Source organism: Amycolatopsis heterodermiae (assembly GCF_034929455.1).
GTDB lineage: Bacteria > Actinomycetota > Actinomycetes > Mycobacteriales > Pseudonocardiaceae > Amycolatopsis > Amycolatopsis heterodermiae.
In genome coordinates this window covers 502,515-548,238 of record NZ_JAYFSI010000007.1, presented here as the reverse complement: position 1 = coordinate 548,238, position 45,724 = coordinate 502,515, and the positions used below count along the sequence as shown (strand labels likewise).

52 protein-coding genes (1 of these 52 running past the window's edge) are annotated in these 45,724 nt (G+C 72.3%); 36 read left to right on the top strand and 16 right to left on the bottom strand.

The window, feature by feature from the left end; genetic code table 11:
• The coding region (locus VA596_RS30460; RefSeq protein WP_323331648.1) for a fasciclin domain-containing protein at window positions 1-115 on the top strand (115 nt) is incomplete at its 5' end.
• A gap of 186 nt (window positions 116-301) precedes the next feature.
• Here VA596_RS30460 and nicT read toward each other — a convergent pair.
• Window positions 302-1,432, bottom strand: coding sequence for a Nickel transporter NicT (gene nicT, locus VA596_RS30455; RefSeq protein WP_323331622.1), 1,131 nt, complete (start codon window positions 1,430-1,432; stop codon window positions 302-304).
• Window positions 1,433-1,724: 292 nt separating this feature from the next.
• Between nicT and VA596_RS30450 the strand changes: the two genes are divergently transcribed.
• The 4 genes from VA596_RS30450 to VA596_RS30435 all read left to right on the top strand — a co-directional run bounded on the left by VA596_RS30450 (window position 1,725) and on the right by VA596_RS30435 (window position 6,544).
• Complete coding sequence (locus VA596_RS30450) at window positions 1,725-3,338, top strand: DUF4331 domain-containing protein (protein WP_323331621.1); 1,614 nt, start codon at window positions 1,725-1,727, stop codon at window positions 3,336-3,338.
• A 64-nt stretch (window positions 3,339-3,402) separates the two neighbouring features.
• A complete protein-coding gene (locus VA596_RS30445; protein ID WP_323331620.1) occupies window positions 3,403-4,713 on the top strand; it encodes a tetratricopeptide repeat protein in 1,311 nt (436 codons plus the stop codon).
• Entirely contained in the window at window positions 4,713-6,218 is a 1,506-nt protein-coding gene (locus tag VA596_RS30440; protein ID WP_323331619.1) for a nickel/cobalt transporter, read from the top strand. The genes VA596_RS30445 and VA596_RS30440 overlap by 1 nt, the downstream gene beginning before the upstream one ends.
• On the top strand, window positions 6,215-6,544 hold the full coding sequence (locus VA596_RS30435) for a hypothetical protein (protein ID WP_323331618.1): 330 nt from the start codon (window positions 6,215-6,217) through the stop codon (window positions 6,542-6,544). Before VA596_RS30440 ends, VA596_RS30435 begins: the two co-directional genes overlap by 4 nt.
• A gap of 6 nt (window positions 6,545-6,550) precedes the next feature.
• On the opposite strand, the gene VA596_RS30430 is transcribed toward VA596_RS30435, so the two are convergent.
• Window positions 6,551-7,081, bottom strand: coding sequence for a sigma-70 family RNA polymerase sigma factor (locus VA596_RS30430; RefSeq protein ID WP_323331617.1), 531 nt, complete (start codon window positions 7,079-7,081; stop codon window positions 6,551-6,553).
• A 377-nt stretch (window positions 7,082-7,458) separates the two neighbouring features.
• Here VA596_RS30430 and VA596_RS30425 point away from each other — a divergent pair, with 377 nt between their 5' ends.
• Genes VA596_RS30425 through VA596_RS30415 form a run of 3 tightly spaced genes read left to right on the top strand, consistent with a single transcriptional unit; the run spans window position 7,459 to window position 9,599 of the window.
• The gene (locus VA596_RS30425; protein WP_323331616.1) at window positions 7,459-8,115 is read left to right on the top strand and encodes a ferritin-like domain-containing protein; all 657 of its coding nucleotides are present in this window, start codon (window positions 7,459-7,461) and stop codon (window positions 8,113-8,115) included.
• Between the two features lie 28 nt (window positions 8,116-8,143).
• Window positions 8,144-8,908: a ferritin-like domain-containing protein gene (locus tag VA596_RS30420; protein WP_323331615.1), complete on the top strand. Its 765-nt coding sequence runs from the start codon at window positions 8,144-8,146 to the stop codon at window positions 8,906-8,908.
• The gene (locus tag VA596_RS30415; RefSeq protein ID WP_323331614.1) at window positions 8,901-9,599 is read left to right on the top strand and encodes a class F sortase; all 699 of its coding nucleotides are present in this window, start codon (window positions 8,901-8,903) and stop codon (window positions 9,597-9,599) included. The genes VA596_RS30420 and VA596_RS30415 overlap by 8 nt, the downstream gene beginning before the upstream one ends.
• 16 nt (window positions 9,600-9,615) lie before the next feature.
• Here VA596_RS30415 and VA596_RS30410 read toward each other — a convergent pair whose 3' ends face one another.
• Both VA596_RS30410 and VA596_RS30405 read right to left on the bottom strand, forming a co-directional pair.
• Window positions 9,616-9,951, bottom strand: coding sequence for a Sec-independent protein translocase family protein (locus tag VA596_RS30410; protein WP_323331613.1), 336 nt, complete (start codon window positions 9,949-9,951; stop codon window positions 9,616-9,618).
• A gap of 74 nt (window positions 9,952-10,025) precedes the next feature.
• Window positions 10,026-10,985, bottom strand: a complete 960-nt coding sequence (locus VA596_RS30405; RefSeq protein WP_323331612.1) for a ferritin-like domain-containing protein — start codon at window positions 10,983-10,985, stop codon at window positions 10,026-10,028.
• 368 nt (window positions 10,986-11,353) lie between these two features.
• On the opposite strand from VA596_RS30405, the gene VA596_RS30400 reads away from it, so the two are divergent.
• Window positions 11,354-12,385: a hypothetical protein gene (locus VA596_RS30400; RefSeq protein WP_323331611.1), complete on the top strand. Its 1,032-nt coding sequence runs from the start codon at window positions 11,354-11,356 to the stop codon at window positions 12,383-12,385.
• Between the two features lie 53 nt (window positions 12,386-12,438).
• On the top strand, window positions 12,439-14,157 hold the full coding sequence (locus tag VA596_RS30395; protein WP_323331610.1) for a beta strand repeat-containing protein: 1,719 nt from the start codon (window positions 12,439-12,441) through the stop codon (window positions 14,155-14,157).
• 87 nt (window positions 14,158-14,244) lie between these two features.
• Here VA596_RS30395 and VA596_RS30390 read toward each other — a convergent pair whose 3' ends face one another.
• On the bottom strand, window positions 14,245-15,123 hold the full coding sequence (locus VA596_RS30390) for an IniB N-terminal domain-containing protein (RefSeq protein WP_323331609.1): 879 nt from the start codon (window positions 15,121-15,123) through the stop codon (window positions 14,245-14,247).
• A 279-nt stretch (window positions 15,124-15,402) separates the two neighbouring features.
• Here VA596_RS30390 and VA596_RS30385 point away from each other — a divergent pair, with 279 nt between their 5' ends.
• The 5 genes from VA596_RS30385 to VA596_RS30365 all read left to right on the top strand — a co-directional run bounded on the left by VA596_RS30385 (window position 15,403) and on the right by VA596_RS30365 (window position 21,402).
• Window positions 15,403-18,045: a helix-turn-helix transcriptional regulator gene (locus VA596_RS30385; protein WP_323331608.1), complete on the top strand. Its 2,643-nt coding sequence runs from the start codon at window positions 15,403-15,405 to the stop codon at window positions 18,043-18,045.
• 95 nt (window positions 18,046-18,140) lie between these two features.
• Complete coding sequence (locus VA596_RS30380) at window positions 18,141-18,983, top strand: alpha/beta fold hydrolase (RefSeq protein ID WP_323331607.1); 843 nt, start codon at window positions 18,141-18,143, stop codon at window positions 18,981-18,983.
• On the top strand, window positions 18,980-19,423 hold the full coding sequence (locus tag VA596_RS30375; protein ID WP_323331606.1) for a VOC family protein: 444 nt from the start codon (window positions 18,980-18,982) through the stop codon (window positions 19,421-19,423). The genes VA596_RS30380 and VA596_RS30375 overlap by 4 nt, the downstream gene beginning before the upstream one ends.
• A 137-nt stretch (window positions 19,424-19,560) precedes the next feature.
• A complete protein-coding gene (locus VA596_RS30370; protein ID WP_323331605.1) occupies window positions 19,561-19,800 on the top strand; it encodes a hypothetical protein in 240 nt (79 codons plus the stop codon).
• Between the two features lie 303 nt (window positions 19,801-20,103).
• A complete protein-coding gene (locus VA596_RS30365; RefSeq protein ID WP_323331604.1) occupies window positions 20,104-21,402 on the top strand; it encodes a DUF3592 domain-containing protein in 1,299 nt (432 codons plus the stop codon).
• A 58-nt stretch (window positions 21,403-21,460) separates the two neighbouring features.
• Here the strand turns inward: VA596_RS30365 and VA596_RS30360 are convergent, their stop codons facing one another.
• Window positions 21,461-22,573 (bottom strand): hypothetical protein, encoded by a 1,113-nt coding sequence (locus VA596_RS30360; protein WP_458364021.1) that lies wholly within the window; start codon window positions 22,571-22,573, stop codon window positions 21,461-21,463.
• A 274-nt stretch (window positions 22,574-22,847) separates the two neighbouring features.
• On the opposite strand from VA596_RS30360, the gene VA596_RS30355 reads away from it, so the two are divergent.
• Window positions 22,848-24,056: a L,D-transpeptidase gene (locus tag VA596_RS30355; RefSeq protein ID WP_323331647.1), complete on the top strand. Its 1,209-nt coding sequence runs from the start codon at window positions 22,848-22,850 to the stop codon at window positions 24,054-24,056.
• 61 nt (window positions 24,057-24,117) lie between these two features.
• Here VA596_RS30355 and VA596_RS30350 read toward each other — a convergent pair whose 3' ends face one another.
• Complete coding sequence (locus VA596_RS30350) at window positions 24,118-24,885, bottom strand: glycoside hydrolase family 75 protein (RefSeq protein WP_323331602.1); 768 nt, start codon at window positions 24,883-24,885, stop codon at window positions 24,118-24,120.
• A 162-nt stretch (window positions 24,886-25,047) separates the two neighbouring features.
• Here VA596_RS30350 and VA596_RS30345 point away from each other — a divergent pair, with 162 nt between their 5' ends.
• Window positions 25,048-25,227, top strand: coding sequence for a hypothetical protein (locus tag VA596_RS30345; protein WP_323331601.1), 180 nt, complete (start codon window positions 25,048-25,050; stop codon window positions 25,225-25,227).
• An 8-nt stretch (window positions 25,228-25,235) separates the two neighbouring features.
• On the opposite strand, the gene VA596_RS30340 is transcribed toward VA596_RS30345, so the two are convergent.
• The 3 genes from VA596_RS30340 to VA596_RS30330 are packed head-to-tail and all read right to left on the bottom strand — an operon-like array spanning window position 25,236 to window position 26,862.
• Window positions 25,236-25,700: a mycothiol transferase gene (locus tag VA596_RS30340; RefSeq protein WP_323331600.1), complete on the bottom strand. Its 465-nt coding sequence runs from the start codon at window positions 25,698-25,700 to the stop codon at window positions 25,236-25,238.
• Window positions 25,697-26,122, bottom strand: a complete 426-nt coding sequence (locus tag VA596_RS30335) for a GlcG/HbpS family heme-binding protein (RefSeq protein ID WP_323331599.1) — start codon at window positions 26,120-26,122, stop codon at window positions 25,697-25,699. Before VA596_RS30335 ends, VA596_RS30340 begins: the two co-directional genes overlap by 4 nt.
• Window positions 26,119-26,862 (bottom strand): SDR family oxidoreductase, encoded by a 744-nt coding sequence (locus VA596_RS30330; protein ID WP_323331598.1) that lies wholly within the window; start codon window positions 26,860-26,862, stop codon window positions 26,119-26,121. Before VA596_RS30330 ends, VA596_RS30335 begins: the two co-directional genes overlap by 4 nt.
• A gap of 87 nt (window positions 26,863-26,949) precedes the next feature.
• Between VA596_RS30330 and VA596_RS30325 the strand changes: the two genes are divergently transcribed.
• The 13 genes from VA596_RS30325 to VA596_RS30265 all read left to right on the top strand — a co-directional run bounded on the left by VA596_RS30325 (window position 26,950) and on the right by VA596_RS30265 (window position 38,356).
• A complete protein-coding gene (locus VA596_RS30325; RefSeq protein ID WP_323331597.1) occupies window positions 26,950-27,321 on the top strand; it encodes a winged helix-turn-helix transcriptional regulator in 372 nt (123 codons plus the stop codon).
• Between the two features lie 41 nt (window positions 27,322-27,362).
• Window positions 27,363-29,786 (top strand): tetratricopeptide repeat protein, encoded by a 2,424-nt coding sequence (locus VA596_RS30320; RefSeq protein ID WP_323331596.1) that lies wholly within the window; start codon window positions 27,363-27,365, stop codon window positions 29,784-29,786.
• Between the two features lie 531 nt (window positions 29,787-30,317).
• On the top strand, window positions 30,318-30,485 hold the full coding sequence (locus VA596_RS30315; protein WP_323331595.1) for a hypothetical protein: 168 nt from the start codon (window positions 30,318-30,320) through the stop codon (window positions 30,483-30,485).
• A gap of 66 nt (window positions 30,486-30,551) precedes the next feature.
• Entirely contained in the window at window positions 30,552-31,058 is a 507-nt protein-coding gene (locus VA596_RS30310; RefSeq protein WP_323331594.1) for a MauE/DoxX family redox-associated membrane protein, read from the top strand.
• Complete coding sequence (locus VA596_RS30305) at window positions 31,058-31,555, top strand: TlpA disulfide reductase family protein (RefSeq protein WP_323331593.1); 498 nt, start codon at window positions 31,058-31,060, stop codon at window positions 31,553-31,555. The genes VA596_RS30310 and VA596_RS30305 overlap by 1 nt, the downstream gene beginning before the upstream one ends.
• Window positions 31,552-33,372 (top strand): ABC transporter ATP-binding protein, encoded by a 1,821-nt coding sequence (locus tag VA596_RS30300; protein ID WP_323331592.1) that lies wholly within the window; start codon window positions 31,552-31,554, stop codon window positions 33,370-33,372. Before VA596_RS30305 ends, VA596_RS30300 begins: the two co-directional genes overlap by 4 nt.
• Complete coding sequence (locus VA596_RS30295; RefSeq protein ID WP_323331591.1) at window positions 33,369-33,800, top strand: S26 family signal peptidase; 432 nt, start codon at window positions 33,369-33,371, stop codon at window positions 33,798-33,800. The genes VA596_RS30300 and VA596_RS30295 overlap by 4 nt, the downstream gene beginning before the upstream one ends.
• Before the next feature lie 47 nt (window positions 33,801-33,847).
• Entirely contained in the window at window positions 33,848-34,834 is a 987-nt protein-coding gene (locus VA596_RS30290) for a MerR family transcriptional regulator (RefSeq protein ID WP_323331590.1), read from the top strand.
• 25 nt (window positions 34,835-34,859) lie between these two features.
• A complete protein-coding gene (locus VA596_RS30285; protein ID WP_323331589.1) occupies window positions 34,860-35,270 on the top strand; it encodes a VOC family protein in 411 nt (136 codons plus the stop codon).
• 112 nt (window positions 35,271-35,382) lie between these two features.
• Window positions 35,383-35,994: a dihydrofolate reductase family protein gene (locus tag VA596_RS30280; RefSeq protein WP_323331588.1), complete on the top strand. Its 612-nt coding sequence runs from the start codon at window positions 35,383-35,385 to the stop codon at window positions 35,992-35,994.
• 32 nt (window positions 35,995-36,026) lie between these two features.
• Window positions 36,027-36,350, top strand: coding sequence for a YciI family protein (locus VA596_RS30275; RefSeq protein WP_323331587.1), 324 nt, complete (start codon window positions 36,027-36,029; stop codon window positions 36,348-36,350).
• Entirely contained in the window at window positions 36,347-37,588 is a 1,242-nt protein-coding gene (locus tag VA596_RS30270) for an RNA polymerase sigma factor (RefSeq protein WP_323331586.1), read from the top strand. Before VA596_RS30275 ends, VA596_RS30270 begins: the two co-directional genes overlap by 4 nt.
• Window positions 37,589-37,600: 12 nt before the next feature.
• Window positions 37,601-38,356: an MBL fold metallo-hydrolase gene (locus tag VA596_RS30265; protein ID WP_323331585.1), complete on the top strand. Its 756-nt coding sequence runs from the start codon at window positions 37,601-37,603 to the stop codon at window positions 38,354-38,356.
• Here the strand turns inward: VA596_RS30265 and VA596_RS30260 are convergent.
• Genes VA596_RS30260 through VA596_RS30250 form a run of 3 tightly spaced genes read right to left on the bottom strand, consistent with a single transcriptional unit; the run spans window position 38,353 to window position 40,877 of the window.
• On the bottom strand, window positions 38,353-39,243 hold the full coding sequence (locus tag VA596_RS30260) for an NAD-dependent epimerase/dehydratase family protein (protein ID WP_323331584.1): 891 nt from the start codon (window positions 39,241-39,243) through the stop codon (window positions 38,353-38,355). The two genes, VA596_RS30265 and VA596_RS30260, sit on opposite strands and share 4 nt — an antisense overlap.
• On the bottom strand, window positions 39,240-40,112 hold the full coding sequence (locus VA596_RS30255; RefSeq protein ID WP_323331583.1) for an alpha/beta fold hydrolase: 873 nt from the start codon (window positions 40,110-40,112) through the stop codon (window positions 39,240-39,242). The genes VA596_RS30260 and VA596_RS30255 overlap by 4 nt, the downstream gene beginning before the upstream one ends.
• 24 nt (window positions 40,113-40,136) lie before the next feature.
• The gene (locus VA596_RS30250) at window positions 40,137-40,877 is read right to left on the bottom strand and encodes an SDR family NAD(P)-dependent oxidoreductase (protein ID WP_323331582.1); all 741 of its coding nucleotides are present in this window, start codon (window positions 40,875-40,877) and stop codon (window positions 40,137-40,139) included.
• Between the two features lie 88 nt (window positions 40,878-40,965).
• Here VA596_RS30250 and VA596_RS30245 point away from each other — a divergent pair, with 88 nt between their 5' ends.
• From VA596_RS30245 to VA596_RS30225, 5 genes are all read left to right on the top strand, one after another.
• The gene (locus VA596_RS30245) at window positions 40,966-41,589 is read left to right on the top strand and encodes a TetR/AcrR family transcriptional regulator (protein ID WP_323331581.1); all 624 of its coding nucleotides are present in this window, start codon (window positions 40,966-40,968) and stop codon (window positions 41,587-41,589) included.
• A 37-nt stretch (window positions 41,590-41,626) separates the two neighbouring features.
• Window positions 41,627-42,232: an SDR family NAD(P)-dependent oxidoreductase gene (locus VA596_RS30240; RefSeq protein ID WP_323331580.1), complete on the top strand. Its 606-nt coding sequence runs from the start codon at window positions 41,627-41,629 to the stop codon at window positions 42,230-42,232.
• 107 nt (window positions 42,233-42,339) lie between these two features.
• Window positions 42,340-43,017, top strand: coding sequence for a hypothetical protein (locus VA596_RS30235; RefSeq protein WP_323331579.1), 678 nt, complete (start codon window positions 42,340-42,342; stop codon window positions 43,015-43,017).
• Window positions 43,018-43,124: 107 nt separating this feature from the next.
• Window positions 43,125-43,562 carry a VOC family protein gene (locus VA596_RS30230; protein WP_323331578.1) on the top strand — a complete coding sequence of 146 codons (438 nt, stop codon included), beginning with the start codon at window positions 43,125-43,127 and terminating at the stop codon, window positions 43,560-43,562.
• Window positions 43,563-43,589: 27 nt separating this feature from the next.
• Window positions 43,590-44,036 carry a nitroreductase family deazaflavin-dependent oxidoreductase gene (locus tag VA596_RS30225; RefSeq protein ID WP_323331577.1) on the top strand — a complete coding sequence of 149 codons (447 nt, stop codon included), beginning with the start codon at window positions 43,590-43,592 and terminating at the stop codon, window positions 44,034-44,036.
• 3 nt (window positions 44,037-44,039) lie between these two features.
• On the opposite strand, the gene VA596_RS30220 is transcribed toward VA596_RS30225, so the two are convergent.
• Genes VA596_RS30220 through VA596_RS30210 form a run of 3 tightly spaced genes read right to left on the bottom strand, consistent with a single transcriptional unit; the run spans window position 44,040 to window position 45,393 of the window.
• Window positions 44,040-44,306 (bottom strand): zinc-binding dehydrogenase, encoded by a 267-nt coding sequence (locus tag VA596_RS30220; RefSeq protein ID WP_323331576.1) that lies wholly within the window; start codon window positions 44,304-44,306, stop codon window positions 44,040-44,042.
• Window positions 44,213-44,947 carry an NADP-dependent oxidoreductase gene (locus VA596_RS30215; protein WP_323331575.1) on the bottom strand — a complete coding sequence of 245 codons (735 nt, stop codon included), beginning with the start codon at window positions 44,945-44,947 and terminating at the stop codon, window positions 44,213-44,215. Before VA596_RS30215 ends, VA596_RS30220 begins: the two co-directional genes overlap by 94 nt.
• Window positions 44,944-45,393: a nuclear transport factor 2 family protein gene (locus VA596_RS30210; protein WP_323331574.1), complete on the bottom strand. Its 450-nt coding sequence runs from the start codon at window positions 45,391-45,393 to the stop codon at window positions 44,944-44,946. Before VA596_RS30210 ends, VA596_RS30215 begins: the two co-directional genes overlap by 4 nt.
• A gap of 96 nt (window positions 45,394-45,489) precedes the next feature.
• On the opposite strand from VA596_RS30210, the gene VA596_RS30205 reads away from it, so the two are divergent.
• Window positions 45,490-45,724, top strand: the beginning of a protein-coding gene (locus VA596_RS30205) for a LysR family transcriptional regulator (protein ID WP_323331573.1). The gene runs 563 nt beyond the window's last position; only the first 235 of its 798 coding nucleotides appear in the window; its start codon is at window positions 45,490-45,492; its stop codon lies off the right edge, out of view.

Genomic DNA, 45,724 nt, shown 5'->3' with positions numbered 1-45,724 from the left:
CACCGGTGACAACATGACCGTCAACGGCGCGAAGATCCTGTGCGGCAACATCCCCACCAAGAACGCCACGGTCTTCGTGATCGACAAGGTGCTGACCCCGGGCACCAACAAGTAACACCGAACTCCCGAGTCGCCACTACTTCCCTTGCGGGGACTCGGTGTAACGGCCGCCGCAGCTTCGTGGACAACGGAGCTGCGGCGGCCGCAGTTCGTCCACCTCGGTGGCTGCAGACTGGCGGCGGGTTGCAGGAGATCCGCCGCCGGGGGACGCCCTTAGCGGCGGCGTCCCGGTCGGCCGTCGTCACCGCTGGTTCACTCCAGGGCGGTGGCGGCGGCCGGCCCCGGATGTCGCCGGGACGGCCGCGCACCACTTCTCTTCGATGCGCCAGAAGCGCCAGACCGCCAGTGCGGCCAGCCACGTGACGACGAACAGCCCGACGATCACGAAGCCGACGTGGTCCAGATCCACTCCGGCGATCGCCGCGAGCGGGCCGGTCGTGATGCCGAACTCGGGCACGAGGATGGACAGCAGCTCGATCGTCCCGATGATCAGGGCGATCGCGACGGACAGCGCCGTGATGGTGATGTTGTAGAAGATCTTCCGCACCGGCTTCGCGAACGCCCACGCGTAGGCGAAGTTCATGAAGCACCCGTCGGCCGCGTCGAACAGGGTCATCCCGGCCGCGAACAGGATCGGCAGCACCAGGATCGCGTACCAGGGCAGGGAGAACGCCGCCGCCCCGGCGGCGAGCACGAGCAGGCCGATCTCGGTGGCCGTGTCGAACCCGAGTCCGAAGAGGACACCCACCGGGTAGATGTGCCACGGCTTGCGGACGGCTTTCGTGGCGCCACCGAGGATCCGGTTCAGGAAACCGCGCTTGTTCAGCTGCGATTCCAGTTCGGCTTCGTCGAAATCGCCGTGGCGCATGCTCCGGAAAACGCGCAGGATCCGGCCGAGCACGACGAGGTTCACGATCGCGATCAGGTACAGGAAGACACCGGAGGTCGACGTGCCGATCACCGTCGTCGTCCGGTGCAGCGCCGACCCGTCGTCGGTCACCTGGCCGGCGAGCGCCCGGATTCCCAGGGACAGCAGCAGGCACAGCAGGAAAACGACCGTGGAATGGCCGAGCGAGAACCAGAAACCGACCGACAGCGGCCGTTGTCCTTCGGCGAGGAGCTTGCGGGTCGTGTTGTCGATCGCGGCGATGTGGTCCGCGTCGAACGCGTGCCGCATGCCCAGGGTGAACGCCGTGACGCCGAGGCCCACGCCGAACACGCCGGTGGCTCCCAGCGCGTAGTGGTGGGGTGCCACCACGAATCCGAGCACGCCCCAGCCGGTCACGTTCAACGCCAGGATGACCGCGGCCATGCCGGCGATCGACCGCCGGTCGCGTGAGGACAGTCGGGCGGAACGGGGAATGGTGTTCATGGCCGCCTCGGGTTCGGGGAACGCAGCTGAGCGGGGAACGACTGCGACACTAGACAGATGAACAGACCGAAAGCAACGGCCGAACAGTGCGACCTTGATATGTGTCCAGCTGTGCAGGTAAGCAGTTCGTTGTGCTCGGAAACATTCACCTGTTCGGGCGTGAACCGGGCCACATCCGTCTGCGAATGAGTAGGTGCTTGCCCGGGAAACGGGCTCGGCGGCTGTTCCCGCATCGGGCGGGAGCGACCCGGAACGGCGCCGGAAACGGTGCCGGCTGCGAAAGGTCTGCTGCATGTCAGTACTGCCCCCGTTCCGCCGGACCCGGCGTGTGGGCCTCTCCCTGCTCGCGGTGGGGAGCATCGTGCTCACGAGCGCGCTGGTCGGCCTGGGAACCGATCTCGCCGCCGCCTCGAGCCACCGCGAAGCACCGCTCATCGCCGGCGACCCGCCGGTCGACAACACCGACGTCTACGCCTTCGTCAGCCCCGACAAGCCGGACACCGTCACGCTGGTCGCGAACTGGTACCCGTTCGAGGAACCCAACGGTGGCCCCAACTTCTACCCCTGGGCCGCCGACGCCCACTACGACATCAACATCGACAGCGACGGCGACGCCAAGCCCGACCTGACCTACCGGTGGACGTTCAAGACCGACGACCGCCGCGGCAAGTCGACCTTCCTCTACAACAACGGCCCGGTCACCTCGCTCGACGACCCGAACCTGTTGTTCCGCCAGAGCTACAACCTCGACGTCATCGACAAGTACGGCCGGTCGAAGAACCTGGTGCGCTCGGGCAAGACCGCCCCGTCGAACACCGGTGCCGCGTCGATGCCGAACTACGGCGCGCTGCGCGACCAGGCCGTGACGAACCTGCCCGGCGGCGGCAAGAGCTTCGCCGGCCAGGCCGACGACTCCTTCTTCCTCGACCTGCGCGTGTTCGACCTGCTCTACGGCGGCAACCTGTCCGAGGTCGGCCAGGACACGCTGCGCGGCTACAACGTCAACACCATCGCGCTGCAGGTCCCGAAGTCCGCGCTGGCGCTGAACGGCAACGCCACCCGCAACCCGGTGATCGGGGTGTGGAGCGACACCGAACGGCAGTCGCTGAGCATCAAGACGCCGGGCAAGGACACCCAGGCCGGCCCGTACGTCCAGGTCTCGCGGCTGGGCAACCCGCTGGTCAACGAGGTCGTCGTGCCCGCCGGGCTCAAGGACAAGTTCAACGCGCTCACCCCGGACCAGGACCACAACGTCCCGGAGCTGGTCAGCCGGGTCACCGACCCCGAGGTGCCCAAGCTGATCCAGGCCATCTACGGCCTGCCGGCGCCGGCGACCCCGCGCAACGACCTGGCCGAGATCTTCCTGACCGGCGTCACCACCAAGGCCGGTGGCCCGATCAAGGCGGACCTCAACTCGCAGCTGAACAACGCCGACGTCAACGCCAAGAGGTTCACGCCGTCGGAGATGCTGCGGCTCAACACCGCGGTGCCGGTCGCGGCGAACCCGAACCGGCTCGGCGTCCTCGCCGGTGACCTGCAGGGCTTCCCGAACGGGCGCCGTCTCACCGACGACGTCGTCGACATCGAGGTCCAGGCCCTCGAAGGCGCCGCCCAGACCGGCGTCATCGTCCCGGCGCTCGCGACCGGGGACAAGGTGAACGCCAACGACGTGCCGTTCGGGAGCGCCTTCCCGTACGTCGCGCTGCCGCACAACTCCGCGGTGAACGCGGGCGGTGGCGGCGGAGGCGGGGCCGTCGGCGGGAGTGCCACGTCAGGAGGAGCCGCCGGTCCCGCTGCCGGCGCCTCGTTCCCGGTCAAGCCCGCGCTCGGCGGCCTGGCCGCCGCGGTGCTGCTGGGCTCGGGCGTGTGGTTGCTGCGCCGCCGTCCCGGGACCGCGGCCGAATAAGTCCACCGACGCCGGTGGCGGGTGTTCGGCACCCGCCACCGGCGTCCGGCCGTGAGGTCTCCGCATGTCCGAACGTTCCCCCCGGCCGCGCCGGATCCTGGCGGTCGTCGTCCTGGTCGCCGGCGTGGTGACGCTCGTCGCGAGCGTCTCGGCCGGGCAGTCCGCGCCCGCCGCGGGTCCCGCGCCGGTCCCCGTCGCGCAGGACACGCTGGCCCACAGCATCGGTGTCGCGCAGGACAAGCTCCGCCGGACGCCGCAGGACCCGCTCACCTGGGCCCAGCTCGGCTCCGCCTACGTCGAGCAGGCCCGCATCACCGCAGACCCCGCCTACTACCCGAAGGCCCAGGGCGCGCTCGAGAAGTCCCTGCAGCAGCAGCCCGACGGGAACGGCGCGGCGCTGATCGGGATGGGCGCGCTCGCCAACGCCCGGCACGACTTCGCCGCCGCGAAGACCTGGGGCGAACGCGCGGAAGCCGCGTTGCCCGACACTGCCGAGTCCTACGGCGTGCTCGCCGACGCCCTGACCCAGCTCGGCGACGCCGGCGCGGCCACCGACGCGATCCAGCGGATGCTCGACCACAAGCCCGGCGTCTCCTCCTTCACCCGCGCCTCCTACGACCTCGAGCTGCACGGCCGGATCGACGACGCGCGGGCGGCGCTGCAACGCGCGGTCGCCGACGCCACCAGCCCGAGCGACGTCGCCTTCTGCCGCTACTACCTCGGCGAACTCGCCTTCAACTCCGGCCAGCTCGACGACGCCGCGGCCGAGTACGACCAGGGGCTGGCCGTCGACGCGCAGAACGTCTCGCTGCTGGAAGGCAAGGCCAAGGTCGCCGCCGCGCGCGGCCGGGTCGGCGACGCGCTCGCGGGCTACCGCGACATCGTCGCCCGGGTCCCGCTGCCGCAGTACCTGCAGGAGTACACCGACCTGCTCGTCGCCTCCGGCCGCAAGCCCGAGGCCGAGCAGCAGTACGCGGTGCTCGACAGCCAGCAGCGGCTGTTCGCCGCGGCCGGCGTCACCGACGACCTGACCGCGTCCGCCGTCGCCGCGAGCCGCGGCGACAACGCCGGTGCGCTGACCCACGCGCAGGCGGAGTGGGGACGGCGGCAGAACGTGCTCGTCGCGGACGCGCTCGGCTGGGCCCTGCACCTCAACGGCCGCGACGCCGAAGCGCTGCCCTACCTCGACCGCGCCGCCGCCCTCGGCGGGCGCACCGCGGCCTTCGCGTACCACCGCGGCATGGCCCTCGCCGGCGTGGGCCGCAAGGCCGACGCCGTCGCGGCCCTGTCGGACGCGCTCGCGATCAACCCGTACTTCTCGCCGGTCGGCGCGCCGGACGCGCGCCGAGCGCTCGACCAGCTCAAGGCGGCGTGATGAAACGGCTCGTGGCCGTCCTGTTCGGACTGCTGGCGCTCGCGCTGCTCACCGCGCCGGCCGCGGACGCCCATCCGCTCGGGAACTTCACCGTCAACCACTACGACGGCCTGACGCTGCGCCCCGGCGGTATCGACCTGCTGTCCGTTGTGGACAGTGCCGAGATCCCGACGGTGCAGGACAAGCCGTCCGTCGACACCGACCACGACGGCGTCGTCAGCGCCGCGGAGGCCGGCACCCGCGCGGCCGGTGACTGCGCGGCCCTGATGGCGGCCACGCCCGTCACGGTCGACGGCCGGCCCGTGCCGTTGACGCTGCGCACCAGCACCCTCGAGTTCCCGCCCGGACAGGCCGGGCTGCCGACCAGCCGGCTCTCCTGCGCGATGTCGGCGTCCGCGCGGCTGGACCGGGCCGCGACGCTGGTGCTCCGCGACGACTTCCGCACCGACCGGATCGGCTGGCGCGAGATGACCGCCGTCGGCGACGGCGTCCGGCTCCCGGCCGATGGGCTGCCGGCCACCAGCGTCAGCAACGAGCTGCGCGCCTACCCCGACGACCTGCTGGCCAACCCGCTCAACGTCCGCGGGGCCACCCTGCGCGTCGAACCCGGCATCGGCGGGGGCGCGGCCGCGGACGCCGCCCCGCACCTCGGCCCGCTGGACGCGGTGGTCGGCACGGTCACCCGGACGTTCACCGACCTCGTCGGCACCGACGACCTGACGCCGGCGGTCGGGCTGCTGGCCGTGCTGCTGTCGCTGGTGCTGGGCGCGTCGCACGCCGCGCTGCCCGGGCACGGCAAGACGCTGATCGCCGCCTATCTCGCGGGCAAACGCGGTTCGACGCGCGACGCGCTCGTCGTCGGCGCCACCGTGACGGTGACCCACACCGCCGGGGTGCTGGTGCTGGGGCTGCTGATCAGCGGGTCGAGCGCGCTGGCGGGGGAGAGCGTGCTGAGCTGGCTCGGTGTCGCGAGTGGACTGCTGGTGACGGGGATCGGCGCCTGGCTGCTGGTGTCCGCGCTGCGCAACCGCGCGAAGCAGGTGCACGCGGAGCCGGTGCTGGTCGCCGCCGGAGCCGTCGCCGACGCTCCCGCGCATGGACACGGGCATGGGCACGGCCATGGACACGGTCACGGGCATGGCCACGGGCACGGACATGGCCATGGGCACGGCTTCGGGCGTGGCGGGCTGATCGGGATGGGGGTCGCCGGTGGGCTGGTGCCGAGCCCGTCCGCGCTCGTCGTCCTGCTGGGCGCGGTCGCGCTCGGCCGCACCTGGTTCGGCGTCCTGCTGGTGCTCGGTTACGGGTTCGGGATGGCCGCCACGCTGACCGCCGTCGGGCTGCTCCTGGTCCGGCTGCGCGACCGCCTGGACACGATGCGCCGCATGGACCGGCTGCGGGCCCGGGCGGCCCGGCTGTCCGGCTGGATGCCGGTGCTCACCGCGACACTGGTGCTGGTGGTCGGGCTCGGCCTGGCCGTCCGCGCCGCGACGGGAAACGGATGACGATGCGCGCGACCCTCGCCCTGGCCTGCTGCCTCCTGATCGCCTCCTGCTCGGCCGCCCCGCCCGATCCCGGGCCGGTGTTCGACAACGAGGGCAACCAGGCGGTCGGCTGCATGAAGCACCAGCCGGCCGGGCCGGGGGCCCGTTACCTCGACCCGGGACAGGTCCGCACGGACGAAACCCTTCCCCTGCTTCGGTACTACACCGCCAACGGCCGCAAGGCCTACTGCGACCACGCGGCACCGTCGGCGGCCGACCGGGCGTGGGCCGGGGTGTACGTCAGCCTCGGCGCCGAGCGCGCGAACGTCGCGGGCCTCGTGGGTTAGCGGCGCTCAGCGGGTGATGAGGCCGCGGAGCTTGGCCGCGGCCAGCCGGACGCGCGACTTCACGGTGTTGACCGAAACTCCCTGTGCCGCGGCGATGTCCCGGTAGGTCAGGCCGTCGATGTAGGCCTGGGTCAGCAGAATCCGCTGCTCCGGTGGCAGCTGCGCCAGTGCGGCGCGGATCTGGTGCACCTGGACGCCGTCCAGCACGTGCTCGCTGGGGTCGGGCTCGGTCGAGATCTGGGCCCGGGTCGCGATCAGGGTGTCGCGTTGCCGCGCCGCCTGCGCCGAGCGGACCCGGTCGACCGCCCGCCGCCGCGCGATCATCGTGACCCACCGGGCGCCGGTGCCCTGCGCTCCGTCGAACCGCGCGGCGGTCGACCAGAGCTCGAGAAACGTCTCCTGCGTGACTTCTTCGGACTGGGCGTGGTCCTGCACGACCGTGAAAACGGTGTGGAAGACCAGGCCGAAGAATTCCCGGTACAACCGGTCGAAGGCGGACCGGTCTCCGCCGGCCACCCGTTCGAGCAGTTCTTCCATGGCTCTGTCCCAGCCTCGGCAGTCTGGTCGGCAAAAGTGAATGCATTTCCAGCAGCGAGGTCCGGGCTGCCCCTTTACGGAAGGTTCGAGGCGACGTCTCGCCCAGCTTGGTGCGAGCCGGCGGTTAGGCCATCGGGGTGATTCCCCGCCGGATTCGTGGCCTGTTTCCTGGCTTCGCCACGGACGTCGTCGCAGGTCGCGGCCGCCGGTGGGCACGTCGGCGGTGGTGCGGGCCGAACAGGGGGATGAACCCGATCGGGGGTGCCTCCGAATCGTGGTTGTCGGCGGACACCGGGTTCCCGGGTGATCCGGCTGGATCTTCACCAACGAGCCCGCCCGGCGCGGCCGCGAGCGGAGCGCAGAGAGCGTGATGTCGAATGCGATCGTCCAGGAACGACAGGGTTTTCGGCGGCAAGCCGGTGCTGGGAATCGCGAAGGAGAGTGACCGCAGGGCCTTCCTGCGGATGGCGGGGCTGGTCGGGGTCGGCGCGACGCTGGTCGCCGGCGGCCTCGGATCAGCGGTGACCGCGGCGATCGCCGCGCCGGCCGCGGGTGACGCGGGTGATCTCGAGATCCTCAACTACGCGTTGACGCTCGAGTACCTGGAATCGGACTTCTACGCCATGGGGCTGACGAAGAACCTCGTCAGCGGGCGCGAGCTGGAGCTGATCACGGAGATCGCCGACCACGAGAGCGCGCACGTCACGGCGGTCACGGCGCTGATCAAGCAGCTCGGCGGCACCCCGGTCGCCAAGCCGGCGATCAAGTACCCGGCCGAGACGTTCGCCGACAAGGCGGGCTTCCTCAAGTCGGCGTCGACGTTCGAAGAGGTCGGGGTGACGGCGTACCACGGTCAGGTCGGGCTGATCAAGAGCGCCGACGTGCTGAAGGCGGGTGCGTCCATCGCCGGGGTGGAGTCGCGGCACGCGGCCGTGCTGGCCTCCCTGATGGGCGGCGAGCCGTTCCCGGCACCGATCGAGAAGCAGCGGACGAAGGACGAAGTCCTCGCCATCGTCAAGCCGTTCCTCTCCTGACTTCCCGACTCCGTAAGGAAAACCATTCATGAACAGGCGTGATCTGATCCACGGGCAGGCCACCGAGGTGTCGCCGCAGCTGGCGCTCGGTGCGCTCAACAACCGCTGGGCCCTGGCCCAGGCCGGCGACTTCGGGAGCGACCTCGACGTCCTCAACTACGCGTTGACGCTGGAGTACCTCGAATCGGCGTTCTACGTCCAGGGCAACAAAGCCGTCTCCCTTTCGGGGGCCGAAGCCGACTACCTCAAGAAGATCCAGTCCGACGAGGAGTCCCACGTCACCACCCTGACCTCGACGATCAAGAAGCTGGGCGGGACCCCCGTCGAGGCGCCGATGGTGAACTTCGGTGCCGCGTTCGAGAACCGCATGAGCTTCCTGAAGACGAGCCACACCTTCGAGAACGTCGGGGTCGGCGCGTACCTCGGCGCGGCCGGGTTCATCAAGGACAAGACCATCCTGCAGGCCGCGGCCGGGATCTTCGGCGTCGAAGCACGGCACGCGGCGGTCGTCGGGAACCTGCTCGGGCTGCCCGCGAAGGGCGGGGTGTTCATGGGCAACACCGAAACCCCGAAGGACAAGGCCACCGTGCTGGCCGCCGTCGCGCCGTTCCTGGTCGCCACGCCCACCGTCCCGGCCGGTGCGCCGGACATGGGCGCGGGCGGGACGAGCGACGGCACGACCGGCACCGTCCTCACCGCGACCGGCGCGGTGCTGGTCGCCGGTGCGGCGGCGACGGCGGTAGTGGCAGGCCGTCACCGCCGCGCCGACTCCGGCGAAGGACCCGATGCCTGACGCGGATCCCGCGGAAACCGGAGCCGGTGGGCGTCGCCGCAACGTCCGCCGGCTCCTCCTCGCGCTCGTCGTGGTGCTGGCTCTCGCCGGCGGCGTCCTGATCTGGGTGGGCGTGACGCGCCCGTCCGGCCCGGGGCCCGTCGCCTCGGCCGGTAACATCCCGGCGCCGACGACCGCACTGTCCACTCCGGACCCGACGACCACCGCCCCGCCGGTTTCCCGGCCGCCGGTTCCGCTGTCCCGGTCCGCGCCCGTTTCATTGCGGGTGCCGAGCATCGGGGTGAGCAGCTCACTGCTGTCCCTGGGCCTGAATCCCGATAGGACGGTCGAATCCCCCAAGGACTTCGGCAAAGCCGGCTGGTACGACCTCGGGCCGACACCGGGCGAGGTGGGTGCGTCGGTCATCCTCGGGCACATCGACTCCTACCGCGGCCCGGCGGTGTTCTACCGGCTTGCGAAGCTCGTGCCCGGCGCCCAGATCCTCGTCCTGCGCGGTGACGGCAGGACGGCGGCGTTCACGGTCGACGCCAAGCGGCAGTACCCGAAGAGCGGGTTCCCGGCGAACGACGTCTACGGCGCGGTGGACTACGCCGGGCTGCGGCTGGTCACCTGCGGCGGCGAGTTCGACCGGGCCGCGCGCAGCTACCTGGACAACATCGTGGTCTACGCGCACTTCACCGGAACGACCTGAGTGGACGGACCGGCGTTCAGGTTGCTTCCATGTCCACGTACGGCCCGTCCCCGGTCCGCCGTGGCGCGGTCACCGGCTGGGTGGTCGCCGGTGTGTCCAGGAGCAGCCGCGTCACCGCTTTGCGCGGGTCCAGGCTGCGGAGCTGGTTGAGTTCGCCGAGCGGTTTGCGCAGTTGCTCGAATTCCGGGCCGAGGTCGTCGGTGATCTGCTGGTGGGCGTTCGCGAGCGCGTCCTTGGCCTTGTGCGCGGCCTTGCGGACGGTCGTGAGAGCGCCGGGAAGCCGTTCCGGGCCGAGAATGAACAGCGCGGCGACCAGGAGGACGAGCAGGTGTTCCGGGCTGAGTCCGAGCATCGTGGCCCCGTTCGAGGTGCGGGCAGGGGCGGTGCCGGATCCCCCGACGGGACCCGGCACCGGCCCTTTCCCGGTCAGTTGGCGGCGCTGGTGTTCACTTCGCCGTTGACGCCCTTGGGGAAGAAGCCGCCGGACTTGGCGGCCTTGTTGGTCAGGTACACGATGTTGAGGACCTGGCCGGGGGAGCGGCTGTAGGCGATGCCGTTGGCGTCGGTGGGGACGATGTTGGCGTTGCCGTGGCTGTCGATGACGCCCTGGTCGTCGTCGGTGGGCCCGTCGAGGCTGTCGCGGGCGGCGGACAGCTTGAGCGTGGCCTTGCCTTCGCCGCGCTGGTAGAGGGCGCTGCGGATGTTGGCCGCGTGGTAGGCCTCGACGGCGAGGATGCCGGCGGCGGCTTCGAGGTAGGTCTTGTTGGTGATCAGCGGGGCCGCGCCCTTGTAGGCGGTGACGCCGACGTCTTCGAAGAGGAACGCGGCGAGCAGGAAGTTTTCCTCGCAGGAGAAGGCGTCGAAGCTCTGGCCGGGCTTGACGAGCCCGGCGGCCTGGGCCGCGGCGGTGAAGCTGGCCCGGAGGTCGATCGCCGGACGGCTGACCGCGGCCGAGCCGAGCGCCGAGCGCAGGAACTGGACGTGCGCCTTCTCGTCGCCCGCGATCTCCTGGGCGTACTGCTTCGCGGCTTTGGTCTGGAACCGGACGGCACGGCCGCCGGTGACGCCGCCGCGGGCGCCGGTGCCGGTGGTCATGGCGTCGTCGAGTCCCTTGCCGGTGACGGCGTGCAGGTAGAACTCGGCTTCGAGGTACTCGAGGTTGAGGGCGAAGTTGAGGACGGCGCCGTCGCTGACGCCGCTCGGCGCGGCTGCGGCGGCGGGTCGTGCGGTGGCCGCGGACGCGGGCCCGGCGACGAGGCCGCCGAGGGCACCGGCGCCGACGACGCCCAGGCCGGTCATGCCGGCCGCCTTGAGGAAGCGGCGGCGGTCCTGGTCGTTCTCGGCGCTGCGGTTGATCATCGCTGCGGCATAGCGTTTGCCAAACACGGACGAACTCCTCACCCGCCCGCACGCGGCGGGCGTAACCCAGCGCCGGATTCCCGGCACTGGGCGGATCCTTCGTGGACATTGCCCTTTCGGGGCCGTCGAAGCCGCGGATGGGTCAATCCCCCGGGCGGGTTTCCCGGCGTCGTGCGAGGAGCGCCACGCGGAGTGTCCATTCAGGTCACGGGGGTGACCGGCTTGGGGGTTTTACGCCTTTCGCGGCACGAAAACCCGACATTTACCCGCTACCCAGTGGTAGCAAACCTCTTTTGAGGGAAAGAAAAAACTTCAATCTCCACCCAATCCGGTGAGGGTCTTCGCCCCGAAACCTGACTGACGGTGAAGTCCAACCCTGAAGGGGGGTGAGATGGATGGATACTTCCCAGACGGATTACGCGCTGGTCCGGCACCCCCTGGTACTGAGGGTGCTGGTCGTGGCCGGCGCGTTGTTCGGATTCACCCTGCTGGCCTTGGCCGTGTCGGGGGCCGCGGACGCTTCGGAAGGTTCGCCGCCGCCCGGCCTGCTCGACGGAGCCGGGCAAACCGTGCACGGCGTGCTCGAGCCCGTGGAACCGGTGCTGAAGCCGGTCACGGGCACGGTGCACGACGTGACGGCACAGGTCGCTCCGGCGGCAAAACCGGTCACGGGCGCAGTGCACGATGTGACGGCACGGGTCGCTCCGGTGGTGAAGCCGGTGACGGGCGCAGTGCACGATGTGACGTCACAGGTCGCTCCGCTGGTTAAGCCGGTGGCGGGCACGCTGCACGCGGTGTCGTCGCTGGCGGAGCCGGTGGTGAAGCCGGTGACCAGCGGGCTCGAGCCCGTGCTCGCGCCGCTGACGCGGCCGGTGCTGCAGGCGGCCGAGCCGGTGTTGTCGGCTTTGCGGCCGGTCACCGAGCCCGTGCTGAATGCGGTTTCTCCGGTGACTTCGCCGGTGCTGCGCGCTACTGCTCCGGTGACCGCACCGGTGGTGCGGGCGATCGGGGCCGAGCACGTGGCCCCGGTGCCGACCGGGAAACCGGCCACGCCTGCGCCGCGCGGAGACACCACTGCCCCGTGGGCGGTGGCCGGGCATCCCGTGACGGTCGCTTCGGTCGTCGAGCAGGGTGACACCCAGCGTCGTCACGACGCTCAGCTCGGTTCCCGGCACCTCGCCGGGGATACGGACGCGGCCGGCGTTGCCGGTCCGATGTCCGGATCCGGCGGCGGCGGTTTGCCCGCCGACGTGTCCGGGATGAGCGGCGCGATGTCGGCGGGTTCCGGTGGGCAGCACGGTGGTGAGTACGCCGTGACCGCTGCCGGGACCGGCACGCCCGGGACCGATCGATCCTGGCGGGCGCCACCCGCGGGCTCGTGGTCGTTGCACTGGCTGGAGTTCTACGGCAACGATCATCCGAGCTGACGAACCCTTTCCACCTCAATCCACATCGGACGGATGGTAAGGAAAGGGAAGTCATGCACAAGTACGTGCGACGCGGCCTGACCGCCGCATTCATCTCCGGCGGGTTCGTCCTGCTGGGCAGTGCGGTGGCCAGTGCGGACACCGTCAACTCGGGCCCGCTGGGCGGGCTCGGCACCACGCTGCACTCGGTCGTGGCCGGCACCGCCACCGGCGGCAACGGCGGGACCTCGGGCAACGGCGGGAACGCGAGCAGCGGCAACACCGCGGTCAGCGGGAACTCCGGCAGCTCGGGCAACTCCGGCTCCACCGGCGGCAACAGCGCCTACGGCGTCTGCGTGCTGGCCAAGTGCAACACCACGGTGTCCTCGGGCAACTCCGGGAACACGGGCGCGACCGGCTCGACCGGGAACGCCTCGAACACCAGCACCACCACCGGTGGCCACTCCGGGAACGCCGGCAACGGCGGCTCCGGCACGTCGGTGGCGTCGGGCAGGAACACCGCGGACACGCGGGGCGCCCGCGGCGTCCTCGGCTCGGTGACCGGTACCGCGAAGGGCGGCAACGGTGGCAACTCCGGCGACGCCGGGAACGCCACCAGCGGCAACTCCGCGACGTCGGGGAACTCGGGCAACTCCGGGAACTCCGGCTCGACCGGCGGCAACAGCGCCTACGGCCTGTGCCTGCTGGCGCAGTGCACCACCTCGGTGTCCTCGGGTGACTCCGGGAACACCGGCGCCACCGGCTCGACCGGCGACGCGACGAACACCAGCACCACCACCGGCGGGAACTCCGGCAACGCGGGCAACGGTGGCGACGCCACCGCCGCCGGCACCGGCCAGAACTCCGCCGGGAACAACGGTGGGCACCGCTGGAACCAGGGTGGCAGGAACAGCGTCCTGGGTTCGGTCACCGGCACCGCCACCGGCGGCAACGGAGGCAACTCCGGCGACGCCGGCAACGCGAACAGCAACAACGGCGCGGTGACCGGGAACTCCGGCAACTCGGGTGACTCGGGTTCCACCGGCGGCAACACCGCCATCGTGTGGACCCTCGGCGGCCAGAACACCGGCCGTGGCCACCAGAGCGGCTGGAACAACGGTGGCTGGAACAACGGTGGCTGGAACTCCGGCTGGAACCACAACTCCGGCTGGAACAACAGCTGGAAGCACGAGGGCACGAAGTCGGCCACCACGGTGACCTCGGGCAACTCGGGTGACACCGGCGCCACCGGTTCGACCGGCGACGCGACCAACACCAGCACCACCACCGGCGGTAACTCGGGCTGGGCGGGCAACGGTGGCGACGCCACCGTCGTCAGCACCGGCAAGAACTCCGCCACGAACACCGGTGGGCACAGCTGGAACCGTCACAACCAGGGCGGGAACAGCAGTGTTTCGGGCAAGGTCACGGGCACCGCGACCGGCGGCAAGGGTGGCAACTCCGGCGACGCCGGTAACGCCACCAGCCACAACAACGCCGTGAGCGGCAAGTCCGGCAACTCGGGTGACTCGGGCTCGACCGGCGGCAACACCGCCGTCACGTCGGCCCGCGGTGGCCACCAGGGTGGCTGGAAGCACGAGAACGGCACGAAGTCGGCCACCACGGTGACCTCGGGCCACTCGGGTGACACCGGCGCCACCGGCTGGACCGGCGACGCGGGCAACACCAGCACCACCACCGGCGGGAACTCCGGCTGGGCGGGCAACGGCGGCGACGCCGGCGTCATCGCCAGCGGCTGGAACACCGTCGCGCACGGCCCGCACACCGTCTGACGGTCAGCGGGGAACACCACGGCGGGGCACCGGAGGAATCCGGTGCCCCGCCCTCTTTTCGCGGTATCGCCGAGCTGTGACCGGAGGTCAGTGGGGCAGGTGGACGTCGTTGCCCGAGCCGATCGACAGGTGGCTCAGGTCGGCGCCGATGTTGCCGCTCAGGGCGCCTTCGCCGATGTTGCCGACGACGTCGTGGACGTCGGAAACACCAGAGACACCGGAGTGCGAGCCGATGTCGCCGATGTGGTTGGTGACGTCGCCCAGGTGGGTGGTGACGTCGCCGAGGGTGCCGTTGTGCGAGACGTCGCCGAGGTGCGCGGTCGCCTGGTTCACGACGTCGCCGACGGTGTGCTCCAGGCCGGTGTTCGCGCCCAGCGAGCCGGTGAGGTCGCCGATGGTCGAGCCGACGCCCTGCGCGCCGTCGACGGCCGAGGTGAGGCCGGAGACGTTCTGCAGGCCCGAGGTGAGGTTGCCGCCGTCGAGGGCGCCGGTGACGTCGCCGCCCATGACGTGCCCGGTGACGTCGCCGACCGCGCCGGTCACGGTGGTGACCGGGTCGAGCTGGCCGCCGCCGACGTGGTCGATGCTGCCGGCGAGGTCGCCCGCGGCGGAGAACGGGTCGGTGATGTTCTGGGTGAGGGCAGTCATCCCGCTCACCGCGCCGAGGACGTTGTTCTCGGAGGTGGCGTCGCCGAGGGCGAGGTTCTGGGTGAGGGCCTTGAGCTGGTCGATGGCGCTGGCCTGGCCGGTGATGGAGTCGAGGTTCAGGCCGTTCTCGCCACCCAGGTTGCCGACGGGCGCGAAGTCGAGCACGAGCGGCAGGATGTCGTGCAGGTCGGCGCCGGAGATGTCACCGAGGCCCGCGTCGTTCAGCGTCTGCTGCGGGTCTTCGCCGAAGGAGCCGCGGGCGGACGGGTCGTTGAGCAGGTTGAGCGTGAATTCGTACAGCGACTGCGCGGGGTTCATCGACCAGGCTCTCTGTGGGGGACAGGTGACTTCGCCGATCACGGGGATCGACCGTGCCGACGCTAGGACCGCGCCGGTGACGGGCACATCGGGTCTGACGCCTAGTCACGATCTTGGCCACCCCTGAGGGGGACGTGTCAGCCGTTAGGGGATCGGGCGCGGATGTGGCGTGGGTCTCTTCGCAGAACCCGGGGACGCACCGCCCATCTGCGGGCGCACGCTGGCTCGAACCTCTTGCGGTGACCAAAGCGGGTCGCCGTGTGGGAGGTGCCGACCGTCGTGAAGGAGCTGCTGCCTGCGCAGCTGCGTGACCTGCTGACCGGGATCACCACCCGTCCGGAGGACCCGGTCCGGGTGATCCTGTCCGGTCCGCCCGGCCACGGGAAGTCGACGGCGCTGGCCGTGATCGCCCGGCACTACCGGGACGCCGGCGTCCCGGTGATCCGCCGCGACGCGCTCGCCGAGGCCGGGGCCGGGGCGGCGATCCTGCTCGACGACGCCGACACCCTCACCGACCCGGCGCTCGTCGGCCTGGCCGGGGCAGCCACCCGGCTGGTGCTCACGCACACCCCCGGCGCCGCCGGGGCCGTCGCGGCCGAACTGGTCCGGCCCGGGACCCGGCACATCCGGCTCACCGCGTGGACCGCCGCCGACGTCACCCGGTTCGCGCAGGGAACGCTCGGCCGTTCCCTGACGCCCGAGCAGGCGGCCGCGGCCCAGCGCGCGACGGCGGGCGTGCCGCGGCTGGTGACGCACTGGCTGCCGGGCCCGGGGGAGCTGGTCGACGAGCTGCGGGCGGAACTGGACCTGCTCGGCGAACCGGGGCAGACCTACCTCGTCGCCGCGGCCGCCGGGAGCGGCCGTGACCTCGAGCTGCTCGCGGCCGCCCTGGACCTGGGCCGGGACGACGTCTCCGCGGTGGTCACCCGGGTCCGCGCCGCCGGGCTGCTGGCCGCCGACGACGGCGTGCCGCCGGTGGTCGTGCGGGCGGTCCGTGACCACGTCGGGGTGGATCGCCAGCTCACGGTGCTCGTCCGGATGCTCGACGTCCTGCTGGCCGCCGGGCAGCCGGTGCGGCCGGTCGCGCGTGAGCTGCTGCGGCTGGGGGCCGCGGGCGAGGTCGTGCGCGCCGGTCTCGAGGCCGCGGCGGCCGAGGCACTCACGGACGACCCGGCGCTCGCCACCGACCTCTACGCGGCCGCAGCCCAAGGCGGCAGCTCGCGGACGCGGCTGGCCCCGGAGTGGGCCGGCGCCGCCGTCCGCGCGGGACGGCTCGACACGGCGCTGGCCCTCGGCGACGAACTCCTGAACTCCGCCCAGCCGGCGGACCGGGCCCGCGGGGCGCTGATCTCGGGCACGGTCATCGCCCGACGCGGCGACCTGGCCCGGGGCGCCGAGCTGCTGCGCTGGTCAGGGGAGCCAGGCGCGAGACGGCTGGCCGACCTGGCCGGCATCGCCCTCGGCGAGGCCGAGTTCAGCGGGGTTGGGCTCGGTGAGGCCGGGTTCAGCGGGGTTGGGCTCGGTGAGGCCGGGTTCAGCGGGGTTGGGCTCGGTGAGGCCGGGTTCAGCGGGGCTGGGCTTAGTGGGGCCGGGCTTGGTGAGGACCGGGCGGGAGGGGCTGGGCTGAGTGGGGCCGGAGTCAGCGAGGCTGGGCCTGGCGGGGCCGGGCTGAGCGGGGCCGGACTCGGCGAGGACCGGGCGGGCGGGGCCGGACTCGGCGGGGCTGGGCTCGGCGGGGCGGGGCTCAGTGGGGCCGGACTCAGCGAGGCCGGCGCCGGTGAAGCCGGGCCGCTTCCGGCCTACGGTCACGTCGCCGGGCAGGTGCTGGACGGGATCCGGGCTTCCGTGTCCGGGCGTCCCGATGCCGCGCTGGCGACCTTGCTGGCCGCGGCCGATTCCGCCGCGGCCACCGGCACCGGTCACCTCCTGCCGGATTCACCGGCTGCGCTTGCCGCCCTGGTGGCGTTGCACGCCGCCGAGTTCGATCTCGCCCACGGTGTCCTCACCCGGGCGGGCGGCGGCGACCGGTACACCCTCCTGCTCGGCTGGACCGCCATGCTCCGCGGTGACCTGGCCGCCGCCGGAACGCACCGCGCGGCCGTGCGTGGCCCGCTGGCTCCGCGCGACGAGCTCTTCCTCCACGCCCTCGAACTGGGGCTGGCCCGGCGCAGCGACACCCCGGACGCCGTCCGCGCGCGCTGGCCCGCGGCCTACGAAGCGATGATGCGCCAGCCCGTCGACCTGTTCACCCTGCTGCCGCTGGGAGAACTGCTCGTCGCGGCGGCCCGCGTCGAGGAGGGTTTCCGCGTCGCCTCCCACCGCGCTCGCGCCCTCGCCCTGCTCGAGCGGCTCGGTGCTCCGGCGTTGTGGTCCACGTGGCTGGCCTGGTCGACGTTCCACGCGGCGGTGATAGCCGGCGACCGCGAGACGGCCCGCGAGGCGCTGACCCCCCTGGAAACGTCGGCCGGCCGGCTCGCGCCCACGCTGGCCGCGGCCGGCGGCGTGTGGCTGGCGGTGCTCGGCGGCACCGTGGACGTCGACGCCGTGCTCGCCGGGGCCGAGTCGCTGCACCGCGCCGGACTCCGCTGGGATGCCGCGCGGCTGGCCGGGCAGGCGGCGATCCGCGTGACCGACCGCAGCGCGATGGTGACGTTGCTGCGTGCGGCCAAGCGGTTCTCGTCCGGGATCACCGGCGGGACGGGGACGGCGGCGCCGGCCTCCGCGCCCGCGCTGACCCCGCGTGAACAGGACATCGGGCATCTGGTCGTGGCGGGCCACACCTACCGTGAGATCGGGGAGAAGCTCCACATCTCGGGCAAGACCGTCGAGCACCACATGGCCCGGATCCGCGGCAAGCTGGGCGTCACCGACCGCCGCACGATCGCGACGCTGCTGCGCGGCATGCTGGGTGAACCCGGCTGAGCGTCCTCAGTGGAGCCAAGAACATGGCGTGGCACCAATCCGAAAGGGGCTTCGGCCGCGAACCACCAGTGCAGTCAACCCTGTTGGGAGGATCCATGCCCCGCGTGACCGTCGGCCACGAGAACTCCGCATCGATCGAGCTGTACTACGAGGACCACGGCGCCGGGAAACCGGTCGTGCTGATCCACGGCTGGCCGCTGAGCGGCCGCTCCTGGGAAGCGCAGGTGCCGGCGTTGGTCGACGCCGGTTACCGCGTCATCACCTACGACCGGCGCGGTTTCGGCCGGTCGTCCCAGCCCTGGGGCGGCTACGACTACGACACCTTCGCCGCCGACCTCGAAACCCTGCTCACGCACCTCGACCTGCGTGAGGTCACGCTCGTCGGCTTCTCCATGGGCGGCGGCGAGGTCGTCCGCCACATCGCCGCGCACGGCACCGGGCGGGTCGCCAAGGCCGTGCTCGCCGCGGCCGTCCCGCCGTACCTGTACCGGAGCGACGACAACCCGGACGGCGGTCTCGACGACGCCACGATCGGCCAGTTCGAAGCCGGCGTCCGCGGTGACCGCCTCGCCTTTCTGAAGCAGTTCACGACGGACTTCTTCAGCGCCGACGGCAAGCTGCTGGTGAGCGAGGACCAGCGGGCGTACGCGCAGGAGATCGCGGCGTTCGCGTCGCCGAAGGGCACCCTCGACTGCATCGCGGCGTTCGGCCGCACGGACTTCCGCGCCGACCTCGCCAAGATCGGCGTGCCGGTACTGGTGATCCACGGCGATGCGGACGCGATCGTGCCCTTCGAGGTCAGCGGCAAGCGCTCGGCCGACGCCCTCAAGGACAGCGAGCTGGTCGTGATCGAGGGCGGCCCGCACGCGATCAACGCGTCCCACGCCCAGGAGTTCAACGACGCGCTGCTGACGTTCCTGGCCCGGGGCGCCGCGTGAGCGCGGCGGGCGCGGTCCACCACATCCGGCTGACCGTCACGGACGTGGCTCGCGCGCGGGACTTCTACACCGGCGTGCTCGGCTTCTCGGTGGCGGTGGACGCGTTGCCGCCACAGGAAGATCCGGACTACTGGCTGATGGTCCACAACCTGCAGGGCGGGATCGTGCTCACCAATGGGCAGCTGCAGCTCGGGTTGCGGCCGTGCAGCGACCCGCGCCGCGCGGCCGGCGACCGGTTCGACCCGCTGCGCGTGGGGCTCGACCACGTCAGTTTCTCGGTCGGCAGCCGCGCGGACCTGGCCGAGATCCGGGACCGGTGCGCCGCGGCGGGGCACGAACACGGTGAGCTCGCCGAGCTGCCGCCGTTCGGCATCGCGGTGCTGTCGATCACCGATCCCGACGGCATCCAGCTCGAGCTCACCGCGCCGCTGGACCGGTGAGCCGTCACCCACAGGCGTGGTCCGCGCGGAACCACCTGTCTCCGTGGGACTCCAGGCTCGAACAACCCGTGATCAAGCCGGACACCCGGTCCGGTGCCGATCAGGTCCGTGTTCGTCCGAGGAGAAGGAGATCCACCGTGAGCACACTCCGCCGTCGCATCCTGGTGACCGCCGCGCTGCCCGCCGCGGCGCTCGGCTTCCTGCTGGCCGCCCCGGGCGCGGCCTCCGCCTCGACCACTCCAGCCACCAGTGACCACCACCAGCATCACCACCACGGTCTGGGTCTCAACCTCAGTATCGTGCTCGGCCTGCAGATCTCCGGCGGCGACTGGCACGACGGCGACTGCGACGGCTACGACGGCCTGCTCGGTCTCTGACCCACGGCTGACTCTCCCCGCGTCCCCACCGGCCTTCGCGCCGCGCGCCCGAGGACTCAACCGAAGGACCGGCTCGAGCTGTCGGTCCCGTTGCACGAACCGGAATTTCGTGGCTTCCGTGGCGGTTCGACAGCTTCGATTCACTGCTCGAGCGGCGGATCGGCGGCTTCCGGGCCCCGAAGCAGGAACCGTTACCCGACGGGCATTGCCCACTTGCACGCTCGGCGAGCCCGGCCGGTTGCCTTCTCCCGGTGTCTGAATGATCGCAGGTCGAGGCCGGTTTTCCGGGTTTACGCTGACGCGATGACGCTGGGGATGGACCGGGATGCGACGACGCATCGCCGGTGGCAGAACACTTTTCTGGCCGGGGCGATCGTCTTCGGCCTGGCCGCGCTCGGTGACGCGGCGGGGACGGCCTACGCGCTGACCACGCCCGGATACGTCTTCGGGGACGGCGAGTTCGCGGGCGAGCTCATGGTCTTCGTCCTGGCCGCGGCCCTGATGTTCGGCTGCGTGGCCTTCGGGCGGTGGCACGACCGGCGGCGCGCTGCGCTCGTTGCCGAGCACGGGCACTGGCTGCCGGCGCCGACCGGACGCAACGGCCTGGGGTCGGTGGACCTCGACGTCGAGACCGCGCGATTGCGGCCGTTGGCGCTGCGCTCCGTGGGCTTCGTGTTCGTGTGGCTGGCCGTGCTCGCCGGGGTGGTCGCGGGTTTCGTGGCGATGGGCGCGTCGGCCGACCACCTGCTGAAGACCGGGGCGCGCGTGACCGGTGAAGTGCTGGGCGTCTACAAGCACAGCCGGGGCCCGGACACGATTTACGTGGCGTATCCGGTGGGCGACGGCCATTTCCGGTACGCGGACATCGTCTGGGACTCCGATCGGCAGTACACCAAGGGGCAGCCGATCACGGTCTTCTACGACAAGGCCGACCCCGATCGGGTGCGCACGCCGGACGAGACCAACGACGACCAGACCTGGATGTGGGCGCTGGCGATCGGGGTGATCGCCGGGGTGAGCGGGCTCGTGCTCTCGACCATCGCCGCGGTGAACTGGCGGCGCCGCTACCGCGCGGTTTCGGCCACGGGCTGGCGGAGCGCGTCCGTGACCGTGGTGCCGGACTACCCGGTCCGCAAGGGCCGGCACATGCCGGACATCACCGTCGCCTACCGCGACGGCAGCCGGATCACGCTGCGCGCGGCCACGTCGTCGCACGGCTCGGTGCCGTTGAAGCACGAGCCGGACCGGCAGGCCTGGATCGGCGGCACCGACCGCGACATGGTGGTCCTCTTCCCGCACGGACGCTGGCGTGAGCCGCCCTTCGCCGTCCCGGCCTACGCGCTGAACCTGCGGTCCAGCGCGAAGGAGGCGGCACCCGTCCCGGAGGACCCGGAGGCGGCGGCGCTGGTGCAACGCAGGTTGCGCTGGTTCCTGATCGGGATGGCGGCCTGGTACGCCGTGCTGATCGCGGTCTGTGCCGTGCTGCTGGCGCAGGACCTGGTGTGGCCCCTCGTCTTCGTCGGGCTGGTGGGCTCGCTCGCGCCCGTCCCGCTCGCGCGGATCGCCTTCGCCTGGATGCAGGCGGCACCGAAGGAGAAATGACTGACGGCGGGCCGTCTCCCCGGAGCAGGGGAGACGGCCCGCTGACGGGAACCCGGGCTCAGCCGTGAGCCGCGGCCACCGCCGCGGTGGCCGGCTGGTCCGCGGCCGGCGGCATCAGCTTCGGGTACTCCTTCTGGAACTTCTCGATCATCGTGGCGGACGGGACGATCCGGTTCGGGTTGCCCTGGCTCGTCGCCTGCTTCTCGCCCCAGGCCCCGGCGGCCTTGCGCTGGTCCGGGGTGCCGTGGCTGTGGAAGCAGTCACCGATGGAGGCGTCCAGGTAGGTGACCTCCTGCTGGGTGCGGGCGTTCCACGCGAAACCCTTGGCGTGCGCGACGAAGTAGCCGCCGTACGCGTCCGGGCCCATCTCCGACGACTCGTTGCGCGGGTAGTTGTCGTGCGCGAAGTCGACCTGGTGGCCGTACTCGTGGCCGACCACCGACTCCACCGAGACGTCGTCGAACCCGAGGAGGTCGACGACGTCGAGCAGGCCGTCACCGAGCGCCACGCGCTTGCCGCCGAGGCTGCCGGCCGGGGCGGAGAACGCGTTCAGGGTGATCAGCGGGTTGCGGCCGCCCTGCAGCGCCGGCACCTCGTAGAGCACCTTGGTGGCGAGCGCGGCCGCGTCCTTGACCTTGGCCGGCGCGAGGCCGAGGCCGAAGGTCTGCGCCATCTTCGCCTGGCTGCCGAGATCGGTGCCCTTCCAGGCGACGAGCTGGATGTTCCAGCTCTCGATGTCCCAGAAGGCGCGCAGCTTGTCGATCGTGGCGGTGGCGCGCGGGGTGTACTGGCCGTCGGTGCCGAAGACCTGCGGGGTCTTGTCGGTCGCGACGCCCTGGACGTAGAGCTGGCTGAGCCCCGAAAGCGCGTCGAGCGCCTGGCCTTCGAGCGGGGTGAGCTGCGACGCGAGGTTGTTCGCGTAGGTCAGCAGCGAACCCTCGGTGCAGCCCGGGATCGGGCCCGCCGCGGCCTGGCTCCGGGGGCCGATCTTCGGGATGGGCGACTCGATGAGCCGGTCGACGTCGCGCAGCGCGCTCGCGGGCAGGCCGTTGTAGAGGTCGATGACGTCCTGGTACAGCTGCGCGACGTCCTGCTCGACGGTGGACGGTGCGGCCGCTGCCGCGGGAACGGCCGTGGCGAGCGCGAGCGCCGCCACGGTGCCCGCTGCCATGAGCGTTCTGCCGAGGAATCCGGTCCGGTTGGGCAAGGTGGTCCCCTCTTCTGTTCCGGTTCAAGATCACGAAGCTCCGCCACAGTAGGGCGGTTGCTGACGGCGAAACCGGGGCCGGGACAATAACCCCGGAATGGCCCACGTCTTCCGGAGGGTTTTCGCGGTGTGGGCATCGGCCGAAAGTACTAGGAGCCGGCGGCGTGGCGACCTGTTCCGAGAGACCGGATCGTTACTCAACTTGGGGCAGGGGTGGAACGTCTTGAAGGGCGTGAGAGTGATCCGCATCGCCGGGCTCGGCCTGGTGGCCGTGCTGCTGGCCGCGTGTAGTGGACAGACCGAGACCGGGGGGACCGCCCAGGCGGTCGGCGCCGCCGGGCCGACCGGGACGGCGACCGTGCCCGGGGTGCCGGCCGCGACGGTGGCGTTCGAGGGCGGCGACCAGCTGAGTCCCAAGGACCCGATCGTCGTCCGGGCGTCGGGCGGCACGCTGCAGGCGGTCACGGTCACGAACCCGCAGACCGGCAACGCCGTCAAGGGCGCCCTGTCACCGGACAAGACGACCTGGACCAGCAACGACCGCCTCCGGTACGGGGCCACCTACCAAGCGGTCGCGACCGCGGTGAACCCGGCGGGTGCGGCGAGCGAGCAGCGCGGGGAGGTGCGCACGATCAAGCCGTCCGGGGTCGCCACCGCCTCGCTCTTCCAGCCGTCGTCGGGCGATTTCGGCGTCGGCCTGGTTCTCGGCCTGAAGTTCGACCACGACATCACCGACAAGGCCACGGTGGAGAAGTCCTTCAAGGTGACGTCCTCGCCCGCGCAGGACGGCGGCTGGTACTGGGTGGGCAAGCGCGAAGTCCACTACCGGCCCAAGGAGTACTGGAAGGCCGGCTCGACGGTGAAGCTCGAGACCACGACCTTCGGCATGCCGATCGGGGGCGGCGTGTACGGCGGCCAGGACGTCTCGGCCACCTACAAGGTGCACGACTCCTGGATCGCCAAGGCGGACGGCAAGACGCACCAGATGAAGGCGTTCCACAACGGGCAGCTGGTGAAGACCGCGCCGATCAGCATGGGCAAGACCGTCGACACCCCGCCGCGCGGCCCGACGCCGACCTTCAACGGCACGCACACCGTGCTGTCGAAGGTGGACCACACGATCATGGACTCCTGCAGCTACGGCGTGTGCGAGGGCGACCCCGGCTACTACAAGGCGCCGGAGAACTGGGACGTCCGGATCTCCAACGACGGCGAGTACCTGCACGAGAACCTGAAGACGGTCGGCGTGCAGGGCAGCGACAACGTCTCCAACGGCTGCCTCAACATGAACACCGAGAACGCCAAGTGGTTCTTCGACAACTTCAACGCCGGCGACGTCGTCGAGGTCACCAACTCGGGCGGCCCGCAGCTGTCCATCAACAACGGCCACGGTGACTGGGCCATCAGCTGGAGCGCCTGGCAGGCCGGCAGCGCCCTGCGCGGCTGAGCCGCGGCCACCGCCGTGCGCACGGCGGTGGCCGCGGTCAACTCCGTTGCCTCGCGGGGATTCAGATGCCCATGCTGGTGCCGAGGCTGTCCAAAGCCTTCTGCACCAGGGCCTGGGCGTTGGCGTTCAGCGCGGAGTTCGCGCCGTTCACGACCCAGGACGAGCCGGAGAAGATCACCACGGTCACGCCGTTGTCGACGCCGCCGGTGGTGCCGCTGCTGGGAATGCCGAGCGACGAGGCCGCCTTCACCGACGCCTCACCGAGTTCGCGCGAGTCGTTGTCCGAAGTGGTCTGGTCGTTCCCCGTCTGCGTGTCGCCGAAGATCGCGCCGATCACCTTGCTCTTGTAGAACATCAGCGCGAACTGGCGGCCCTTGATGCCGTGCTCCTTGTAGAAGAAGTGCGGGCACGGGCTCTTGCGGTCGTAGCAGTCGTCACCCAGGACGTAGAACGGCACGTGGTGCGCGGCCAGCTGGTCGCCGTTGCTGTCCTGGAAGGTCGTCTCGTCCTGGTGGTCCGGGTCGGAGTCGGGGTCGCTGCCGTCGTCGTCGACGGCCAGGGACGAGCTGTAGGCGTAGACGCCCGACGACACCTGGAACACGTTCACGTTCTGGGACCGCGTCATGGTGTTGATGTGGGGCTTGGAGTTGACCTTGTTCGCGGTCGTGCTGTTCTTCTGGACGCCGGCCAGTACCTCAGCGGCCGTGTAGGTCTTGTCTGCCGTGGCCGGGGAAGCGGTGGCCGCGTCGGCGGCCTTGACGCCGAGCGGTGGCGCGATGAGCGTCAGAGCCGCGGCGGCTACCACGGCGAAGCGCTTGCGGGATGACATGGGCGGGGACCCTCCATCGTTAGTTAGGAAAGTTACCTAACATAGGGAACCATCTGTGGTCCCGGTCACGTAGGATTTTTACCAACATTTTGGAGAAATGTTCCGCTCTTCGGGGCACGTGGCTCTCCGGGTAGCCCGCGGGAATTCGGGTATCCGAACGCCATGAACTCCGACGAAGAAGAGCGCCGCCCGGGTGATACCGGTATGTCCGAAGAAGACGAATCCGCCGAGCCCCGCACCCTGGACCGGGGTCTGGCTCCGCCCTCGGTGGTTCCCGAGGTCACGTCGACCGAGCCGCTCGACCGAGGGCTCGCACCGCCCGACGAAGGCCCGGTCGAGTAGGCGGACAGCTACCGCCGCTGGGCCAGCAGGACGTCCCGAGTCAGTTCGAGGTGCCCGCGGTGCTGGGCGAGCTCTTCGTAGACGTGCAGCAGCGCCATGCCCTGGTTCGCGCCGATCGGGGTGTCGCGGTACTTCGGCGGGGCTTCCCGGCGGCACGGGTCCGGCGGGACGGCCGCCGCCACGTCGGCCGCGAACCGGGCGCGGACGGCGTCCAGCCGCTCGAGCAGATCGGAAACCGGGCCGGTGGCGGTGAACTCCGCCGCGCGGTCGCGCGGTACCTCACGGCCGCCGACGATCTGGCCGCCCCAGAAGGACACCACGCCGAGGCAGTGGTTGACGATCCCGTACGGCGAGTTGGCGCCCGGCAGGTCCGGGCGCCGGTTGGCCAGGTCGTCGCCGAGCCCGGTGAGCACGGCGGCCATGCCGTCCAGCGCGCGGTCGACGAAGTGCAGGTACCCCTCCGCGGTGATCACGCGGGCGAGCGTACCGCCGGGCCGTCCAGCACCTCGGCGACAGCGGCCTCGACGACGGCGAGGTCCTGCTCCCCGGTGCCGCCGCTGGCGCCGATCCCGCCGGTGACCACCCCGTCCTCGACGATCGGCAGCCCGCCCTTGCCGAGCATCACGCGGCCGCCGGTGGCCACGCTGATCGACGTCGTGAACTGGACCCGGCCGTCGAAGACCGCGGCGACCTCGGCCGACGGGCGCCCGAACGCCGCGGCGGTGTAGGCCTTCCCGATCGCCACCTCCGTCAGCGGGAACGGGGTGCCGTCTGCGCGGGCGAACGCCACGAGCGAGCCGCCGCTGTCCACCACGGCGATCGCCATCGGCACCGGCGCTTCCGCGCGGGCCGCCCGCACCAGCGCGAGGGCGGTTTCCAGGTTCACTCCGGTCATGACGCACTCCTCGTGAGGCCGCCGTCGACGTAGGTGGTCGTGCCCGTCACGTACGAGGCCCGCGGCGAGGCCAGGAACGCGGCGACGTCGGCGAACTCCCGGACGGTTCCCCAGCGCCCCAGCGGAATCTCCGTGGCGAGGTGCGGCGGTACGCCGTCCGGGTACACGACGTCCCGGCGCGGGGTGGCGATGCGCCCCGGCGCCAGGGTGTTGACGGTGATCCCGTCCGGTCCCAGCTCGGCCGCCAGCGTCTTCAGGTACCCGTGGATCCCCGGCCGGACCGCGTTGGACGCGGCCATCAGCGGGGTGGGCTCCCGGACCCCGTTCGTCGTGATCGCCAGGATCCGCCCGCTCGTGCTCCGGCGCAGGTGCTCGACGCTCGCCCGGACCAGGCGGACGAGCGGCAGCAGCACCAGTTCGGCGGCCTCGGCCACCAGCTCGGCCGTCAAGCCGGCCGCGCTCACCGGAGGCGGCCCGCCGCTGTTCCACAGCACGATGTCCAGCCCGCCGAACCGTTCCACGGTTTCCGCGACCACGCGCGCGGGTTCGTCCGGCCGGCTCAGGTCGGCCGGGACCGCGTGCGCGCCGAGCCTCGCGGCGTGCCCGGCCAGGACGTCCTCGCGTCTCGCGGTCATGACGAGGTTGGCGCCTTCCGCCGCCAGGACCTCCGCGACGCCCAGGCCCATTCCGGACGACGAGCCGCCGACGAGGGCGGTCTTGCCCTTCAGCTCCAGGTCCACGGCGTTCCTCCTTCGTCCCGCTCCCTCATGCGGGCGAAGGTATCTTCGGGACGTCGGTATCTTCAACGAAACCAGGAGGAACCGGGCATGGGCACCGCTCACGACCTGCTCGCCGCCCGGTGCCCGAGCCGGGACGTGCTCAACCGCGTCGGGGCGCGCTGGGTGCCGACCGTGCTCAACGCCCTGGACGCGGGCCCGATGCGGTTCACCGAGCTCAAGAAGGTCGTCGAGGGCGTGACCGCCAAGGCGCTGACCGAGACGCTGCGCGCCCTGGAGTACGACGGGATCGTCGACCGGGCCGAGACCCTCGCGGTGACCCCGCCGAAGGTGGACTACTCGCTGACGCCGCTCGGACGCTCGCTGTTCGAGGCGCTGTCCCCGGTGCGGGACTGGGCCGAGCAGCACGTCGGCGACATCGCCGAGGCGCGTCACCGGTATTCGCAGGCTCACCTTCGGTAATCCGTGGTCGTGGCGGCGGATCGCGGCCACCATAGGGCGGCATGGCGTTCACCGAACCACCTGATCCCGGCCACGCGCGCACCCTGGCCGAGCTCATCACCGGCCTGCGGCTGCTCAAGGCGTGGGCGGGCGGCCCGTCGTACGCGCAGATCGCCGACGGGGTGAACCGGCTCTGGACGGCGGCCGGGCGCCCGCCCGCCGAGCGGACCGCCCGCACGACCGTCGCCGACTGCTTCAACACCGGCCGCGCGCGGCCCAACACCGATCTGCTGCTGGCCGTCGTCGAGGTGCTGCACCCGGACCCGGGTTACGTCGCGCACTGGCAGGACATGCTGCGGGTGGTCCGCAGCCGCGCGGAGGCGGCGACGTTCGTGCAGGCGCAGCTCGGCCTGCCCGAAGCGATCCCGCACTTCACCGGGCGCCGGGCGGAGCTCGCGCGGCTGTGCGCGGTGCTCGGCGGCGCCGCGGGCGGGCAGGCGTCGGCGATCGCGGGCATGGCCGGGGTCGGCAAGACCGGGCTGGCCGTGCACGCCGGCCACGAGCTGCTGCGCGCCGGCCGGTTCGACAACGCGCTCTTCGTGAACCTGCGCGGGTTCCACCCCGATCCCGGGCAGCCGCCGGTGGACCCGGCCGCGGTGCTCGACTCCTTCCTGCGGCTGCTCGGGGTGCCCGGGCACGCCGTGCCCGCCGACCTGCCGGGCAAGGAGCGGGTGTACCGGGAGCGCTCGGCCGGGCGGCGCCTGCTGGTCGTCCTCGACAACGCGCACAGCGAGGACCAGGTCCGGCCGCTGCTGCCGGACGAGCGGGGCGGGCCGGTGCTCGTCACCAGCCGGCTGGAGCTGCCCGGTGCGGCGCAGCTGCGGCTGGACGTGCTGAGCCCGGACGAGGCGCTGGCCTACCTGCGGCGGACCGTCGGCTCGGAGCGCGTCGACCAGGAGCCCGGCGTGGCCCGGCGGATCACCGCCGAGCTCGGCCGGCTGCCGCTCACACTGAACCTCGCCGCGTTGCGGATGACCGCGCCCGCGCACCGGTCGTGGCTGCTGGCCGACCACCTGGAGCGGCTCGAACAGCGGCGCGCGCACCTGCGCTTGGACGACGCCGTGGACGCGTCGATCAGCCTGTCCTACGACCACCTCGGCGAGCCGGAGCGGCGAGCCCTGCGGCTGCTCGCGCTGCACCCGGGCGCGGACCTGGACGTGCACGGCATCGCCGCGCTCACCGGCACCGGCCTGGAGGAGGCGACCCGGACCGCGGACCGGCTCGTCGCGGCGAGCCTGGTGCGGCGCCGCGAAGCGGACCGGTTCGAGCTGCACGACCTCATCCGCGCGTTCGGGATGGCACGGGCCGAGGACGAGGACGTCTCGTCGGGCCGGCGGGCCGCGCTGGCGCGGCTGCTCGACTACTACGCGTTCGCGTCCGCCACCGCGATGGACCACTACGCGCCGCGCGTGCGGGACCACCGGCCGCAGGTGCCCGACCCGGGACTGCCGATCCCGCCGTTGACCGACCGCGCGTCGGCGGCGGCGTGGCTGGAGGCCGAACGGGCCAACCTGGTCAGCGCCGGGCTCCACGGGGTGGCGTCGGGGCATGCGGGACTGCTGTCGCGGATCCTGTTCCGGTACCTGCAGACCGGCGGTTACATCCGGGAGGCGCTGGCGCTGCACACGAGCGCGATGGAGTCGGCGGACCCCGTCGCCCGCGGGCACGCGCTGGTGAGCCTGGGCGCCACCCACAGCCAGGTCGGCCGCTACGACGTCGCGACGCGGTTCGCCGAACAGGCCCTGGACTGCTTCCGCGGCGCCGAAGACCGTTCCGGCGAGTGCCGGGCGCTCGGCACGCTGGGCGCGATCGCCTCGTGGAACGCGGACTTCGCGCGGTCGGCGGGTTTCCTGCGGGGAGCGCTGAGCCTGGCCCGCGAGATCGGCGCCCGGGCGGGCGAACGCACCGCGCTCACCAACCTCGGTTACGTCTACGGCCGGCTGGGCCGCTACGCGGAGGCGCTGGAGAGCCACACGAAGGCGCTGGCCATCGACCAGCAGACCGGCGACCTGAGCGACATGGGCCGCACGCTGCTCAACATCGGCGACACGCACCTGCGCACCGGCCGCCATGAGGAGGCGTGCGGCTTCTTCCACCGCGCGACGGCCATCGCCGAGCAGGCGGCCGACCGCGACCTGCACCTGGAAGCGCTGCTGTGCCTCGCGGACGTCTCCCTGGAACTCGGCCGCACCGGTCACGCCCGCACCGCGCACGAGTCCGCCGTCGCGCTGGCGGCGGACCTCGGCATCCTGCACCAGGCGGCCCGCGCGCACCTAGGCCTGGCCCGAGCCCTGACGGCAATGGGCGACCCGGCGCGGGCAAGGCACCACTGGCTGACGGCCCGCGAGCACCACCGCGAGCTGGGCCTCCCGGACCCGGAGGAAATCACCGCGGCCGCCGGCCACTCGGTCACAGCCGGCGGCTGACCCCGCGACGCCAACCGACCACCACGCCCTCGCCTCGCCCAGTCCCACACACAAGCCCGCCCTCGCCAGACGACACCCGTACCCGGCCGGACGACACACGTACCCGGCCGGACGACACGCGTACCTGGCCGGACGACTCGCGTACCGGCCTGGACGACTCGCGTACTTGGTTGGACGACTCGCGTGCCTGGCCGGACGACACGCGTACCTGGCCGGACGACACGCGGGAACCTCGGCCGGGTCGTTGTGTCGTCCACCTGGGTACGCGTGTCGTCCGTCGAGGTACGCGTGTCGTCCGCCGGGGTACCGGGTGTGGGCTGATCGGGGTGGCCGGGCGTCGGTGGTGACCACGGCGGCCCTCGATCGTCGCGTGTCGACCCTCTGATCACGTGTGATTGAAGGGTCGACACGGTGGCGTCCGGGTTCGTCCGGGATTGCTGCCCTTGGGGGGCCGGGGCGGCGATGCTCGCGGCCGGTGCGGGACGGCGAAAGCCGCTCCGCGCCGGACATCCACCGTCGAAGGGAGACACCATGCGGCGACTCGTTGACCGCGTGCTCGACCGGATCGTGCCCAACGCCCAGGCCTCCGCCTGTGCGGGCGGCTACTTCTGCAACAGCGCGGGCCACCCCGGGTACTGGTACCGGTTCTGCTGCCCGCAGACCGGCTGCGAATGGTCCAAGGTTCGCAGCACCTGCTGACCGGTCCCGGACGCGCCGGGCGGGGCCCGCGGCGAGCGGGCGCCGCCCGGCGAGGGAAGGAGTGACATGGAGTACCTCCGTACGGCCGGTGCGGCGCTGATCGCCGTGGTGTTCGCCGTCTCGTCGGTGTCGAAGCTCCGGGACTTCCGCGGGTTCGCGCGGTCGGTGCCCGCGCTGGTGCCGATGCCCGCGTACGCGGTCCGGCCGGTGTCGGTGGCCGTCGTGGGCGCCGAAGCGGGCGCCGCGGTGCTCGTGGTCGTGCCGGCCACCGCCACCGCGGGCTTTGTCCTCGCTTCGGTGCTGCTGCTGGCTTTCGCCGCCGCCATCGGCACGGCGCTGCGTCGCGGGCGGCCGGCGGCGTGCCGGTGCTTCGGCGCGGCCGACACCCCGGTCGGCCCGCGGCACCTGGCCCGCAACGCCCTGCTGCTCTGCTTCGCCGTCCTCGGTGCACTCGCGCCGGGGTCCCTGCCCACCGTCGCCGGGGCCGCCGTCGCGGTCGCGGCGGGCGGGGCGGTGGCCGTCCTCGTCATCGCGATGGACGACATCGCCGTCGTGTTCGCAAGGAGTTCCTGATGCTCTACGTCGTCGCCGCGCTGGTGCTGCTCGGCCTGGTGTGCCTGCTGAACCTGCTCCTGACCGTCGGGATCCTGCGCCGGATGCGGGCCCAGGCCTCGGCGACGTCCCTCTTCACGCTGCGGCCCGGTTCGGCCGTCGGCGAGTTCGCCGCCACCACGACCGAAGGCGAGCCCGTCACGGACGCGACGCTGGACGGCACGGTCGCGTTCTTCTCCGCCGACTGCCCGGCCTGCCACGACACCCTCCCGGACTTCCTCGCCTACGCCCGCGAACAGGGCCGCGACCGCGTCCTGGCCGTCGTCGGCGGGGACGACCCCGGCACCGTGCGCGCGCTCGCCGAGGTCGCGCGGGTGGTGCCGGCGGAGCTCGACGGCGGCCCGGTCGCCGCCGCGTTCCGCAACACCTGGACGCCCGCGCTGTACGTCGTGGCCGGCGGGCGGGTGGTCGCGACCGCGGGCCGGGTGCACGAGCTGACCGTGCCCGCCGGGCGGTGACGGTGCGCGAGGCGGACCGGCGGATCGGCGCGGGCCAGGTGCGGGCGGCGGGCGCGGCCGCCGCCGGGCTCCTGTGGCGGTCCGGCCCGGCGCGGCTGACCGGGCTGCTGGTGATGACGGCGGCCGCGGCCACCGCGCCGATCGCCACCGCCTGGCTGACGAAGCTCGTCCTCGACCGGCTCGTCTCGCGCACCGGTGCGGTCGGCGGCCTCGCCGTGGCGCTGGCGTTCGCCGGGCTCGCCGTCGCCGCGCTGCCCGTGGTGGCCCACTTCGTCCGGGCGCAGATCGGCCGCGCGGCGAGCACCGTGGCCACCGACGGGCTGTTCGCCGCGCTGGGCCGCCAGGTGGGGTTGCGCACTTTCGAAAACCCCGCTTACCAGGACCGGTTGCGGCTAGCCCAGGAGAGCTGCGGCCGGATGCCGGAGATCGTCGACGGCGTCGGCGGCACACTCAGCGGAACCCTTTCCCTGGTCGGCTTCCTCGGTTCGCTGTTCGTGCTGAGCCCGGCGATGACGGGCGTCGTGCTGGCCGCCGCGATCCCCGCGCTGCTCGCCGAGCTCCTGCTGGCCCGGCGCCGCGCCGCGGTGGAATGGCGCGTGGAGCGGTTCGCCCGGCGCGAGTTCTTCTACAGCCAGCTGCTCACCGGCATTCCCGCCGCGACCGAGATCCGGCTGTTCGGCATCGGGGCGTTCCTGCGCGCCCGGCTGATGGACGAGCGCCGCAGCGCCAACGACGCCCAGCGCCGGATGGACGAACGCGAGCTGCGGACCATGGGCGGCCTGACGGCGCTGAGCGCGGCGGTCGCCGGCGCCGGGCTGTGGTGGGCGATCACGTCGGCGCGCGACGGGTCGCTGAGCGCCGGTGACGTCTCGATGTTCGTGGCCGCCGTCGCCGGGGTGCAGGCCGCGCTGGGCACGCTGGCGTCGTCGATCGCCAACGGCCAGGCCCGGCTGCTGTCGTTCGCGCACTACGTCGCCGTGGTCCGCGCGGAACCCGATCTGCCGAGCGGTTCCGGTGACGCCGCACCCGCGTTGCGGCAGGGGCTCGAGCTGCGCGACGTGTGGTTCCGCTACAGCGACGACCACCCGTGGGTGCTGCGCGGGGTGGACCTCACGATCCCGCACGGCGCGGCGGTCGCCCTCGTCGGCCTCAACGGCGCGGGCAAGAGCACGCTCGTGAAGCTGCTGTGCCGCATGTACGACCCGACGCGCGGGCGGATCCTCTGGGACGGCGTGGACCTGCGCGACATCCCGCCCGCGTCGCTGCGCGAGCGGATCAGCGCCGTGTTCCAGGACCACATGAACTACGACATGACCGCGGCCGAGAACATCGGGCTCGGCGAGCTGGCCGCGATGGACGACCGCGCCCGGCTGGTGGACGCCGCGACGCGGGCGGGCGCGCACGACCGGATCGCCGCGCTGCCACGGGGTTACGACACGCCGCTGACCCGGATCTTCGAGATCGGCGAGGACACCTCGACCGGCGTGGTGCTCTCCGGCGGCCAGTGGCAGCGCCTGGCGCTGGCCCGCTCGCTCGTCCGGGAGGGACGCGACCTGATGATCCTCGACGAGCCGAGCTCCGGTCTCGACCCCGAAGCCGAACACGAGGTGCACGCGCGCATCCGCGAGCACCGGCACGGCCGCACGAGCCTGCTCATCTCGCACCGGCTGAGCGCGGTGCGCGACGCCGACCGCATCGCCGTGCTCGAAGACGGCCGGGTCAGCGAGCTGGGCACGCACGACAGCCTGCTCGCCGACGGCCGCGGTTACGCCCGCCTGTTCCGCCTGCAGGCCGACGGTTACCAGGCCGTGCCGTGAAAGTGCTGGTGCTCCTCGGGCTGCTGGCGGCGGGCAGCGCCGTCGCCGCCCGACGCGGGCTGATCCTGACCACAGTGGACGGTGAGTCCATGGCCCCGGAACTGGCGTCCGGCGACCGGGTCCTGGTGCGCCGGACCCGCCGCCCCCGGCGCGGCCAGGTGGCGCTGCTGCGCTACCCGCGGTTGCCGAGCGGCGCGCCGACGGGGGAGCAGCTGCTGCTCAAGCGCGTCGTGGCGGTGGCGGGCGACCGCGTCCCGGCGGACTGGGGCGATCCGGACGTCCACGGCCTCGCCGGCGCGGTGGTGCCGCCCGGCTGCGCCGTCGTCCTGGGCGACAACCGGCCGACCAGCTGGGACTCGCGGCACTACGGCTTCGTGCCGCGGGAGCGGCTGGTCGGCGTGGTGCTGCGGCACGCGTCCCGGCCGTGACGGAAGCGCTTGACTCTCAAGCCGCTTGAGACCCCATAGTGGCGTGTGTGACCGACCTCTACCCCATCGGCGACGCCGCCCGCCGCGCCGGCCTGAGCGTCAGCGCGATCAGGTTCTACGCGGACGAGGGCATCGTGGCGCCCACCGCCCTGACCGAGGGCGGCTACCGGCAGTACGACGTGCACGCCATCGCCCGGCTCGAGCTCGTGCGGACCCTGCGCGACCTGGGCGCCGGCCTGGACGAGATCCGCCGCGTGCTGGCCGCGGAGACCACGCTGCAGGACCTGGCCGTCACGCACCTGCGGCTGGTCGAGGACCGGCTGCGGCAGTTCCGGGCCCGCCGCGCCGTGCTGCGGGTCATCGTCCGGCAGCACACCACCACGGAGCAGGTGAGCCTGATGCACAAGCTCGTCTCGATGTCCGACGACGACCGCGAGCGGCTGATCACCGGGTTCTGGGCCTTCGTGACCGACGGCCTGGACGTCCACCCCGCCTACGTCGAGCAGCTGGGCAAGCGGCGGCCGATCCTGCCCGAGGAGCCGACCGGCGAGCAGCTCGAGGCGTGGATCGAACTCGCCGAAATGGTGCGGGACGAGGATTTCCGCACGTCGTTGCGTGACTTCCTGCACCGCACGTTCCACACCGAAAAGGGCAGGCTGATGGCCACGCCGGAGATGCTGGCCCGCGCCGAGCGCCGGGCGGTGCTGTTCAAGGAGGCGGAGGCGGCGCAGCGGGCCGGGGTGCCCGCGGACTCCCCGCAGGCCCGGGACATCGCCGAGCGGATGGTCGCCGACACGGCCGAGTTCGCCGCCGCCATGACCGGGACGCACGACGCCGCCAAGGCCCGGCGCAGCATGGTCGAGGTCGACCACGACCGGGCGGCACAGGTGCGGGGCAGGATGCCCGGGCTGACCCTGCTGACCAGGTACAACGCCCTGGTGGCGACGATCAACGGCACGCCCGTCCCGGACCCGGGCCGCGCGGCGGTGGTCCAGGACTGGCTGGCCGCCGCACTGCGGCAGGACCCCGCCTGACGCTCGCCGCGCTAGCGTGACCGGCATGGACATCACCATTCACACGACCGTCCTCCCGCACGACGACCCCGACGCGTCGCTGGCGTTCTACCGCGACGTCCTCGGCTTCGAGGTCCGCAGCGACGTCGGGAAGGGCACGATGCGCTGGATCGCCGTCGGCCCGCCCGGGCAGCCCGGGACGTCCATCCTCCTGGCGCCCCCGGCCGCCGACCCCGGCGTCACCGAGGACGAGCGCCGCACCATCGCCGAGATGATGGCGAAGGGCACCTACGGCTGGATCATGCTCGCCACCCCCGACCTCGACGTCACCTTCGACAAGGTGCAGGCCGCGGGCGCCGAGGTCGTCCAGGAGCCGATCGAGCAGCCCTACGGCGTCCGCGACAGCGCGTTCCGCGATCCCGCCGGCAACCTGGTCCGCATCCAGGAAGTGCGCTGAGCGGAAAAGTTCTTCGAAAAACTTTCCGCGGCCCTGTCGGATCGGGCCGGGGGCCTTCGTAGCAGGGGTGAGGCCGCCCGCACGGGGCGGCGCCGAGGCGAAGGAACCGACCATGAAGCTGACGACCGTGACCCAGATGACCCTCGACGGCGTGACCCAGGGCAACGGCGGTGCGTCGGAGGAGGACCGCCGCAACGGGTTCGAGCGCGGTGGCTGGGCCCCCGGGGCGGGCGACGACGACACCCGGGCCTTCATCGCGCAGACCTACCAGCGCGCCGACGCGTTCCTGTTCGGACGGCGGACCTACGACCTGTTCGCCGGTTCCTGGGGCTCGGTCGAGCAGATGCGCACCCACCCGATCGGCGTGGCGCTGAACACGGCCCCCAAGTACGTCGCCTCGACCACGCTCACCGAACCGGGCTGGGACGGCACGACCGTGCTGTCCGGCGACCTCGCGGGCGCCGTCGCGGACCTCAAGGCCAAGCCCGGGGGCGAGCTGCAGGTGCACGGCAGCAGCGTCCTGACCCGGTGGCTGCTGGCGCACGGCCTGGTCGACGAGATGATCCTGATCGTCGTCCCGGTGATCCTCGGCCAGGGCGCGCGGCTGTTCCCGGACGCCGGCCCGGACCTCGCGCTCGACCTGGTCGAGTCGCGAGTGGACTCGAAGGGCGTCACGATCCAGGTGTTCCGGCCGGCCGGGCGCCCGAAGTACGCGGGAAACTGACGCAACCACCGGCCACAGGAGAGGACTTTCGCATGCAGTACCTGGTTTCCGTGATCGACGACAAGGACAACCCCGGCCGCACGGACCGGCAGCCCGCCATCGGCGAGTTCAACGACCGGCTGATCGCCGACGGCCACTGGGTCTTCGCGGGCGGGCTGGCGGACACCACCACGGCCACGGTCGTCGACAACCGCGGCGGGGACGCCGTGGTCACCGACGGGCCCTTCCTCGAGTCCAAGGAGTACCTCGCCGGGGTCTGGGTGTGGGAGGCCCCCGACCTGGACGTGGCGCTCGAGCTCGCCACCGAGGCGTCGAAGGTCTGCGACCGCAAGATCGAGGTCCGGCCGTTCCAGTGAGCGAAGTCGAGGAGGCGATCACCCACGTCCACCGCGAGGAGTGGGCCCGGGTGGTCGCCGCGCTGGCCCGGCGTTTCGGTGATCTCGACGTCGCGGAGGAGGCGGCCGCCGAGGCGTTCGCGACCGCCGTCGAGCGGTGGCCCGCCGACGGCGTGCCCCCCAACCCCGGCGCCTGGCTGACCACCACCGCCACCCGCAAGGCCATCGACCGGATCCGGCGCGAGAACAAGCGCGACGACAAGCACCAGGAGGCTCGGATGGTCCACGACGACGACCCGCCCGAGCCCCTCGGCGTCATCGACGACGACCGGCTCCGGCTGATCTTCACCTGCTGTCACCCGGCGCTGGCGACGGAATCCCGCCTGGCGCTGACGCTGCGCCTGGTCGGTGGCCTGACCATGCCCGAGATCGCCCGCGCGTTCCTGGTCGCCGAAAGCACCATGGGGCAGCGGATCACCCGCGCGAAGGCGAAGATCAAGGCGGCGGGCATCCCGTACCGCGTGCCGTCCGCCGAGGACCTCCCGGCGCGCGTCTCCGGCGTGCTCGCCGTCCTGTTCCTCGTGTTCAACGAGGGCTACCTGGCCACCGGCCCCGACACCGACCCGGTGCGGCACGAGCTGACCGCCGAGGCGATCCGGCTCACCCGGCTGCTCCGCGCCCTCCTGCCGGCCGACGGCGAGGTGGCCGGGCTGCTGGCCCTGATACTGCTCACCGAGGCCCGCCGCCCCGCCCGCGTCTCGGCAGGCGGCGAGCTGGTCACCCTCGACGAGCAGGACCGCGGGGCCTGGGACCCGGCGCTGATCGCCGAAGGGCACCGGCTGGTGCGCGAGCGCCTGGCCGCCGGGGAGGCCCCCGGGCGCTACCAGATCCTCGCCGCGATCAACGCCGTGCACACCTCCGCCCGCGACATCCGCGACACCGACTGGTCGCAGGTCGTGGCCCTTTACGACCAGCTCGTCCGCGTCGACCCCTCGCCGGTCGTCGCCCTCAACCGGGCCATCGCGGTCGCCGAGCTCGACGGCCCGGACGTGGCGCTGGCCGCCGTCGACCGGCTCGAGGACGAGCTGTCCGGCTACCACGCCTACCACGCGACCCGCGCCGATCTCCTGCGCCGGCTGGGCCGGAGCAGTCAATCGCGCGCGGCCTACGACCGGGCCATCGAGCTGGCCGGCAACACCGCCGAGACCGCCGCCCTGACCCGCCGCCGCGACCAGCTCGCGCCGGACGCCGTCACCTGACAGGGTGGGCCGATGCTGAAGCAGGTGGCCGACGGCGTTTGGGTCCGGCAGAGCGAGTGGGTCTGGAGCAACGCCGTCGTGGTGCGCGGGGAAGCCGGGTTGATCGTGGTCGATCCCGGCATCAGCGGGGACGACCTGGGCGAGCTGGCCGACGACGTGGACCGGCTCGGGGAGCCGGTGGTGGCCGGGTTCTCCACCCATCCGCACTGGGACCACCTGCTCTGGCACTCCGGGTTCGGTGACGTGCCGCGGTACGCCACCGCCGCCAACGCCCAGGTCGCCGCGGAAGCCCGCGAGCGGGCGCAGGCGATGGCGGAACAGACCGCGCCGGGCATCCCGCTCGAGCTGATCGGCCTGCTCACGCCGCTGCCCGCGGACGGGGGGCCGATCCCGGGCGAGATCCTCGAGCACGACGCGCACGCCGTCGGCCACGCCGCGATCCTGCTCGCGGACCGCGGCGTGCTGCTGGCCGGCGACATGCTTTCCGACGTGCTGATCCCGTTGCTCGACGCCCGCCGTCCCGGTCAGGTGGACGCCTACGAGGCGGCTCTCGACCGGTTGGAGGTTGCGCTGCGGCAGGCCGACGTCGTGGTGCCGGGCCACGGCGCCGTCGCCGTGGGACCCGAGGTGGCGGCCCGGCTGGCCGCCGATCGCGCGTACCTCGACGCTGTGCGGCGGGGTGTGGAACCGGTGGACGTGCGACTGGAGCAGGAGTGGCTTTCCGTTCCGCACCAGGCGAATCTGGCGCAGGCCCGGGAAGGGTCTTAAGCGGCCGCCAGGTCCCGGAGCCGCGGTTCGCCGATCATCGTGAGCATGTCCGTGTGCTCCGGGCGCCAGCCGAGTTCGGTGCGGGAGCGTGGTGCGCGGCCGCGGCTGGACGCGCCGAGGACGAGCGCGCCGAACTCGCCCCACACGGTGGCCGCCTCCTCCGGCGTGAGGCTGCGCGTCGGGCACCCGGCGTCGCGCGCGACGGCCTCGGCGATCCACCGGTTCGGCGTTTCCCCGGCGACGGCGTGGTAGAGCGCACCGGCCGTCCCGTTGGCCAGCACCGACGCGAAGAGCCGGGCGACGTCGGCGATGTGCACGTGGGAGTAGGTGTTGAGACCCTCGCCGACGTAACACGCGGCGCCGGTGCGGGCGACCGACCGGTAGATCATCGAGACGTGGCCGTGGTCGCCGGGACCCCAGATCAGGCCCGGCCGGACGACCATCGCGCGTACCTCCCGCCCGGCCGCGGCGCGGACCGCCTCCTCGGCGGCGAGCCGGCCGGCGGCCAGCGGCTCCACGGTGAACGGGTCGTCTTCGGCGAAGCAGTCTTCGCTCCACGCCCCGGCGGTGCGCTGGAGGTGGACACCGCTGCCGGAGGTGAACACGAACGTCTTGCCGGTGCCCGCGAGCGCGTCGAGGAGTCCGGCCACCACCGCCTGTTCCACGTCGGGGGCCGGCTGCGCGGCGAAGACCACGGCGTCGGCCTGGGCCGTGGCGGCCACCGCGGTGTCCAGGTCGCCCCGCAGGACGCGGATTCCTTGCGCTGTAAGGATTCTGGCCGCGTCGTCGGAGCGGGCCAGGCCGGTGACGAGGTGGCCTTCCGCGCCGAGGTGGCGGGCGACGGCGCCGCCGACGAACCCGGTGGCGCCGATGACCAGGACCCTCACGAGGTCCCGTCCAGGTAGCCGCGCAGCGTGCGCACGAACCACTCCGGGGCTTCCTCGGCGACGAAGTGGCCGGTGGGGGCGACGAGCCCGGTGAGGTTCCGGACGTGGGGGCGCAGTGCCTCGGTGGTCTGCTCGCCGACGGAGTCCCGCCCGCCGATGGAGAGCACCGGCACGGTCACCTGGCCTTCGGCCAGCGCCGCGCGGTTCTCCCGGCCGTCCTCGAGCAGGGTGCGGTAGTGCCCGAAGCCGCCGCGGAGGTGGTCGCGCCCGCTGTAAGCGTCGGCGTAGTAGGCGAGTTCCTCCTCGGTGAACTTCGAAGTGGTGCGCAGGGCGGTGAACGTCGTGGTGAAGAACTCGAGTTCGTGGCCGTCGAACAGCATCTCCGGGATCTGCGGGGCCATGAAGAGGCCGAAGTGCCACGAGCCGCCGGTGACGACGTTCATCGACGCCTCCAGGTCGACGCCCGGGAGGAAGGCGTCGAGCAGCACGACCGCGGCGACGTCTTCGGGCCGGTGCAGCGCCCAGGCGAAGGCGATCATGCTGCCGATGTCGTGCCCGACGACCACGGCGGGGCCGCTCAGCCCGAGCGCGGCGACGAGGCCGCGCATGTCGTCGGCCTGGTTGGCCTTCGTGTAACCGCCGTCCGGACGCTCGCTGGCGCCGGTGCCGCGCAGGTCGGGCACGAGCACGGTGTGGTGCTCGGCGAGGGCGGGCATGACCTGGGCCCACGCGCGGCCCGTCTGGGGCCAGCCGTGCAGCAGGACCAACAGCGGTCCGCGGCCGCCGACCGCGGCGGAGAGGCGGACGCCGTTGGTGTCCGCGGTGCGGATCTCGAAGCCGGCCGGCAGCCAGGTGCTGGGTACGGACATGGTTCTCCTTGTCGTGGTGGGGTTTCAGGCGGGCAGCGCGCTGGGTTCCCCGCCGTTGGCGAGGATCACGGTGCCGTTGATGTAGCTGCTGTCGGCGTCGACGAGGAACCGGACGACGCGGGCGATCTCGTCGGGCTCCCCGATCCGGTCGCGGAGGGTGGCCCGGCCGAGCACCTCGACGTTGTCGCCGAGCATCGCGGTGGTGCCCGCGGTGCGGACGGGCCCGGGGGAGACGCCGTTGACGCGGACGCCGCGCGCGCCGAATTCGGTGGCCCAGGAGCGGGTCAGCAGTTCGACGGCGGCTTTCGAGGCGCCGTAGGCGGAACCGATCGGCGCGGGGGACGTCGCGGCCGTCGAGGTGATGTTGACGATGGTGCCGTGCCCGCGTTCGGCCATCCCGGGCGCCAGCGCGCCGACGAGCAGGAACGGGGCGCGGGTGTTGACGGCGAACTGCCGGTCGAAGCTTTCGGCGGTCGTCTCGGCGGTGCCGGTGAAGGCGTAGATCCCGGCGTTGTTCACCAGGATGTCCACCGCACCCGCCTCTTCGGCCAGGGCCAGGACCTCGGCGGGGTCCGTCAGGTCCGCCGTCACGAACCGCGCCGTGCCGCCCTCCTCGGTGATCTCCTTCACGAGCTGGGCGCCGCGTTCGGGATCGCGGCCGTGGACGACGAGAGCGACGCCGCTCGCCGCCAGGTGCCGGGCGACGGCGCGGCCGATGCCCGCGGTCGCGCCGGTCACCAGGGCGGTGCGCTGGGTCGTGGTCATGGGGCTGCCTCACTTTCTGGGTTGTCCTGTCCAAAAAGTAGCCGCGGAAAGTGGATTGCGCAACCCAGTCTTGCGGTAGGCTGAGGGGGTGACCGAGTCAGTGAAGCCGCGTCGCCTGACCCCGAAGGGGCTGGCCACCAGGAACCGGATCATCGACGCCGCGACCGCGCTCATCGCCCGGCACGGCGTGGCCGGCACGGGCATCGAGGACGTCCGGTCGGCCGCCGAGGTGAGCGGTTCGCAGCTATACCACTACTTCGACAGCAAGCAGGCGCTGATCCGGGCGGTGATCACCCGGCAGGCCGATTCGGCGCTCGGGCCCCGCATCGAGGCGCTGGACAGCTTCGAGGCGCTGCGCGCCTGGGCGGACGCCGCGATCGAGCGCCAGCTGGAGAACGACGGCCGCGGCGACTGCAGCCTCGGTTCCCTGGCGGGCGAGCTGAGCGCCAGCGACGAGGACTCCCGCACGGACCTCGCCAACGGGTTCCTGCGCTGGAAGGACCTGATCCTCAACGGTCTGCGGGCGATGCGCGACCGCGGCGAGCTACGCGAGGACGCCGAACTGGACGAGCTGGCGTTCGCGCTGCTGTCGGCCTTGCAGGGCGGGGTACTGCTGTCGCAGACCATGCGCCACGTCCAGCCGCTGGAAGCGTCGTTGAACGCGGCGTTGGCTTATATCCGGTCGTTCGCCGCGCCCGGCTCGGTCGCCTGAATTCCGCACGGGACGGCACGCCGGCAGGCTTCGCGCGATGGCCGGCCTGGTGGTGCCGGATCGCGGACGTGGTCTGGCGCTTGGGCGAGCTGAATTGCGGCGGCGCCAGGTCGGTGCGCATGAACCGACCCTGTGGTGCCGGATTCTGGAGGTTGCGCGGCGCCTTGGTGGGCTCCGGCGGGCTGGACAGCACCGACACGAGGTCGGTGAGCACGAACCGGCCGCGTGGTGCCGGATTCCAGTGTGGTGCGGCGCTTTCGTGGGCGCAGGTGAGCTGAACCGCACCGGCGCGAGGTCGGTCGGTCCGGTGGTGCCGGATCCCGGAGATGGCGCGGCGCCTCAGCGAGCTTCGGCGGGCCGAATCGCGTCGGCGTGCCGTGCCGGTCGGCGGGGTCAGTGGGGGCCGAGAGGGGTCCGGGTCAACGCGGTGTCTCCCGCGGTGACGCGCACCGACATGTCCGCCGCGGCCTTCACCGATCCGGACCTCAACCGGATCCTCACGGCGCAGTACGCCCTGTCCCGCCTCGGCGAGCCGGAGGACGTCGCCCAGGCGGTGCTGTTCTTCGCGAGCCCGGCCAGCTCCTTCGTCACCGGGCAGCTGCTGAGCGTCGACGGTGGCTGGGAGGCGGCCCTGGTGCACTGACGTCGCAGGAATGTCATGGCGGGGTCGTGACGTGGTGCCACTGTTCGCCGCGTACCCGGGCGGCTGAGATCGAGGGAGGGGTCCAGTCACGACAGGGAGGCACGAACATGGTCAAGGAGCTCGGGCGGCGCCTGCGGCTCGCCAGGGTCCGGCACGGGGACGGGAGCGCCCTTCCGGAATACCGTCCCTGGCAGCTCTTCTCCCGTTCGCTGTTCTTCCTCGATCTCACCGGTGATGCGGGAGACAGCCACGTGTACGCGGTCGACGTCCGGCACCTCGCCGAGGCGAAAAGCCGGAGTCAGCACGAAAAGGCCGCCGGGAAGAGCCCCGCCGCGCTCTACCGGGACGGTGTCCAGATCCACCGGTCGAACCTCCCGGCGGTGTTCCCGGTGCCCGGCGGGGTCGTCGAGGTCGCCACCAGCGCGTTCGGCCTGAAGCGGATGCGGTTCACCGCCGACGACGGGAGCGAGCGCACCCTGCGTCCGCACCCGCGTTCGCAGGAGGGGCTGCGGGCGCGGTTCGGGGAGCGGTTTCCCCGGACCAGCGCCGTCGTCGGCGCGGTGTCCCTCGTCGTCCTGCTGGCCGCGCTCGCCGTCAGCCTGCTCCACGGCGCGGAGGCCCTCACCCGGGTCCCCGTCGTCGCCGGGTACGTCGGCACGTTCACCTCGCCGATCCACCTGCCTGGGTGGGCGAAGGCCGCCATGGTCGCCGCCGGGGTCCTCGCCGCGGTCGAACGCGCGCTGCGGCTCCGGTACAACCGGCTGATCGACACCCTCTCGTCCTGAGTCATGTGACGGCCGTCACTGCCGAGGGTGTCGAGAACGGGGCGCCGGCTCCGTCCCAGGAGCATGAGCGGCCACAGCGGGTGGGCCGCGCGACGACAGGAGCAGTCATGACGATCCGCCGCATGGACCACACCGGCTTCGTGGTCGGGGACCTGCCGGCCGCCATCGCGTTCTTCGTCGAACTGGGCCTGGAGCTGGAGGGCGAGACCACGGTCGAGGGGGACTGGGCGGACCGGCTGATCGGGCTGGACGGCGTCAAGTCGGACATCGCCTTCCTGCGGACGCCGGACGGCCACGGGCGCGTGGAGCTGTCGGCGTTCCAGTCGCCCGTGACCACCGTGGCCGCGCCGAGGGCGCCGGTGAACGTGCCGGGCATCCCGCGTATCACGTTCGTCGTCGACGCCCTCGACGACGTCCTGGCCCGGCTGCGCCCCCACGGCGCCGAGCTGGTCGGCGAGGTGGCACGGTACGAGGACTACTGCCGGTACGCCTACGTCCGCGGCCCCGAGGGCGTCATCGTCGGCCTGGTCGAAGAACTCTCCTGAACGACTCCCACGGAAAGGACCGCCGCCATGGCCGTCGCCGATGACCTCGACCGCGCCAGCGACTCGACCTGGGACTGGGTCGCCGAGCAGACCCGCACCTACCTGGCCTCCGGCGGTACCGAGGGGCACGAGTCGAACGGCGTCTTCACTCTCATCCTCGCCACCACCGGCCGCCGGACCGGCGAGCCGCGCCGCACCTGCCTGATCTACGGCACCTCGGGGGACGAGTTCGTCGTCGTCGCCTCCAAGGCCGGCGCCGACGAGGACCCGGACTGGCTCGCGAACCTCCGGGCGGACCCGAGTGCCGGGGTCCAGGTCGGTCCCCGCCGGTTCACCGCCCGCGCCCGGGTCGCGTCCCCGGCCGAGCGCGAGACCCTCTGGCCGCGGATGGTGGAGATCTTCCCGCTGTACGACGAATACGCGCGGAAGACCGACCGCGTGATCCCGGTCGTCGTGCTGACTCCGCAGGACTGAGCGTCAGGGGAGCAGGACGATCCGGCCGGGTGCGTGCCCGTCCGCCAGCGCGCGCTGGGCTTCCGCGGCTTGCTCGAGCGGGAACGTCCGTGCGACCCGCACCTTGAGCATGCCCGCTTCCGCCAGCTCGGCGACCGTGCGCAGGTCGCCGGGGACGAGCCGGGCGAACACCGGCGTCACGCCGGGGACGTCGAACTCCGCGACCGACGCGACCCGGGTGCCGAGGTCCGGCGTCGCCGCCAGGGTGCCGCGGCCGGCGGTGTCCAGCACGGCGTCGACGCCGTCCGGGGCGAGTGCGCGGACGCGGCCCGCGAGACCCTCGCCGTAGCGGACCGGCTCCACGCCGAGGGAACGCAGGTAGGCGTGGTCGCCTCGGACGCCGTGCCGAGCACCCGGGCCCCGCGGCCGAGGGCGAGCTGCGCGGCGAGCGAGCCGACCCCTCCCGCGGCGGCGTGCACCAGCAGTGTCTCACCGGGTTTCGGCATGAGGGCGTTGATGGCCTGCAGTGCGGTCAGCCCGGCGAGCGGCAGTCCCGCGGCCTCGGCCCAGGGAAGGGCGCGGGGCTTGGGAACCAGGGTTCGGACGTCGGCGGCGACCAGCTCGGCGTAGGCGCCGTTGCGGTGTGCGACCTCGCCGCGGACGTAGCCGATCACCTCGTCGCCGGGGGCGAACTCGGGTGCCGCGGGCCCGGCGCGTTCGACGACCCCGGCGACGTCCCAGCCGGGCACGACGGGGAAGTAGGACTCGAGCATCCCGGCCAGCGCCCCCGACTGCACGCCGAGGTCGGCCGGGTTGAGCGCGGCGGCGCGCACCCGCACGAGCACGCCGTCGAGGTTCACCTTGGGCTCGGGCAGGTCGGCGACCGCCAGCACCTCGGGGCCGCCGAACCGGTGGTAGACAACGGCTTTCACGGCTGCGTCACCCGCATCGGCAGGTCGCCCAGCGCGTGGTGCCGGACGATCTTCCACTCGCCGTCGAGCCGACGCAGCTCGGTGTCGTAGTACCCGGACTCGACGGCCTGGATCGAGCGTTCGGGCGTGGTCCGGACCTCGAAGACGACGAACTGGGCGTTGAGGTGGGCGGTGTCGCCGTCGACGGTGATCAGGTGGTCGGCGGTGACGTGGTGGCTCGACCCGCCTTCGGGGTGCGGCGCCATGAAGTTCTCGACGGCGTAGCGGACGCCGGCGCCGCCGACCAGCGGCTCGCCGACCGGCTCGTACCGGTCGGGCCCGGCCTTCTCGAAGATCCGGACCTCGGCGTCGTCGGTGAACAGCGCGCCCTGGGCGGCGCCGTCCCGCCGGTCGGTGGCGCGGACGTAGCGGGCCAGGACTTCCTGGACCGCGCGTTCGTCGGACATGGGGTGACCTTTCGTGGGTGGGGCTGTTCCCCCAGCCAACCGCGCGACGACCGCCGGAACGATGCCGTTCCGGCCGCCGATCATTACCCTGGCGGTATGGATCGACTGGAGACGCGCGAGCTGGCCTACTTCGTGGCCGTCGCCGAGGAGCTGCACTTCGGGCGCGCGGCCGAGCGGCTCGGGATCGCGGCCCCGCCGCTGTCGCGGGCGATCGCGCGGCTGGAACGACGGCTGGACGTGCGGCTGTTCGACCGGACGAGCCGCCGCGTGTCGCTCACCGACGCCGGCCGTGTCTTCCTCGCGGACAGCCGGTCGGCGCTGGCGGCGGTCG

Coding starts and splice junctions, on each gene's coding strand:
- nicT (WP_323331622.1), bottom strand. CDS start 1,432: ATGAACACCATTCCCCGTTCCGCCCGACTGTCCTCACGCGACCGGCGG.
- VA596_RS30450 (WP_323331621.1), top strand. CDS start 1,725: ATGTCAGTACTGCCCCCGTTCCGCCGGACCCGGCGTGTGGGCCTCTCC.
- VA596_RS30445 (WP_323331620.1), top strand. CDS start 3,403: ATGTCCGAACGTTCCCCCCGGCCGCGCCGGATCCTGGCGGTCGTCGTC.
- VA596_RS30440 (WP_323331619.1), top strand. CDS start 4,713: ATGAAACGGCTCGTGGCCGTCCTGTTCGGACTGCTGGCGCTCGCGCTG.
- VA596_RS30435 (WP_323331618.1), top strand. CDS start 6,215: ATGACGATGCGCGCGACCCTCGCCCTGGCCTGCTGCCTCCTGATCGCC.
- VA596_RS30430 (WP_323331617.1), bottom strand. CDS start 7,081: ATGGAAGAACTGCTCGAACGGGTGGCCGGCGGAGACCGGTCCGCCTTC.
- VA596_RS30425 (WP_323331616.1), top strand. CDS start 7,459: ATGCGATCGTCCAGGAACGACAGGGTTTTCGGCGGCAAGCCGGTGCTG.
- VA596_RS30420 (WP_323331615.1), top strand. CDS start 8,144: ATGAACAGGCGTGATCTGATCCACGGGCAGGCCACCGAGGTGTCGCCG.
- VA596_RS30415 (WP_323331614.1), top strand. CDS start 8,901: ATGCCTGACGCGGATCCCGCGGAAACCGGAGCCGGTGGGCGTCGCCGC.
- VA596_RS30410 (WP_323331613.1), bottom strand. CDS start 9,951: ATGCTCGGACTCAGCCCGGAACACCTGCTCGTCCTCCTGGTCGCCGCG.
- VA596_RS30400 (WP_323331611.1), top strand. CDS start 11,354: ATGGATACTTCCCAGACGGATTACGCGCTGGTCCGGCACCCCCTGGTA.
- VA596_RS30395 (WP_323331610.1), top strand. CDS start 12,439: ATGCACAAGTACGTGCGACGCGGCCTGACCGCCGCATTCATCTCCGGC.
- VA596_RS30390 (WP_323331609.1), bottom strand. CDS start 15,123: ATGAACCCCGCGCAGTCGCTGTACGAATTCACGCTCAACCTGCTCAAC.
- VA596_RS30380 (WP_323331607.1), top strand. CDS start 18,141: ATGCCCCGCGTGACCGTCGGCCACGAGAACTCCGCATCGATCGAGCTG.
- VA596_RS30365 (WP_323331604.1), top strand. CDS start 20,104: ATGACGCTGGGGATGGACCGGGATGCGACGACGCATCGCCGGTGGCAG.
- VA596_RS30360 (WP_458364021.1), bottom strand. CDS start 22,573: ATGGCAGCGGGCACCGTGGCGGCGCTCGCGCTCGCCACGGCCGTTCCC.
- VA596_RS30350 (WP_323331602.1), bottom strand. CDS start 24,885: ATGTCATCCCGCAAGCGCTTCGCCGTGGTAGCCGCCGCGGCTCTGACG.
- VA596_RS30345 (WP_323331601.1), top strand. CDS start 25,048: ATGAACTCCGACGAAGAAGAGCGCCGCCCGGGTGATACCGGTATGTCC.
- VA596_RS30335 (WP_323331599.1), bottom strand. CDS start 26,122: ATGACCGGAGTGAACCTGGAAACCGCCCTCGCGCTGGTGCGGGCGGCC.
- VA596_RS30325 (WP_323331597.1), top strand. CDS start 26,950: ATGGGCACCGCTCACGACCTGCTCGCCGCCCGGTGCCCGAGCCGGGAC.
- VA596_RS30320 (WP_323331596.1), top strand. CDS start 27,363: ATGGCGTTCACCGAACCACCTGATCCCGGCCACGCGCGCACCCTGGCC.
- VA596_RS30315 (WP_323331595.1), top strand. CDS start 30,318: ATGCGGCGACTCGTTGACCGCGTGCTCGACCGGATCGTGCCCAACGCC.
- VA596_RS30310 (WP_323331594.1), top strand. CDS start 30,552: ATGGAGTACCTCCGTACGGCCGGTGCGGCGCTGATCGCCGTGGTGTTC.
- VA596_RS30305 (WP_323331593.1), top strand. CDS start 31,058: ATGCTCTACGTCGTCGCCGCGCTGGTGCTGCTCGGCCTGGTGTGCCTG.
- VA596_RS30285 (WP_323331589.1), top strand. CDS start 34,860: ATGGACATCACCATTCACACGACCGTCCTCCCGCACGACGACCCCGAC.
- VA596_RS30280 (WP_323331588.1), top strand. CDS start 35,383: ATGAAGCTGACGACCGTGACCCAGATGACCCTCGACGGCGTGACCCAG.
- VA596_RS30275 (WP_323331587.1), top strand. CDS start 36,027: ATGCAGTACCTGGTTTCCGTGATCGACGACAAGGACAACCCCGGCCGC.
- VA596_RS30265 (WP_323331585.1), top strand. CDS start 37,601: ATGCTGAAGCAGGTGGCCGACGGCGTTTGGGTCCGGCAGAGCGAGTGG.
- VA596_RS30255 (WP_323331583.1), bottom strand. CDS start 40,112: ATGTCCGTACCCAGCACCTGGCTGCCGGCCGGCTTCGAGATCCGCACC.
- VA596_RS30250 (WP_323331582.1), bottom strand. CDS start 40,877: ATGACCACGACCCAGCGCACCGCCCTGGTGACCGGCGCGACCGCGGGC.
- VA596_RS30240 (WP_323331580.1), top strand. CDS start 41,627: ATGGCCGGCCTGGTGGTGCCGGATCGCGGACGTGGTCTGGCGCTTGGG.
- VA596_RS30235 (WP_323331579.1), top strand. CDS start 42,340: ATGGTCAAGGAGCTCGGGCGGCGCCTGCGGCTCGCCAGGGTCCGGCAC.
- VA596_RS30230 (WP_323331578.1), top strand. CDS start 43,125: ATGACGATCCGCCGCATGGACCACACCGGCTTCGTGGTCGGGGACCTG.
- VA596_RS30225 (WP_323331577.1), top strand. CDS start 43,590: ATGGCCGTCGCCGATGACCTCGACCGCGCCAGCGACTCGACCTGGGAC.
- VA596_RS30210 (WP_323331574.1), bottom strand. CDS start 45,393: ATGTCCGACGAACGCGCGGTCCAGGAAGTCCTGGCCCGCTACGTCCGC.